We start from the raw sequence: 56,456 nt of genomic DNA on the forward strand, positions 1-56,456 counted from the left end.
CCTCGGCCCCGACGCGAAGAAGGGCGGCACGCCGGTCCCGGCCAAGAAGAACACGCTGGCCGGCCCCGGCCGCCGCGAAGGCCGCATCGACATCGGCGCCGCGATCGAGGGCGAGGACGAGCGCACGCGCTCCATCGCCTCCATGCGCCGTGCGCGTGAGCGCGAGCGGCGGCAGCAGGAGCTGGCCCGTCTGCGCTCCGGCGCGGAGCGCGTGGTGCGCGACGTGGTGGTGCCCGAGACGATCACCGTGCAGGAACTGGCGAACCGCATGGCCGCCCGCGGCGGCGAGGTGGTGAAGGCGCTGTTCCGCATGGGCGTGATGGCCACCCTGACGCAGTCCATCGACGCCGACACGGCGGAGCTGGTGGTGCAGGAATTCGGCCACCGCGTGCGCCGCGTCGCGGAAGGCGACGTGGAGATGGGCCTCGAGGGCACCGAGGACGAGGCGGAGGCGCTGCTGCCCCGCCCGCCCGTGGTGACCATCATGGGCCATGTCGACCACGGCAAGACCAGCCTGCTCGACGCGCTGCGCAAGGCCGATGTCGCTGCCCATGAGGCCGGCGGCATCACCCAGCATATCGGCGCCTACCAGGTGGCGATGGCCGACGGGAACCGCGTGACCTTCATCGACACGCCGGGCCACGAGGCCTTCACCGCGATGCGCGCGCGCGGCGCGGGCGTCACCGACATGGTCGTGCTGGTGGTCGCGGCGGATGACGGCGTGATGCCGCAGACGATCGAGGCGATCAGCCACGCCAAGGCGGCGAATGTCCCGCTGATCGTGGCGATCAACAAGATCGACAAGCCCGGCGTGAAGCCCGACCGCGTGCGGCAGGAACTGCTGCAGCACGAGATCGTGGTGGAGAGCCTCGGCGGCGAGACGCAGGAGATCGAGGTCTCGGCCACGCAGAAGATCAACCTCGACAAGCTGCTCGAGGCGATCCAGCTGCAGGCGGAGATCCTGGACCTGCGCGCCAACCCCGACCGCGCGGGCGAGGGCACGGTGATCGAGTCCAAGCTCGACCGTGGCCGTGGCCCGGTGGCGACGGTGCTGGTCCAGCGCGGCACGCTGCGCCAGGGCGACATCGTGGTGGCCGGCGCCGAATGGGGCCGGGTGCGCGCGATGCTCGACGACAAGGGCCGCCAGGTGAAGGAAGCGGACCCCTCCCTGCCGGTGGAGATCCTCGGCCTGTCGGGCGTGCCCGCGGCCGGCGAGACCTTCGTCGCGGTGGAGGATGAAGGGCGCGCGCGCGAGATCAGCGACTTCCGTCAGCGCAAGATCCGCGAGAAGCAGGTCGCCGCCATGCAGGCCGGCCGCGGCAGCCTCACCGACATGCTCGCCCGCATCCAGGCCGGCGCGCAGAAGGAGGTGGCGGTCGTCGTCAAGGCGGACGTGCAGGGCAGCGCCGAGGCGATCGGCGTCACGCTCGGCAAGATCGGCAACGAGGAGGTGAAGGTCCGCGTGCTGCTCAGCGGCGTGGGCCAGATCACCGAGACCGACATCCAGCTTGCCAAGGCGTCCGACGCCGTGATCGTCGCCTTCAACGTCCGCGCCACGACGCAGGCGCGGGAGCTGGCGCAGCGCGAGGGCGTGGACATCCGCTACTACTCGATCATCTATCAGGTGGCGGACGACATCGAGACGCTGGTGCGCGGCAAGCTGGCGCCGGTGCAGCGCGAGAAGTTCCTGGGCTACGCGCAGATCCTGCAGGTGTTCGAGGTGAAGCGCCTCGGCAACATCGCGGGCTGCCGCGTGACGGAGGGCGTGGTGCGCCGCGGCGCCGGCGTGCGCCTGCTGCGCGACGGCGTGGTGATCCACCAGGGCGAGCTCAGCACGCTGCGTCGCTTCAAGGACGACGTGAAGGAAGTGACGAACGGCTACGAGTGCGGCATGTCCTTCGCGAACTACAACGACATCCGCGTCGGCGACCAGATCGAGTGCTACGAGACGGAGACGGTGGCCGCGGAGCTCTGATCCGCGCCACCCGGACTGGACTGGCGGGGGGCGCGGTCGCGAGGACCGCGCCCCTTCGCGTTTGAAGGACGCCTGACATGGCCCGCAAGCATGACCACAAGGGCGGCGACAGCCTCGGCCCGTCGCAGCGCCAGCTGCGCGTCGCGGAGGAGGTGCGCCATGCGCTCTCCGCCGTCTTCGCGCGCGAGGAGTTTCGGGACCCGGACCTGCACGACCTGCATGTGACGGTGACGGAGGTGCGCGCCTCCCCCGACCTCAAGCACATGACGGCCTTCGTCAGCGGGCTCGGGCGCGACCTGACCAAGGAACAGTTCGCGGGGCTCCGGCGCGTCTCGCCCTTCCTGCGCAAGCAGGTGGCCCACGCGGTGCGGCTGAAATACGCGCCGGACCTGCATTTCCAGCCCGACACCGCGCTGGACTACGCGATGAAGATCGACGCCGTGCTGAAACGCCCGGAGGTGCAGCGCGACCTGGCGCCGCGCACCGAGACGGAAGACTAGCCGGCGCGGTTGCGCGCCGATGCTGACCTTCCTCGATGAGGCGCGGCTGCGCGCGCTGCTGCGCTACGAGGCGCTGATCCCGGCGATCGAGCGCGCGCTCGTCGCCTTCTCCGCGGGCCGCGTGCAGCAGCCGCCGCGGCATCTGCTGCATCTGGCGCCGCATGGCGGGCATTTCGCCGCCATGTCCGCCTATGGCGACGCGCTCGGGCTTGGCGTGAAGCTGGTTGCCTTCCATCCCGGCAATGCCGCGCAGGGCCTGCCGACGCATCACGGCCTGGTCGTGCTGCTGCGGCCGGAGACGGGCGAGCCGCTGGCGGTGATGGATGCGCGGCCGATCACCGCAATGCGCACCGCCGCGGCCTCCGCGCTCGCGACGCGCGCGCTGGCGCGGGCAGATGCGCGGGTGCTCGCCATCCTGGGCACCGGCGCGCAGGCACGTGCGCATGCCGAGGCGCTGCGGCTGGTGCGCGATTTCCGGGAGATCCGCGTCTGGGGGCGGAACCCGGTGCGTGCGCAGGATCTGGCGAAGGACATCGGCGCCGTGGCGATGCCGAGCGCGGAGGCGGCGGTGCGCGGCGCGCAGGTGGTGGTGACCGCAACCGCCGCGACCGAGCCCGTGCTCCGCGGCGCCTGGCTGGAGCCCGAAGCGCAGGTGAACGCCATCGGCTGGTCCGGTGCGGCGGGCAGCGAGGTGGACGATGCCGTGCTGCAGGGTGCCTTCGTGATCGCGGATTCGGGGGAGGCGGTGGGGCGCGAGGCGGGTGGCACGCGCCCTGTCGAGATCGGCGCCGAGCTTGGCGAGATCCTTGCGGGCACGCGGCGCGTGCCCGACGGCGGGCGCCGCGTGTTCCGCTCGGTCGGGCTGGCGGTGCAGGACGTCGCGGCCGCGGCGCTGGTCGCGGAGACGCTTCGCCTCCAAGGCGGCTGACGGCCGTACAGCGAAGCGGGCCAGACCTGCCGAGGCGGATGCTGCCCCGCGCGCGGTTCCGTGCTAGCCCCCGCGCCTTGCCTGGAGTGTCGAATGAGCGAGCGTAGAGGCGACGGCCGTGGCCGTCCCGGGGGACATGGCGGTGGCGGACAGCGCGGCCATGGCGGCGGCCATCGGCGGCAGAACCGCAAGCCGAAGGGTCGGCCGCTGGATGGGTGGCTGATCGTGGACAAGCCCTCCGGCATCGGCTCGACCGATGTGGTGAACAAGGTGAAGCGGTTGTTCGACGCGCAGAAGGCGGGCCATGGCGGCACGCTGGATCCGCTCGCAACCGGCCTGCTGCCGGTCGCCTTCGGCGCGGCGACCAAGACCGTTCCCTATGTGATGGACGGCACCAAGACCTACACCTTCACGCTGAAATTCGGCGAGGCGCGCGACACCGACGACGCGGACGGAAAGGTCATCGCGACCTCGGATGCGCGCCCGACGGACGAGCAGATCAACGCCGCCCTGCCCGCCTTCCGCGGCGACATCATGCAGGTGCCGCCGATCTATTCCGCGGTGAAGATCGCGGGCGAGCGCGCCTATGACCTGGCGCGCGAAGGCCAGGCGGTGGAGATCGCGCCGCGCCCCGCGCGCGTGGACCGCTTCGAGCTGATCGAGCGGCCGGATGCGGACACGGCCATCTTCCATGTCCAGTCCGGCAAGGGCGTCTATATGCGCAGCCTGGCGCGCGACCTGGCAAAGGCCTGCGGCACGGTCGGGCATATCGCCGCCCTGCGCCGGCTGCGGGTCGGACCCTTCCGCGAGGAGCACGGAATCCCGCTGGACAGGCTGCTCGGTTCGGGCGATACCCCGCCCCCTTCCCCGGACCTTCTGCTTCCGGTCACGACCGCGCTGGCCGACATCCCGGCACTGGCCGTTTCCGAAGCCGAGGCCGCCCGCCTCTTCCAGGGCCAGGCGCTGAGCCTGGTGGACCTGATGGGACGGGTTCCGGACGCAGCCGATCCGAATGGCGGGTTGGTGCGCGCCATGGCGGGGGGGCGCCTGATCGGCCTCTGCCGGCTCGAGGACGGATGGATGCACCCGGAACGGGTGCTCACCGGCGAGCGCGCGGAGGGCGGGGGCGAATAACCCCTACGCGAAGGACACCCGATGTCGACGACGACGACCAGCGCCGAGAAGCGCGCCGAGATCATCAAGAATTACGCCACCAAGCCGGGCGACACCGGCAGCCCCGAGGTGCAGGTGGCGCTGCTGTCGGACCGGATCTCCGGCCTGACCGAGCACCTCAAGACGCATCCGAAGGATTTCCACAGCCGGCGCGGCCTGCTGGTGCTGGTCGGCCAGCGGCGCGGGCTGCTGGACTACCTGAAGAAGAAGGACCAGTCGCGCTACGAGAGCCTTATCGGGCGCCTCGGCCTGCGTCGCTGAGCGCAGCGCAGCGCGCACGAAAAAAGGCCGGAAGGGGCGACCCTTCCGGCCTTCTTCATGTCCGGGCGATCAGACCCGGTCCTTGCCGTCGATGGCGTCGCGGACCTTGTCCTTTGCCTCGCCGGTCTTCTGCTGGACGTGGCCCTTGGCCTTGTCCATGTGGCCCTCGGCTTCCAGGCTCGCGTCGCCCGTCATCTCGCCGGCGGCCTTCTTCACGTCGCCCTTGATCTTGTTGCCCATGCCCTTGAGGCGGTCCTTGTCCATCACTTCGGCTCCCTCTTCTCAATCGCAGCGCGACTGCCGCGCCTGGGAGAGAAACGCCGAGGGGCCGCCAGGGTTCGCTCAGCCGCGGGGAAGGCCGGCGAGCGCGGATTCCACCGCATCGCCGAAACGGTCCACGATGGTCTCCACCTGCTCCCGCGTCACGATGTAGGGGGGCGCGAGGATCACGTGGTTGCCCTGGCGGCCGTCGATCGTCCCGCCCATGGGATAGCAGGCGAGGCCGCGCGCATAGGCTTCCGCCTTCACCCGCTCATGCAGTTGCAGGGCGGGATCGAAGGGCTGCTTCGTCGCGCGGTCGGTCACGAATTCCGCCGCCCAGAACAGGCCGCGGCCGCGGATGTCGCCGACATGGCGGTGGTTGCCGAGCCGCTCCGTCAGGCGCTCGCCGAGCAGCGCGCCCATGCGCTGCACGTTCTCCAGCAGGTTCTCCTCCCGGATCACCTGCTGCACGGCGAGCGCGGCCGCCGCGGCGACCGGATGCGCCTGGTAGGTGTGGCCATGCATGAAGGCGCCGGAGCCGTCGCGGATGGCGGCCACGACCCTGCCGCCGATCAGGATGCCGCCGACCGGCTGGTAGCCGCCGCCGAGGCCCTTCGCGACGACCTGGATGTCGGGGGCGACGCCCTCCTGCTCCCAGGCATGCATGGTGCCCGTGCGGCCGATGCCGCACATCACCTCGTCCAGGATCAGCAGCGCGCCGTGGCGGTCGCAGATCTTTCGGACCGCATCGAAGTAGCCGGGCAGCGCGGTGACGCAGCCGAGCGTGGCGCCGACCACGGGCTCCGCGATGAAGGCTGCGACATTCCGTGGGCCGAGGCGCTGGAACTCCGCTTCGAGCTCCGCCGCCAGGCGCGCGACGTAGTCGGTTTCGGATTCGTCGTCGCGGCGGTCGCGATACGCGTAGCAGGGAGAGACATGGGAGAAGGCGTCGCTGAGGATCGGCGCATAGGGCGCGCGGCGCATGGCGTTGCCGCTGGCGGCCAGCGCGCCGAGCGTGTTGCCGTGATAGCTCTGCCGCCTCGCGATTATTTTGGTTCGTTGGGGCTCGCCCCGTTCGAGGTGGTACTGGCGGGCCATCTTCAGTGCGGCCTCGGTGCCCTCGCTGCCCGATGAACACAGGTAAAGATGGGTCAGGCCGCCGGGCTCGTCCTGCAGCACGAGATCGGCGAGCTGTTCGGCGGGCTCGCAGGAATAGAGCGCGGTGTGCGCGTAGCAGAGTTTTTCTTCCTGGGCGCGCATGGCGGCGAGCACACGCGGATGGCCATGGCCGAGGCAGGCGACGGCTGCGCCGCCGGAGCCGTCGATGATCGTCTTGCCGTTGGAATCACGAATAAAGATGCCCTCGCCGGACAGGGCCAGCGGGGGATCGCTGCGCAGGTTGCGCTGGAGCAGGCGGCTTCGCATTCCGCGATGCAATCCTTGCGGACTGGCGGCGTCAAGCGGCCGCGATGGCGATGCAGGAGAAGCCGACCTTCGCCTCGGTCGGCACGCCGAAGCGCGCGGTGTGGCGGGCCGGCAGGCCGTTCGGGAAGTGCTTCACGTATTCGGCGTTGCATTCGTGGTAGTCGGCCGGGTCGGTGATCAGCATGGTCACCATCACCACCCGGTCCATGGAGCTGCCGGCCTCGTGCAGGATGCGCGCCATCTCGGCCAGGGCTTCCCGCACCTGCTCCGTCGCGCTCTCGCCGCGATGGATGCCGTTGTGCGGATCGTGCGGCGCGGAATGGCCGGAGACGAAGACCAGGCCGCCCGCGCGCGTGGCGTGGCTGAAGGGCCGATGCGATCCGGGATGCGGCTCGCCGAAGAAGTCGATCATCATGGTTCTCCCTATGGTGCGGTCAGCAATCCCACCACCGCGCCGGTCATGCAGCAGGCGATGGTGCCGGAAACCAGAGCGGGCAGGCCGAGCCTCACGATATCCGCCCGCCGCTCCGGGCACATCGCCACCATGCCGCCCAGCATGATCCCGACCGAGCCGAAATTCGTGAAACCGCAGAGCGCATAGGTGAGAATCAGGCGCGAGCGCGGATCGAGGCCGAGCCCACCCGACATGCCGAGCTCCAGGAAGGAGACGAACTCGTTGACCACCACCTTCACGCCCAGCGAATTCGCGACCGTCATCGCATGCTCGGCCGGCACGCCCATCGCATGGGCCAGCGGCCAGAACAGGAAGGCGGCCAGCCGCTGCAGCGTGACGCCGGTCAACGGCTCCAGCGCCATGTTCACCAGCGCGACGAGCGCCACGAAGACGATCAGCATCGCCATGATGCCGAGCAACAGTTGCAGCCCGTCCATCGTGCCGCGCACCACCGCTTCCATCGCACTGTCGTAGATGCGCGGAGTCTCCGGCTCGCGCTCCGGCGCGACCGCCTCGGCTTCGGGCGGGATCATGAGCAGCGCGACCAGCACCGCCGCGGGGGCGGAGATCAGGCTGGCGGTCAGAAGCTGGCCCGCGGCGTCGGGCACCACCGGCGCGATGAACAGGGCGTAGACCACCAGCATGTTGCCGCTGATGGTCGCGAGGCCGGCCGTCATCACCACGAACAGCCCGCTGCGCGACAGGCTGGCGATCCAGTGGCGCACGAGCAGCGGCGCCTCCACCATGCCGACGAAGACATTGGCCGCGGTTGCGAAGCCGGTGGCGCCGTCGATGCCGAAGGCGCGGCGCAGCAGGCGCGACAGCGCATGCACCACGAAGGGCAGCACGCGCCAGTGATAGAGCAGGGCGGAGAGCGCACCGACCACCAGCACCAGCGGCAGCGCCTGGAAGAACAGGATGAAACTCGATCCCGGCGTCTTCTCGTCGAAGGGCAGCGGCGCGCCGCCGAGATAGCCGAAGACCAGCGACGTGCCCTGGCGCGTCGCCGCGGCGAGCGCATTCACGCCGTCGCCGAACAGCGCGAAGCCCGCCCGCAGCGGCGGGACATTCAGCAGCAGCACCGCGATGAGCAATTGCAGGCCGAGCCCCGCGACGACGATCCGCCAGGAGACGCGCCGGAAGCCGCCGAGCGCCCAGGCGAGCAGGCAGAGCGCCAGCAGGCCGGCGCCGGATTGCAGTTGCAGCGGGGTCACTCGGCGGCTTTCATCGGCGTATCGTCGGGGATGTCCAGCGCGCGGATCGCCTCGCCGCGGCGGGCGATCTTCTCGGCGCTGGTCTCGATCTCGCGCATGTCCTGGCCCATCGCGGCGTGATGCGTGCGCAGCGCGGCGACGCGACGTTCGAGGCGCGCGGTCTCCTCGGCCAGCGCCTCGACCTCCGCGCGGATGCGCCGCGCCTCTTCCTGCAGGCGCGCGTCGCGCAGCAGGCCGCGCATGGTGTTGAGCACGGCCCAGAGCGTGGAGGGGCCGACGATGTGCACATGCCGCCGCGCCGCTTCCGCGACCAGCTCCGGCAGTTCGGCATGCAGCGTGGCGTGGACGGCCTCGCTCGGCACGAACATCAGCGCGCCCTCCGCCGTCTCGCCGGGCAGGAGGTATTTGCGGGCGATGTCGGAGACGTGCCGGCGAACGTCGTTGGCGAAGCGGCGCCGCGCGAGGTCACGCGCGGTTTGCGTCGGTGCGTCCTGCCAGGCGGACCAGGCTTCCAGCGGGAATTTTGCGTCCACCGCGATGGGACCGGGCGGGAAGGGCAGTATCACCAGGCAGTCGCAGCGCGTGCCGTTGGACAGGGTGTGCTGCCACCGGAAGCCCTGGGCGGGCAGGCGGTCCGTGATGAGGTCGCGCAGTTGCACCTCGCCCAGCGCGCCGCGCGCCTGCTTGTTGCCGAGGATGGCGGCGAGGGAGGTCACCTGGCCGCCGAGCGCGGTGATGCTGGCCTGCGCCGCGTCGATCACGGCCAGCCGCTGCTGGATGGCGCCGGCCGTTTCCTGCGTGCGCTGGGCGGCGGTGTCGAGGCGCTCGGCCAGGCTGCGTTCCTGGATGCGCAGCCTCTCCTCGGTGCGGGCGGAGAGACGTTCCTGCGAGGCGGCGAGCGCTTCGAGCGTGGCGGAGAGGCGCGCGAGATGCTCCGCCTGCCGGCCGCGCAGCGCGGCGAGCAGCAGCAGCGCGGCCAGCGCCACGGCGGCGGCGATCAGTGCGGGCGGCAGCCAATGCGGCACGCGAAGGAAAGCTCCCCGATTCGGGCGGGGATTCTGGCACGGATCAGGCGGGTGTGAATCCGCCCGTCGCGCCGTCCAGCACCATCAGCCTTCCGGTGGCCACGCCGAAATGGGCGCCGCGCAGCCGCAGCGCCCCGCTTGCAACCGCCTCGGCCACCCAGGGGAAGGTCATGAGGTTGGCCAGCGAGATGCGGATCGCCTCCTGCTCGGCGGCTTCCTGGGCCGCCACCGGATCATCGCAGCGCAGCGCGGCGGCGCGGGCGCCCTGCGCGATGCCGATCCAGCCGGCGACGAAATCCGCGGCCGCATCCGGCGTGCCCTCGATCAGCGCGCGGATGCCGCCGCAGAGCGCGTGGCCCATCACCACGATGCGCCCGACGCCGAGCACGCGCACCGCGAATTCCACCGCGGCGCTGGTGCCGTGGAAGGCGGCGTCCGGCATGTAGGGCGGCACGAGATTCGCGACGTTGCGCACGACGAAGAGCTCGCCGGGTCCCGCCGAGAAGATCATCTGCGGATCCACGCGGCTGTCGGAGCAGGCGATGACCATGGTGTGCGGCTTCTGGCCCTGCGCGGCCAGTTCCTCGAACCGCGCGCGCTGCTGCGGCCAGGTTTCCTCGCGGAATTTTCGGTAGCCGTCGAGAAGCGGGCCCATGCCTTCACGTCTGCTGTGGCGCGGCCCCCACCCTAGCCCTCCCCCGCAAGGCGGGGGAGGGAAGAGCGCGTGATCAATGCCTGAAGTGGCGCATGCCGGTGAAGACCATGGCGAGGCCGGCCTTGTCGGCGGCCTCGATCACCTCCTTGTCGCGGATCGAGCCGCCGGGCTGGATCACCGCGGTGACACCCGCCGCCGCCGCGGCTTCCAGGCCGTCGGCGAAGGGGAAGAAGGCGTCGGAGGCGACGACGCTGCCCTTCGCGAGGCTTTCGGGCAGACCGGCCGCCTGCGCCGCGGCCTCGGCCTTCCACGCGGCGATGCGCGCGGATTCCAGGCGGTTCATCTGCCCCGCGCCGATGCCCGCCGTCGCCAGGCCCTTCGCATAGACGATGGCGTTGGACTTCACATGCTTGCAGACGCGGAAGGCGAAGAGCAGGTCGGCGAGCTCGGCCGGCGTCGGCGCGCGCTGCGTGACCGTGCGCAGCATCGCTTCGCTCACGCGGCCGTCGTCGCGCGTCTGCGCCAGGAAGCCGCCGGCGACCGACTTCACCAGAAGGCCCGGCGCGGCAGGATTGGGCATGCCGCCGGTCAACAGCAGGCGCAGGTTCTTCTTGCGGGCGAAGACCGCCTGCGCGGCGTCGTCGGCGTCGGGTGCCACGACGACCTCGGTGAAGATCGCGGCGATGCGTTCCGCCGCCGCCGCGTCGAGCCTGCGGTTCGCGGCGACGATGCCGCCGAAGGCGGAGACGGGATCGCAGCGCAGCGCGAGGTCCCAGGCGGCGGCGAGATCGTCGGCCTCCGCGACGCCGCAGGGATTGGCATGCTTGACGATGACGATGGCGGGGCGGTCGAACTCCGCGACGCACTCGAAGGCCGCGTCGGTGTCGTTCAGGTTGTTGTAGGACAGCTCCTTGCCCTGCACCTGACGGGCCGTCGCGATGCCGGGGCGCTGCGAACCATCGGCGTAGAAGGCGGCCTGCTGGTGCGGATTCTCGCCGTAGCGCAGGCCCTGCCGCAGCACGCCGGCCACCGCCAGACGCTGCGGGAATTCTTGGTTCGTCTGCTGCGCGAACCAGGTGGAGATGGCGGCGTCATAGGAAGCGGTGCGCGCATAGGCTGCGGCGGCGAGGCGGCAGCGCAGGGCGAGAGTCGTGCCGCCCTCCTCGAGCTCCGCGCGCACCTCGGCGAGCTGGTCGGGTTCCGTCACGACCACCACGCTGTCGTGGTTCTTCGCGGCCGAACGGATCATCGCGGGGCCGCCGATGTCGATGTTCTCGATGCAGTCGTCGAACGCCGCGCCCTTCGCCACGGTGGCCTCGAAGGGATAGAGATTGACCGCGACCAGGTCGATCGGCTCGATGGCGTGCTGTTCCATCTGCGCGCGATGCGCGTCGAGGTCACGACGGCCGAGCAGCCCGCCATGCACCTGCGGCACCAGCGTCTTCACGCGACCGTCCAGGATTTCGGGGAAGCCGGTGTGCTCCGACACGTCCTTCACCGGGATGCCGGCGGCGCGGATCGCCGCGGCGGTGCCGCCGGTCGAAAGGATCTCGGCGCCCTGCGCGGCGAGGAAGCGGGCGAACTCCACGATGCCCGTCTTGTCGGAGACGGAGAGCAGCGCGCGGCGGACGGGAATTCTGTCGGTCATGTCATGAAAGCCCGGGGAGGGAACGGCGCGCGCCGTATGAACCCGCGCGGGCGGCGCTTCAACCTTCCAGCAGCGCGATGGTGCGCGCGACGACCTTCGCCTCGTCGAAGCGGTCGAGCGCGCGCGCCAGCGCGGCCTCGCCCATGCGTGCCCGCAGCGCGGGATCGCGGGCGAGCGCGGTGAGCGCCTCGGCCAGCGGCGCCGTGGTCATCGGCGGCACCAGCAGGCCGGTCTCGCCGGCCACAACCATCTCGCGCGGGCCGCGGATGTCGGTGGAGACGACGGGCAGGCCGGTCAGCATCGCCTCGATCGCCGACATCGGCAGGCCCTCGAAATGCGAGGGCAGGCAGAAGACGTCGGCGGCGGCGAGAACACGGTTCACGTCGTGGCGGTAGCCGAGGCGCACCAGGCGCCGGCCGAGCGCCTGGGCCGCGCTTTCGAAATGCGGCTCCATGTCCTCGCCATGGTCGGTCGGCAGCCGCTCTCCCACTACCCACAGCACGCAGTTCTCGGGCGTGTCGCGCATCGCGGCGAGCAGCTCCGGATAGCCCTTGTGCCGCACCATGCGGGAGACGGCGACGACGACGCAGTCATCCTCGCGCGCCGAGAATTCCACGCGGATGGCGGCGCGCGCGCCGGGGTCGGGATGGTAGCGCGCGGGATCGCGGCCGTTCAGCACCGCCGTCGCGCGCGGATGGATGCCGAGGCGGCGCGCATCCGCGGCCTCCTCCTCGCTGACGGTCAGGTAGGTGTCGGTGAGGCGGCCCGCCGCGCGTTCGAGCGTGAGCGAGAGGCGCCGGCGCCACCAGGGGCCGGGCTGGTTGAACAGGAAGCCGTGACAGGTATAGGCGATGCGCGGCACGCCGGTGATCTTCGCCGCCGTCCGCGCCAGCAGGCCGCTGATCGGCATATGCGCGTGGACGAGGTCGGGCTTCTCGCGCCGCATCAAATCGACCAGCGCGGCCAGGCAGCGCGCCTGCGCGACGGGGTTCATGCTGCGCGCCATCGGCACGTGCTCGATCCGGAAGCCCTCGGCGCGCGGCGCGTCGAGCAGCGGGCCGTCGGCGCAGACGCCGATCACCTCATGGCCGCGCGCGCGCAGGCCGCGCATCAGCGGGACCAGGAAGTGCCGCAGCGAGAAATCGACGTTGATGACTTGGAGGATTCTCATGGCGTCTCCCTCCCCCGCGTGCGGGGGAGGGCCGGGGAGGGGGCGGCGCGTAGTATGGACGGAGGTGGCGCGGCCCCCGCCCAACCCTCCCCCGCACGCGGGGGAGGGCTACAAGTGCGGGGGGCTGGACGACTCACTTCTACTCCGCGGGCTCCCCGCTGGCCGGCGCGGGCAGGCTCACGCGGCTGATCGCCCATTGCACGCTGGTCGCGCCGGCTTCCGCATGCAGCGCCACCTGCTGGCTGCGGCGCGGCTCGGCGGCCAGGTGGATGCTCTCCTCGATCGCGACACGCGCGCCCTTGGCGCGCAGGCGCCAGCCGACGCCGGAGGGCAGGCGCAGCAGCACGCCGGCCTCGTCCTGCTGCAGGCTGGCCACGACCGTGGGATGCAGGTGGAAGCGCACGGCGAAGCCCGGCACCTGCACCTCGCGCTCCGGCTCCAGCACGTCCTCGCCGCGCAGATCGTCGCCGGATTCGGAAAGGTAGAGGCGGCGGCGATGGCGCAGGCCGAACTGCTTCACCCAGCCGTCATGCGCGGCTTCCAGCCATTGCGCGCCGTTGGATTCCTGCCGGTCCGCCTCCACGCTGTCCACGCGGCGGCCGAGGCCTTCCGGGCGCAGCTCGCTGGAATTGGTGTCGGCGAGGACCAGGGTGGAATGGGCGGCGGTGGCGCGCAGCGCGTCGCGCCATTCGCCCTCGGCGGCGGGGGCGGCGCCGCAATTCACGATCAGCCGGTCGCGACCCACCGACATCTCGAAACTCAGCGTGCCGGCGTGGGAGAAGCGGTCGGCGCCGCGCGGCAGGCCGCCCGGCGCGGCCTCCCGCCGTCCGGCCGGTGGCGCGCCGCAATCCACCAGCACCAGGGTGCGGCTGGCGGCCAGGCGGTGGAAGCCGGTGTCGGGGAGCGCGGCCGGCGCGCGGCCGCGCGACTGCGACTGGGTCAGCACCAGGTCGAGCATCGCGGGCGGTTCCTCCCGCGTGCCGTTGAAGAGGGCGAGCCCGCCATCGGCATGGCGCATGAGCCGCAGCGCCGGGGCGGCGCGGTCCAGCACCACGGGCAGCAGGGTCGGCGCGTCCACGCCGGCGCCGTGCAGCAGGTTGCGGATCTCGATCAGGTCCTGCACCGCGGCGAGAAGCTGCGCCGGGCTGCGCTCGACATGGCCGCCATCGGGATGGAACTGGCGTTCCAGCTCCTGCGGCAGGAAGCGGACGCAGCGGGCGAACCAGGTCTCCTCCTCCAGCGCCACCGCGGCCGCCATGCCGCCCTTCAGCGCGACCAGCGCGCCGCGATGCGCGGCCTCGGCCGGCAGGCTGGCCACGACGTTGCGCGCATCCTGCGCCATGCGCTGCATGAGCTGGCGCCGCAGCCCGTCCTCGGCGGTCGCGGCCAGGAAATCCCAATGGCCGAGCCAGGCGGAGATGCGCGCGCCCGCCACCTCCGGCGCTTCGGAGAGCGCATCGTCGCGCAGCGCGAGCCAGTCGGCGGTCAGCGCGCGGCCGCGCAGCCGCGCGGCATCGGTGCCCAGCGCGCGCAGGTCGCGCAGCCAGCCGAAGCCATGCGCCGCGGCGCGCCAGGTGGGGGAGCCCGCGGCCCAGTCCTGCGCGCCATCGGCCTCGGCCGGGCGAAGCGGGCGGACGGTGCCCAGCACCTCGAACTCGCCGCGCAGCAGCCGCGCGCCACGGGCCGCATCGCCGGGCCAGAGGTCGCGGAAGGCGCGTGCGGGGCTGTCCGGCACCCGGATCGGCTTGAGGTTCGCCAGGATGCGGCGGGCGCCGCGCAGCAGGCCTTCCATCAGTCCTCCCCCGCCGGTCCGGCGCGCAGGGCCCGGATTGCGGCGCCGTATTCCCGCGCGCCGAACACCGCCGTTCCCGCCACCAGCACATCCGCCCCGGCGGCGACGCAGTCCCGCGCCGTTTCCGCCGTGACGCCCCCATCCACCTGCAGCGCGATCTCCCGCCCCGACCTGTCGATCATCGCGCGCAGCGCCGCGATCTTGGCAAGCTGGGAGCGGATGAAGGACTGGCCGCCGAAGCCCGGGTTCACCGACATCACCAGCACAAGGTCGCAGAGGTCCAGCACCGGCTCCACCGCCGCCACCGGCGTTGCGGGGTTCAGCACCACCCCGGCCTTCTTGCCCAGCGCCCGGATGGTCTGCAGCGAGCGGTGCAGATGCGGCCCGGCTTCGGGGTGGAGGCTGATCAGGTCCGCCCCGGCTTCCGCGAAGGCGGCGAGGTAGGGATCAACCGGAGCGATCATCAGGTGGACGTCGAAGGGCAGGGCGCAGTGCTTGCGCAGCGCCTTCACCAGCCCCGGCCCGAAGGAGATGTTGGGCACGAAATGCCCGTCCATGATGTCGAGATGCAGCCAGTCGGCGCCGGCGGCCTCGATGGCGCGCACCTCCTCCCCCAGCCGCGCGAAATCGGCGGCGAGCAGAGACGGGGCGATTCGGATCTTCCGGTCCGTGGCAGGCATGGGGGACGGTTCTAGCCGTCATGCCCCCGGGGCGAAACCGCCGCCATGCCTCAAATCGGCAGCGCAGTGGTGCCCTTCACGCGCTCCATGGCGAAGCGGCCGGTCACCTTGCGGAGCGCCGGCACGGCGGCCACGAACCGGCGGTAGAAGGCGTCGTAGCCCGCCATGTCCGGCACCACCACGCGCAGCAGGTAGTCCACGTCGCCGCCGAGCCGCCAGCATTCGACGATCTCCGGCAGGCCCTCCACGGCGGCGGCGAAGCGGGCGATCCAGTCGGCGGAGTGGTCGCCGGTCTCCACCGCGACGAAGACCGAGATCGGCAGGCCGACCTTCGCCGGGTCCACGATGGCGACGCGGGAGGTGATGACCCCCTGCTCCTCCATGCGCTTGATGCGCTTCCAGCAGGGGGTGGGGGTCAGCCCGACCTCCTGGGCGATCTCGGCCAGGGAGCGCGAGGCGTCCTGCATCAGCAGGCGCAGGATCTCGCGGTCGATACGGTCCAACTCCGCAGCGGTGGACATGGTGGAACTCCAACGGCGTGAACTCGGGGCTGCGTAGCACGAAAATCTTTCGCTTGCAGGGTTTCGGCGGCCATGCAGAAAAGATTTCCATGAACACGCCCGATATCCCCCTGCCGGCCGCGTCCCGGCGCTCCCTCCTCGCCCTGCTCGGCGCCGCGGCGCTGCCGGCGCCCGCGCTTGCCCAGGGCGGCTGGCCGGACCGGCCGGTGCGCATCGTGATCCCGGTGGCGCCGGGCGGCAGCCTGGACATCCTGGGCCGCACCTTCGCCCGCGCCATCACGCCCGGGCTGGGCCAGCCCGTGGTGGCGGAGAACCATCCGGGCGCCGGCAGCAACCTGGCCTTCGAGCTGGTCGCCCGCGCCCGGCCGGATGGCCACACCCTGCTGGTCGGCTCCGACCCTCTGGCGATCAACCCGTCTCTCTATCGCCGCATCGGCTTCGACCCGGTGCGCGACTTCGCCCCGATCATCGAGCTGGTGCGCGCGCCGCAGGTGCTGGTGGTGCATCCGCGCCACCCGGCGACGGACCTCGCCTCCTTCCTGAAGCTGGCGCGGGAGGCGGAGGGGGCGATGACGCTCGCCTCCCAGGGGAATGGCTCGATCGGCCATCTGGCGGGCGCGGTGCTGACGCAGCGCACCGGGATCCGCTTCACCCATGTGCCCTATCGCGGCGGCGGGCCGGCGGTGGTGGATGTGATGGCCGGGCATGTGGAGGCGCTGCTGGTGACCCTGCCCGCCGCCATCGAGCATATCCGGGACGGCCGGCTGAAGGCGCTGGCGGTCACCTCGGCGGGGCGCAACCCGGCGCTGCCGCAGGTGCCGAGCGTCGCCGAACAAGGACTGCCTGGCTACGAGGTGGTGACCTGGCAGGGCATCCTGGCGCCTTCCGGCACGCCGGAGCCAGTGATCGCCCGGCTCAACGCGGCGCTGCTGGAGGCGCTGCGCAGGCCCGCCATCGCGGAGGGGCTGGCGCGGCAAGGTTTTGCGCTGCGCGGCGGCACGCCGGTGGAGTTCGGCGCACTCATCCGGGAGGAAGCGGCCCGCTGGCCGGCGATCGTGCGGCTGGCGGGGGCGACGCTGGACTGACCTCCTGCGGAACGGGCCGGCCCGCGGGGCGCGTGGGTCACGCCACCGCGAGCCGGGCGGCGACGGGGCGTGGCCGCATGGTGGTGTCCTCCGAGGCCTGGTCCTCGAACTCGTCCTCGGAGACGCCGTAGATCTCGCGAAGGCGGGCGCCGGTGAGCTCGGCCGGCGTGCCGTCGAACATCACGCGGCCGGACTGCATCGCGACGATGCGGTCGCAATACTGCCGCGCGGTGTCGAGGTGATGGAGGTTGGTCAGCACGGTGATGCCGTCCTCGCGGTTCACCTGGCGCAGCGCGTCCATCACGGTCCTGGCGTTGCGCGGATCGAGCGAGGCGATCGGCTCGTCGGCCAGGATCACCTTCGGCTCCTGGAGCAGGGCGCGGCAGATGGCGACGCGCTGCTGCTGGCCGCCCGAGAGCGTGTCCGCCCGCTGCAGCGCGCTGGCGGCGAGGTCGAAACGATCCAGCGCGCGGATCGCCATCGCGCGCTCCTCGGCGGTGAACATCTTGAGCAGGGAGGTCACGGTGCCGAGCAGGCCGGGGCGGTGGTTCAGCCGCCCGACCAGCACGTTGGTGAGCACGTCGAGGCGCTGCACCAGGTTGAACTGCTGGAAGATCATGGCGCAGTCGGTGCGCCAGCGGCGCAGCGCCGTGCCGCGCAAGGCAGTGACGTCCTGGCCCTCATGCAGGACGCGCCCCTCGGAGGGCTCGGTCAGGCGGTTGACCATGCGCAGCAGCGTGGACTTGCCGGCGCCCGACCGCCCGATGACGCCGACCATCTGGCCATCGGGAATGACCAGCCGAACAGAATCCACAGCCACGAGATCGCCGAAGCGGCGCGTCAGTCCCTGAAGCTCGAGCATCGTCCCGCCCTTCCGACGGCGTGGGATTACACGCGGGCGATGACAGGCGGGCGAAGCTGGCGTGACAGAGTCGTTGCGGTGCGGGCCGGCCTGCGAGCTTGCACCGGGCGGGCATGCTCGGTTATGTTATAGTGTAACGTACAAGCTTCCCGGGACCTCCATGCATCGTCGCTCCCTCCTGCTCGGCGCCGCGCTGGCGCTTCCCGCGCTGCTGCCGCGCCACGCCCGCGCGCAGGGCGGCATCCGGGTGGTCGCGTCCTTCTCCATCCTCGGCGACATGGTGGCGCAGATCGCGGGCGATCGCGTGCAGCTGCGCAGCATCGCGGGGCCGAATGCGGATGCGCACAGCTTCCAGCCGCGGCCCTCCGATGCGCAGGCGCTGCGCGAGGCGACGCTGGCGGTGCGCAACGGGCTCGGCTTCGACGGCTGGATGGACCGGATGATCCGCAGCGCGAACTATCGCGGGCCGGTGGTGACCGCGACCGAGGGCGTCGTGCCGCGCACCATGCCGGCGCACAGCCACGGCCATGCACACGGCAATGCGCAGGGCGGCCGCTCGCGCACCGTCCCGGATCCGCATGCCTGGCAGGACCCGCGGCTCGGCGCGCTCTTTGCGCGCACCATCGCGCGCGGCCTGGCCGGCGCGGATGCCGCGAACGCCGCCGCGCATCTCGCCACCGGCGAGGCCTATGCCGCGCGCATCGAGGCGTTGGACGGGTGGATCCGCGAGCGGATCGCCACCGTGCCCGAGGCCCGGCGCAAGGTGGTCACCAGCCACGACGCCTTCGGCTATTTCGGCGCCGCCTATGGCATCCGCTTCGTGGCGCCGCAGGGCGTCTCGACGGAAGCCGAGCCGAGCGCGCAGCAGGTCGCGGCGCTGATCCGCCAGATCCGTGCCGAGGGCATCACCGCCGTCTTCCTCGAGAACATGGCCAATCCGGCGACGCTGGAACGCCTGGCGCGGGAGGCCGGGGTGCGGGTGCGCGGCCGGCTCTATGCCGATGCGCTGTCCGCCCCCGACGGGCCGGCGCCCACCTACGAGGCGATGTTCCGCCACAATATCGGCCTGCTGGTGCCGGCCATGCGCGGCGACGCGGCGTAGCTGGACGCGGCGAAGGGCGGCGGCCAGCATGGCCGCATGCCCTGCCTGCCCGGCGGCCTGCCCTTTCCCGAGACCGCCGCCGCGGCCCGCCTGCTGGTTCCGGAGCTTGCCGCGCGGGTCGAGACGGCGGACCGGATCGGCGCGGTGCGGGTGATCGGCGGCGCCGACGCCTCCTCCACGCGCTTCGACCCGACCCGCACCGTGCATGCCGCGATCGTCGCGCTGGGCTGGCCGGCGCTGAGCCGGCTGGGCGAGGCCGGCGCGACGACGCGCGGCGGCCTGCCCTATGTCCCCGGGCTGCTCGGGTTCCGGGAGGTGCCGGCGCTGGCCGCGGCCTGGGCGCGGCTCGATCCCAGACCCGACCTGCTGCTGGTGGACGGGCATGGGATGGCGCATCCGAAGGGTTTCGGGATCGCCTGCCTGCTTGGGCTGGTGCTGGACGTGCCGAGCATCGGCGTCGCGAAATCCGTGCTGGTGGGCGAAGTGGAGGGTGCGCTTCCCGACGCACCCGGCGCGCTCGCGCCGCTGGTCTGGAAGGGCAGGCGCATCGGGGTGGCCCTGCGCACGCGCCGCGGGGCGAACCCCGTCTATGTCTCCATCGGGCATCGCGTGTCGGAGGCGACGGCGCTGGACTGGGTGGAGCGCTGCCTGCGCGGCCGCCGCCTGCCGGAGCCCGTGCGCGCCGCGCATGACGCCGCCGGCGCGCTGCGACTTTCCGGACTGACAGCACTGGGCTAGCAGGCAGGCATGTCGTCCCGCATCTGGATGGCGCTCGGCGCGCTGCTCGGCCTGGTTTCGGTGGCGATGGCCGCCTATGCGTCGCATGGTTTGGCGCCGGAGCGCGCGGCGCTGGCGAATACCGGCGCCTCGCTGGGCGCCTGGCACGGGCTGGCGCTGATCGGCACGGGACTGCTGGCGGAACGGCGGCATGGCCGGCTGGTGCATGTCGCGGCCTTCTGCTTCGCCGCCGGCGCGCTGATGTTCTGCGGTGGCGTCTTCCTGCGCGCGCTGACCGACGTCTCCATCGGCATCGTCACGCCGCTCGGCGGCCTCACGCTGCTGGTGGGCTGGGGCCTGCTGGCGGCGGCGGCGCTGATCTCGGCGCAGCGATGATCGCCAGCGCCTGGCTGGCCGCCGAGGGTTTCGCGCCCGAGCTGGAGGAGGAGCTGCGCCGGTCGGGGCGGCGTATCGCCGCCTGGCACGGGCTGCTCGCGCTCTCGCCCGATCCGCCGGGCCATGCCGCCTGGGCGCTGGATGTCTGGAACGACCCGCGCGAGATCGCGGTGCGTTCCGTGAAGGACGCGTCGGATGCGCTGCGCGCGATCCAGCGCAACTGGTCGTCCTACCTCGCTGCGCATCACCGACGCGCCGCGCTGATCACGGAGCGGCTGCCGCCGGTGAAGGCGCGGCCGCTGGCCTTCCCGGAACCGGCGCCGGCGTCGCATCTCGGCGCCTGGACGCTGCTGGCGCCGGACCGGCTGCTGTGCTCGCCCACCAAGTCGAGCCCCTTCGTGAACGGCGCGGTTGCCTTCGTGGAGGATCGCGAGGGCCCGCCCTCGCGCGCCTATCTCAAGCTGTGGGAGGCGCTGACGCGGCTCGGCCGGCATCCCGCGCCGGGCGAGCGATGCCTCGATCTCGGCGCCTCGCCGGGCGGGTGGAGCTGGGCGCTGGCGAAGCTCGGCGCGCGGGTGGAGGCGGTGGACAAGGCGCCGCTCGATCCGCGCGTCGCCGCGATGCCGGGCGTGACGCTGCGGCAGGAGAGCGCCTTCGGGCTCGACCCGGTGAAGGAGCCGCCGGTGGACTGGCTGTTCAGCGACGTGATCTGCTATCCGGCGCGGCTGCTGGCGCTGGTGCGGCGCTGGATCGCGGCGGGGACGGCCCGGAACATCCTCTGCACGGTGAAGTTCCAGGGCGCCACGGACCACGACGTCGCCGCCGAGTTCGCCGCGATCCCCGGCGGCGTGCTATTCCACGGCGCGCACAACAAGCACGAGTTGATGTTCGCCCGCCTGGCGGAACGGTAGACGCAGCGGACTTAAAATCCGCAGCCCATCGGGCGTGGGGGTTCGAGTCCCCCGGCGGGCATTTTTGTTCGTTCGGAGGGGCGCGGGGACGATCATCGTCCCCGCCGGGAGCGCGAGGGCAGAGCCCTCGCTATTTCTTCAACAGCTGCTTGGTGAGCTTCGCCGCGATCGGCTTGCGCGGCAGGTCGAAGAAGCGCGAGAGGCTCCATCGCCCGTGCCGCACGCGCGCGCGCATGTCCGAGAATTCCAGGAAGCCCGCGCGCCCGTGGTAGCGCCCCATGCCGGAGGCGCCGACGCCGCCGAAGCCGAGCGAGGGGAAGGCCGCGTATTCGATGGCGCGCCCGGTCACCAGCGCGCCGGAGCGCGTGCGGGATGCGACTTCGCCTTCCTCCGCGCGCGTCGCGCCGAACAGGTAGATCGCGAGCGGCGCGGGGCGCGATGCGATCCAGGCGATGGCGGCGTCGAGGTCGGCGACAGGCTGCACGGCGAGCAGCGGCCCGAAGATTTCGTCGCGTGCGAGTGGCGAGTCGGCCGCCGGTTCCGCCAGTGCGATGGCGCGGCAACGGCCCTCGCCATCCGCGGCGAGCGGCGTGAGGCGCGCGCCTGCCGCGAGGGCATCCAGCCGCGCGGCCTGCGCATCCGAGGCAATGGCGCCTTCCGGCAGCGCGATGCCGCTGGCACGGCAGGCGGCCGCGAAGGCCTCGGGCGCGTGGCCGACCAGCAGCACGGTATCGGGCGCGATGCAGGTCTGGCCCGCATTCACCGCCTTTCCGGCCAGGATGCTCTGGGCGGCGCGGTTCAGGTCGGCGCCGGGCAGCACGATGCAGGGGCACTTGCCGCCGAGCTCGAGCGTGACGGGAACCAGGTTGCGCGCCGCGGCCTCGGCCACCTTGCGGCCCGTGGCGGTGCCGCCGGTGAACATCAGGTGGTCCCAGGGCTGCGCGCAGAAGTCGCGCGCGACATCCGCTCCGCCTTGCACGCAGCGCGCGATGTCGGGGCCGAGCGCCGTCTCCAGCACCTCGGCGATCAGCATCGCCGTGCGCGGCACGAACTCCGAGGGCTTCACGCAGACGCGGTTGCCCGCGGCGATGGCGTCCACCACGGGCCAGAGGGCGAGCTGCACCGGATAGTTCCAGGGTGCGACGATGCCGACGACGCCCTTCGGCACCGGCTCCTCCGCGGCCGTGGTCGGCCAGAAGGGATAGGGCACCCAGGCGCGCCGCGGCCGCGCCCACCAGCGCAGCCACCGGCGCGAATAGGCGGCGGCGTCGGCGACGATCAGCACATCGGCCAGCAGCGTGTCGTAGCGCGAGCGGCCGCCGTAATCGGCATCGAGCGCGGCGACGAAATCCTCGGCGCGATCGCGCAGCGTCGTGGCGAGGCGCGCCAGCAATTCGCGCCGACGCGCGAGCGCAAGACGGCCGTCGCGCGCCTCGGCAGCGCGCAACGCGGCCAGCGCATCGGCAGGCGTCATGCGGGATCCTTCGGCAGCGGCGCGCTCATCAGCACGGCGGCGGCGGTCTCGCCGGAGCGCACGGCGGCCTCGATGGTCGCGGGCAGGTCGGGCAGGGTCCAGTCGCCGGCGAGCGCGACATTCGCCAGCGGACGGCGTGGCGGGCGCGGGCGCGGCGTGATGCCGTGGCGCGGTGTCGCGCGCCGCTCGCGCACCGCGCGCGCACGCGGCGGTGCGACGGGCCAGTCGCCCGGCAGGCCGAAGGACAGCGCGGCTTCGCGCACCTCCGGCCAGATGCGCACGGCGGCGACGTCGTCCGACAGGCCGACCGAATCATCCGCGGCGCTGACCGTCACCGCGACGCCGCCCGGCCGCACCAGCACCCATTGCGCCAGGCCGCCGAGCAGGCCGATGAAGCGCACCGGGCCTTCGGTCGCATGCGCGAAATGCAGGTTGAGGATCGGCGCGTGGCGATCCGGCGCCGGCACTTCCGGCAGCAGCCGCGCGGCTTCCCAGGGCGGGACGGCGAGCATCACCTCGTCCTCCGGCTGGAGGGCGATGATCTCCTCGCCGAAGTCGAGCGCGGTGGCGCGGCCGCCCTCGCGCAGGATCGCGCGCAGCCGCGCGCCGCTGCGCAGCGTCGCGCCGTGGCAGGCGAGCGTCGCGATGGCGGGCGCGACGAGATCGGGGCCGAGGCCGCGGGATGCGACGAAGAGCTTCGCCGCGCCCGGCAGCGCAAGCCGCCGCAGCACGATGCCGAGAAGCCGTGCGGAGGCTTCCTCGGCCGGCGTGTTCAGCGCGGCGACGGTCAGCGGCTCCACCAGCGTGCGCAGCAGCGCGGGATGCGCGGCGAAGGCGGCGGCCACCGTGCGGTCGGCGCCGGGCAGCGCCAGCCGCATCAGCGCGAGCAGCCCGCCGAGCGTGAGGCCGCCGGGCCGGCGCGCGCCGCGCGCCCAGCCGAGCGGCGAGAGCGCGACGCAGCGCGCCTGGTGGTCCGCCAGGTCGAGTACGGGCAGGCCCGCCGGCTCCGGCTCGATCCAGGCGTCGCGCGCGCCGATCGCGCCGAGGAAGCGCAGCGCGACACGGTTGGCGCCGAGCAGCGCATGGGTGCCGTTGTCGGTGCCGTCGGGCAGCGCGCGGGCGCGGCCGCCGGGGCTCGGCGCGGCTTCGTGGATCGCCACGCGATGGCCGGCCTTGGCCAGCAGCAGCGCGCCCGCCAGGCCCGCGACGCCGGCACCGACGACATGGAAGGTCATGCCGGCCTCAGCGCGACCAGGGCCATGTGGAACTTTTCCGCGCGCGTGAGGCGCGCGCGCATGCGCGGTGCGCCGAAACCCTGCGACAGCATGCGGTCCAGCAGGCGGCGATAGCCCCACATCATCACGCGCGCCGGCTTCAGCGCGCGCGCGTCGTGCGACGGCAACTCGGCCTCCGCGTGCGCAAAACCTTCCAGCGCCTGGCGGGCCAGCGCATCGCAGCAGGCGGCGAAGCCGGGATGCGCGACGATCGCGCGCGCATCGTCGGTCGCGACACCCTGCGCATCGAGCAGGCTGCGCGGGACATAGACGCGGTCCAGCGCCGCATCCTCCTCGGCGTCGCGCAAAATGTTCACGAGCTGGAAGGTGCGGCCGAGCGCGAGGCCCCACGCCTCCGCGCCCGGCGCGCCGAAGATGCGCACGGCCAGCGCGCCCACGCTGCCCGCGACGCGCCGGCAATAGAGGTCGAGCGCCGCTTCGTCGGCGATCCGCACGCGGCCTTCCGCATCCGTCTCCATGCCCGCGACCATCGCCTCGCATTCGGTGCGCGGCAAGGAAAAGGCGTCGCAGGCCCAGGCGAGCTCGGCGGAGAGCGCGCAATCGGGCGCGGCGAGCTTCGCCCGCCAGCCGGCGAGGAAGCGCCGCTTCTCGGGCAGCGGCATGGCGGCGTCCGCGATGTCGTCCACCGCGCGGCAGAAGCCGTAGACGGCAAAGAGCGCGCGCCGCCGCTCCCCCTTCAGCACGCGCATGCCGCGCGCGAAGGAGCTTTTCGCCCGCGCCACGCGGGCATGCACCACGGCCGCGTCCGACGGCGTGGACAGTGCGAGCGCGGCGAAGGCGGCGGCGAAATCGGCCTTGGTCAGCGCCACGCGGCCCAGCACCGGATCGGCCGCGCGCAGCTTCGCCAGCAGCCGCCAGGCGAGCGCCAGCGTCACGGCGGCCTGGCGGCGCAGGCGGGAGCGCAGCAGCCGCGGCAGCGGCGCGGCGACCTCCAGCGTCGCCTCCACGCGATCCAGCGCGGCGTCCAGCACCGCGCGGCGCTGCGGGTTGTGGGGCGCGAAGAAGGCCGCCTCCCCACCCGCCAGCGCCATCCAGGGCTCCGGCAGGTAGATGCGGTCCAGCGCGTCGCGGTCCGGCACCAGGTCCTGCAGATGGTTCAGGATCTGCAGCGCGGTGCAGAGCGCGTCGGACGCAGGATGCGCGGCGGCATCCTCGCCATGCACGCGCAGCAGCATCCGCCCGACCGGATCGGCGGAGCGGGCGCAGTAGGCTTCGAGCTCCGCCCAATCGGCATAGCGCGTCTGCACCGCATCCTGGCGGAAGGCGGAGAGCATCAGCACGGCCTCCGCCGCGCCGACATCGGCCAGCGCCCGCGGCGCCGTCGCTTCCAGCGCAGCGAGCCGGCGCAGCTTCTCCGCGGCGCCGAGCGTCGCGGAATCGGCGATGTCGTCGGCGGTGCGGACGAAGCGGTAGAACTGCATCACCTTCGCCCGTGCCGCCTTCGGCAGCAGCAGGGAGGCGACGGGGAAGTTCTCCTGGTCGTGGTCCCGCGTTGGCGGGCCGACCGCGATGGGCCCGCTGCCTTCCATCGTGCTCAGGCGGTTCCGTCGGGTTGATACGCGCGACCCTTCCACCCCGCCGGCTTGCCCATCAGCCCGCGCACCAGCGCGGTCCACTGGATCGCCAGCGCGACGGCGACGGCGAGCGGGTGCAGCGGAATGGTCCACCAGGGCTCGCGCACGCGCAGCGTGACGGCGGTGCGCAGCGCGAAGCCGATGGCGAGCGCAAGGAGCGCCCAGGCCTCCGGCAGCAGCGCAATCGGCCACAGGAAGGCGCCGGCGAGCATCGCGGTCCAGATCGGCAGGCCGACCGGCGTCGCCATGCCTTCGCGGGCGTTCTTGATGAAGCCCGCCCAGCTCTCGGCGAAGCCCGTGTACATCCGGCAGGTGGCGAGCGGCGCGCCCTCCACGACCTCCGTCGCGAAGCCCGCGGCGCGCATGCGGCGGGAGAGCTGCAGCGCATCGTGCAGCAGGCCGCGGATCGCGGTGTGGCCGCCCGAGGCGTCATAGGCCTTGCGCTCGACCATCATCAGCTGGCCGCAGCCGGCCGCCATGTCGGGCCGCTTCGTGAAGGCGCGGCCCCCGCCCGGCAGGTAGCAGAAGAGCAGGAAGTTGATCATCGGCACGGTCACCGCCTCTCCGAGGCTGCCGATCTCCTGCCGCGGCACGCCGGTGACCATCGCGGCGCCCGTGCGCACCGAATGGCCGGCCATGGTCGCCGCCGCGTCGGGCTCCAGCCGCACATCGGCGTCGATGAAGAGCAGATGCGTGCCCTGCGCCTTCTCCGCCAGGCGCGCGCAGGCATGCACCTTGCCGGTCCAGCCGGGCGGGAGCGGCGGGCAGGTTTCCAGGCGCACGCGCGGATCGGCCGCGGCGATCTCCTGCACGATCGCCGCGGTGCGGTCGGTCGAGCCGTCATCCATCACCACCACCTCCACCGCGACGCCGCGCGAGGCGAGCGCGTGGCGGATGCAGGTGGCGATGTTGGCTTCCTCGTTGCGGGCCGGCACGAGGATGGAGACCAGCGCGCCCTCGCCCGGCTTCCCCTGCGGCGGGCGCACGAAGAACAGGTTCGCCACGCCCATCGCCGCGGGGAACATGGCCAGCCACAGCGCCAGCCAGGCCCAGGTGAAGTCGAGGTCCATCAGCCGGCTTCCTCCCGCGGATCGTGGCGGGGATCGTAACGCTGCCCGCGCGCGGCCGCCACGATGCGGCGCCACATCTGGAAGATGCCGCCCATGCCTTCCCGCCCGCGCAGCAGGGTCTCGAACCGTGCCGGATCGCGCGCGATGGCATCGCCGGCCAGGCGGTCCATGGTGGCGGCGAGCGCCTCGGAGAGCGCGGCGGCGCGCGCATCGCGGTCCATCGCTTCCAGCGCGCGTCCCTCGATGGGCTCGCCGAAGGCGCAGAGCATCTCGGCCTTGCGCTCGGTCCAGAAGGGGTAGTCGAGCGCGAGCGGCACGAAGACCGCATCGGGCGCGAATTCCGGCAGGCGCGTCATGCCCGGCGCGATCGGCACCGGACGCTCCCGCACGTCCGAGAAGCGCCCGGGCGCGTTCATCCACAGCATGCGGTCGGGCGCGCCGAGCACGTCCTTCGCCAGCTTCAGGAATGCGATGGCGCCGCGCGGCGAGCCGGTCTCGATGCCGAAGACGCCGATGCGGCGCATGAACGGGTATCGGTCGAGTGCGGCCTTGTCCATCGGGATGTACATGCGCCGCGGCACGAACAGCGCCTGGGACAGCAGCATGAAGGCCACGCCGTCCCACCAGCCAGGATGATTGGCGAAGACGACGAGCGGCCGATGCCCGTAGTCGCGCGGCATGCCCCAGCGCGCGACGCGCGCCGCGCGCTTGTGCTTCTGGAAGAAGCGCCGGAACATGAAGTGGAAGAACGCCATGCGCCGCGGGTCGTAGCGGCCGACGGGATCCTCCGTCGGCGCCTTCCGCTCGTTCGGCGCAGCAGGGTTCACGGCACGGCTACTCCGCCGCTGTCGCCAGTTCCCGGTCGCGCCGGCCGGCCTGCCGCGCACGCTCGCTCATGCCGCTTCCGCCGCGGTCCTGGTCCATCGCATCCGCCGCGATCCAGCCGGACATCATCACCATCGGCATGCCCGGCCCCGGATGCGCCGCGCCGCCGCAGAGATAGAGGCCCTTCACGAACTTGCTGCGGTTGCCGGGCTTGAAGGCGCCCATGAAGCTGCCGTGGCTCGCCAGACCATAGATCGCGCCGTTCAGCACCTTGTAGCGGTTGTGGATGTCCACCGGGGTGAGCTGGCTCTCCACCACGATCCGCTCCTCGATGTCCTCCATGCCGGCGGTGCGCTTCAGCTTGTCGAGGATCTTCTGGCGATAGGCCGGGAACATCTTCGACCAGTCGTGATGCGGCCGCAGCCAGGGCGTGTGCACCAGCACATACAGCGCCTCCCCGCCCGGGGGCGCGGAGGTGTCGTCGCTGCAGGACGTCGCGGCGAGATAGGCGGTCGGGTCCGGCGCGGGCTCGCCCCTCTTGTAGATCGCGTCGAACTCCTCCTCCGCATCGCGGGAGAAGACGAAGCAGTGATGCGCCAGGTGCTCGTAGCGCTTCTTCAGGCCGAGATAGAGCACGACGCCGGAACAGGCCGGCTCGAAGCCCTTGCCGTCGTATTTCCGCGCGGGCTCGCCGCCGATCAGCTCGCGATAGGTGCGGATCGCATCCATGTTGGAGATCACAGCGTCGCAGGCGATCTTTTCGCCGCTCGCGGTCGTCACGCCCTTGATGGCGCCGTCCACCACGTCGAAGCCCGTCACCTCGGTGTTCGGGCGAAGATCGGCACCGAGATCGGCGGCGAGCTTCGCCAGGCCCTCCGCCACCGCGCGCGTGCCGCCCACCGGATACCACACGCCCTCATGCGCCTGCATGTCCGCGATCGAGGTCAGCACCGCCGGCGCCAGATAGGGCGAGGAGCCGACATACTGGCAGTAATGGTCCAGCATCTGCGCCAGCCGCGCATCCGGCACATGGCCGCGGATCACCTTCGCGACCGTGCGACCCATCTTCAGGCTCAGCACGTCCTTCAGCGTGTCCGGGTTCAGGTTGGCCTTGAAGTTCAGCGTGTCGCCGATGCCCTCCACCGGCTTCCAGAAGAAGAAATTCTCCGAGACGCGATGCAGGTTCTCCGCCTCGGCCTGAAGACGCTTGTAGCCGGCGCCCTGGCCGGTGCCCGGCGCGAAGCGGTCCATCTCCGCCGCCATCGCGTCCACATTCTCGAGCAGGTCGATCCGCGTGCCGTCATCGAAGAAGCAACGCCACTGCGGATCCAGCCGGATCAACGGCAACTCCGTCGCCTGGTCGCGCCCGGCCTCCGCGAAGATCCGCCGCAGCACGCGCGGCACGGTCAGGATCGTCGGACCCATGTCGAAGCGGAAACTGCCCGAACCGTCCGGCGCATCCAGCGTCAACACCGCCGCCTTGCCGCCCAGCCACGGGTTCTTGTCGAGCACCGTCACCTTGTGCCCGCGCGCCGCCGCCACCGCAGCAGCGGCCAACCCGCCCAGCCCGGCACCGACCACCACCACCCGCTCAGCCATGCACGCAGTCCTCCTCGGGGCCGATCCATAGCATGGGGATGCTCGACAGGGGGGCTTTGCCCCCCTGCACCCCCCACCAGGAGCCTGAGGCTCCTGGACCGGCATTCGCTTCATGCCCGGAAGGGAGGGGGGCCGAAGTGCCCCCCTCCCTTCCGGGCATAAACTGATGTGGGGGTCCGGGGAGCTTCAAGCTCCCCGGCAGGGGCGCGGGGGCAGCGCCCCCGCCGAACAGCCCCATGTCTATCGCTCCGGCCCGTAGGCGGCTGCGGGCGTGGCCGCGGTGAGGTCGCCGGCGGCGGTCGGGCGGGAGGGGGCGCTGCTCAGGCCCAGGTCCTTGGCCAGGAGGCTGGTGGTGATGCGCGCGCCTTCGTAGATCACCGGCAGGCCGCTGCCCGGGTGGGTGCCGCCGCCGACCAGGTAGACGCCGTCCACGTCGCGGAAGCGATTGGCCGGGCGGAAGTAGAGCATCTGCCGCAGCTCGTGGGAGAGGTTGAAGGTCGCGCCGAAGCCCACGGCGTAGTCGTCGCGCCAGTCCTGAGGGGCGACGATCTTCTCGTAGCGGATATGCGGGCGGAGGTCCGGCAGGCCGAGCGCCTGGAGGCGGTCCAGCGCGACCTCCCGGTAGCGTGCGGCCTGTGCCGGCCAGTCCGGCTGCTTGAGCAGGTTGGGCACCGGCACCAGAACATACAGCGCGGTGTGGCCCGCGGGCGCCATGGTGGGATCGGTGGCGCCGGCGTGCTGCACGTACATCGAGGGCACTTCGGGAATGTCGCCGCGCTCGATCTGCGCGATGTTCTCCTGGTAGCCCTCGCTCAGCAGCACGGTGTGGTGCGCGAGTTCGGGGCAGGGCCGATCGAGGCCGAGATAGAGCATGAAGGTCGAGCAGGAGTAGTTCGCCTTCTCGATCTTCTCGTCGGGCCAGGTGGTGCGGAGCTCCTTCGGGATCAGCTTCGGGATGGCGTGCGCGAAGTCGGCGTTGACGACGACGGCGTCGGCGTCGTGGCGCGTGCCGCCGCTTTCCACGCCGCGGGCGCGCTTGCCGTCGAAGGCGATGCGATCCACCGGCGCATTCAGGCGGATTTCCGCGCCGAGGCGTTCCGCCACGCGCGCCATGGCGTGGGAGACGGCGCCGCAGCCGCCGATGGGGTGGAAGATCCCGTGCTCGTATTCGAGGTGGGAGAGGATGGTGAACAGGGACGGGCAGCGGAACGGGCTCATCCCCAGGTATTTCGTCTGGAAGGAGAAGGCCAGGCGGACGCGCGGGTCCTTGAAGTGGCGCGCCAGGTCGCGGTCCACGGTGGACCAGGGGCGCAGCAGCGGCAGCGCGCGGATCATGTCCCACTTGACCATGTCGAGCGGCGCCTCGAAGGCGCGTTCGAGCACGGGGCGGAAGACGTCGAGCTTGGCGCGGTTCTCCGCCATGAAGGGGCGCAGGCCCTTGGCGTCGCCGGGCGCGAACTTCGCGAGCTCCGCCTCCATCGCGTCCATGTCGGAGGAGGCGTCGAGCTGGGTCTGGCCCGTGCCGTGCTCGAAGATCAGCCGGTATTGCGGATCGAGCCGGCGCAGATCCACTTCCTTCTCCAGATCCGCGCCGCAGCGGACGAAAATCTCCTTCAGGATGCGCGGATAGAGGAAGAAGGTCGGGCCGAGATCGAAGCTGTAGCCTTCCGGCGTTGTCAGGGTGCGCGTGCGCCCGCCGACCACGCCGTCGCGCTCGAACACGGTGACCCTGGCGCCGGAGGCCGCGAGCAGCATGGCCGCGGCGAGCCCGCCGGGGCCGGCGCCGATGATGGCGATCTTCGCGCGCGCGCGCTGGACGGCAGGGGAGGCAAGGAGCGTGTTCATGGGTCCCGCAGCCAGATGCCCCCGGCGCCGGAAGGCGCAAGGGGCGCGATGCTCATCTCATGCCGCAGCCGGCGCCGTGACGGAAGCCATGCCCGCATGGGCAGCTTCGATCTCGAGGCAGCGCGCGGTGGCGCGCGGCAGCAGGCGCGCCAGGTAGAAGGCGGCGAGCGGCGCGCGATCGGGCGCGGCCGCCGCGGCGCGGACCAGCATCCAGCCGCCGAGCGTCCAGCCGCAGGCCTCGAGATAGGGCACGGCGAGGGATTGCGCCGCATCGGCGTCGCGCGCCTGCAGCGCGAGCATGGTCGCCGTCGCGTCCTGCAGGCGGGACGCGGCGGCGGCGAGGCCGGGTGTCGCCGCAACCTCGGCGAGCAGCGCGCGCATCGCGGCGCCGTCGTCCTTCGCCACCTTGCGCACCAGCAGGTCTATGGCCTGGATGCCGTTGGTGCCTTCGTAGATCGGCGCGATGCGCGCGTCGCGCAGCACCTGCGCGGCGCCGGTGTCCTCCACGAAGCCCATGCCGCCATGCACCTGGATGCCGAGCGAGGCGACGTCCACGCCGCGGTCGCTGCACCAGGACTTCACGATGGGGATGAGCAGCGCGAGGCGCGTCGCCGCGGCCTCGTCATGCAGCAGGTGGTGGCGATCCAGCGCGGCGGCGGCCTCCAGCGCCAGCAGCCGGCCTGCGAGGGTGATCGCGCGCATCTCGTTCAGCATGCGCGCGACATCGGGGTGCTGCGCGATCGGGCGCCCGCCCTGCACGCGCTGCTCGGCATAGGCTTCGGCGAGTTGCAGGGCGCGCGCGCCCTGGCCCACGCCCTGCACGCCCACCGCGAGGCGTGCCGCGTTCATCATGGCGAACATCGCGTTCAGGCCGCGGCCGGGCTCGCCGACCATCTCGGCCTCCGCGCCCTCGAACAGCATGACGCAGGTGGGCGAGGCGTGGATGCCCATCTTCTTCTCGATGCCGCCGCAGCGCAGCGCGTTGGGCGTGCCGTCATCCAGGATCCGCTGCGCGGCGAAGAGGCTGATCCCGCGCGATCCGGCGGGGGCATCGGGCAGGCGCGCCAGGATCAGGTGAAGGATGTTGTCGGTGGTCTCGTGCTCGCCCCAGGTGATGTAGATCTTCTGGCCATGGATGGCGTAGCGCCCGTTGCCGAGCGGCTCGGCGCGGGTGCGGATGGCGCCGAGGTCGGAGCCCGCCTGCGGCTCGGTCAGGTTCATCGTGCCCGGCCATTCGCCGGTGACGAGCTTCGGCAGCCAGCGCGCCTTCTGGTCCTCGGTGCCGAAGCGGTCGAGGCAGTCGATCGCGCCGGCCGTCAGGATCGGGCCGAGGAAGAAGGCCATGTCGGCGGCCGAGGCGAGCTCGTTCACCGCGGTCCAGATCGCATGCGGCAGGCCCTGGCCACCATGCGCCTCCGGCGCGGCGACGCCCTGCCAGCCGCTCTCGATCCAGGCCTTCATCGTGGCGTGGTACTGCGCCGGCACGGTGACGCGGCCATTGGCGTAGTGCGCGGCCTCGCGGTCGGCGGATTGCCAGCCGGGGGCCAGGACCTCGGTGCAGAAGCGGTCGGCCTCGCCGATCACGGCGGCGATGTCGTCGGCGCCGAGCGGCGCGCCGGCAGCGGCGGTCAGGCCGGGCAGGTCCACCACGCGGGTGAGCCCGAGGATCAGGTCGTCGGCAGCGGTGGATCGCGTCATGCGGCGTGTTCCCGGATATCGTCGAGCAGGCCCTCGGCCGGCGGCGCCTCGCCGGCCGCCCAGGCGGCGAGCGCCCCGGCCAGGGCGGGATCGCGCGCGGCGCGCGCCAGCGCAAGCCCGAGCACGGGGCCAAACTTGAAGCCATGGCCGGAGAAGCCAGACATGACGAAGGCGCGCGAGCCGGCGCGTTCCAGGATGAAGCGCTCGTTCGGCTCCACGTCGTACCAGCAGGCGGCGGCGCCGAGCACGCGGTAGCGCTCCAGGTCGCGGATGCGGTGGCGCGCGAGGCCGAGGATCTCCTCGGCCTCCGCTTCCGTGACCTCGCGCGGGCCGTCGGGGTCGGTGGTCGGGGCGAAGCGGTGGTCGCCGATCTTGAGCGGCGTGCCGGCCACCGGCGGCACGGCGTAGAAGCCGCCATCCACCGCCAGGTCCAGCAGCATCGGCGCGCGCGCCCAGGCCTCGGCGAGATCGGGCGGCGGGGCGAGGCGCACCAGCACCTGGCGCGTCGGGCGCACCCGCGCGGCGAGGCCCGGGATGAAGCGCGGATTCCAGGGTCCGGCGGCCAGCACCAGCAGGTCGCCGGCGCGGGTGCTGCCGTCCGCGAGGGTCAGCGTCGCCCGGTCCGGGTCGAAGCCGGTGGCGCGGGCGCGCTCGATGACGACGCCGCGGGCGGCGAGCAGGCGGGCGAGCATCGCGACGATCCGGCGCGCCAGCAGCACGCCGCCGGGCTGCAGCCGGAAGGCTTCGGCGATGCCGTCGGGGCGGAGGAAGGGATAGGCGGCGGTGACGGAAGCGGCATCCAGCGGCTCGGCCGCGCGACCGTCGGCGGCGAGCGCGTCGCGGCTCTCGGCCAGCCAGCCGCCGGCATGCTGGGAAAGGGCGAGCACGCCGGTCTGCACATAGGGGCGCTCGCCGGCCTCGGCGAAGAGCAGGTCCCAGGCGGCGTAGGCCGGGTCCACCATCCGCATGTAGCCGGCCTGCGCGCCATAGGCGTGGCGGATCAGGCGGTGGTCGTCCACCGAGGCGCCGCGGGGATTCGGCACCTCATCCTGTTCGACGATGCGGACCGCGAGGCCGGCGCGCGACAGCGCCCAGGCCGCCGAGAGCCCCATGATCCCGCCGCCGAGCACGACCGCCGTTTCCATGGGCGCAGTGTCGCCCGGCGGCGATCCCTTGGCGAGGGGGGCGGCGGGCGGGGGCCGTCGGCCCCCGCCGCCGTCAGCGCGTCACTGCGCCCGGCTGCGGCTGCCGCCGCGGCCCGTTGTGCCGCGCCCACCCTTCGCCGCGGTGCTGCCCCGCCGCGGCGCAGCCGGCTTGCGCGTGCGGGAGGCCGCCGTCTTGCCGCCATTGGCGCGCGAGGCGGTCTTGGTGGTGCGGCTCGCGCTGGCCTTCGCCGCGGTGCCCTTCGCGGCGGTGCGGCCCTTCGTGGTGCGCGCGCCGGAGGCGGCGGTGCCGCGCTTCGTGCCGGCGGCCTTGCCGCGCGTGGTGGTGGCGGACTTGCCGCGCGTGGTGCTGGCGGCCTTCCCGCGCGTGGCGCCGGCCGTCTTGCCGCGAGAGGCGGTGCCGGCCTTGGCGCGTGTGCCGGTCGCGGCCTTGCCGCGCGTGGCTGTGCCGGCCTTGCCGCGCGTCGTGGTGCCGGCCTTCGCGGTGCGACCCTTGGCCGCCGCGCCGGTGCGGCCGGTCGCCTTGCGCGCGGTGCCCGTGCGGGAGGCGGCGGCGCGCGTGCCGGTCGCGCGCTTCGCGGTGCCTGCGCGCTTCGCCGTGCCGCCGGCGGCGGTCTTGCCGCGCGTGCCGGCTGCGCTGCGGCCGGTCTTCGCGGCGGTGCGACCGCTCTTCGCCGCCGCACCGCGCGTGCCCGCGCTCTTCCGCGCCGAGGGACCGGCGACCACCTTGCCGCTGCCACCCGTGGCGCGGCGTCGTGCGGGCGCGCGGCGGCGCGGCTTCTCCTGCTCGGGCTGCTCGGTCATCGCCTCGCCCTCCGGTGGCGTGCGGTTCTGCTCGAGGTCGTCGCTCATCGCTTGATGCTCCTGTCGCGTCCCGTTGTCGGCTCTGCGCTTCGCTGTCTTCGCGCGACGCCGCGCATCCGCTCCCTGCGCCGCACGCGACGCGTTGCGCGCGGTTGCGAAGGCGAACGTCACGTCGCGGCGATTGTTCCCGCGACCGTCCCGTTCAGCGCCAATGAATCATCAGTGAGGCGTCGAGAGTCGCACCGGGCTGCAGCACATGCATCGCGCCATGCGCGGCGGCGGCGGGACGGTTCGGCGCATCGGGCGCATGCGTCACCGGCTCCACCGCGACCGCGTCCGCGCCGCGCGGCACGAAGAGATGCAGGTTGGACGACCAGGCGCCGCGCGCGCGCAGCGTCAGCCCGTGGCCATCCGACCAGTCCAGATGCAGCGTGCCGTCCCAGCCCGCGAAATGCCCGTCGAGGCCTTCCAGCATCGCCGCATCGCCGACGAGGCCGGTACTCGGGCGCGGCCCGATCGGCAGGTTGCGCGCATCGCGGCCGAAGGCGGTGCGCGCGGCGAAGGCGATGCGCGTGCCAGGGCGTCGGGCGAAGTAGGGATGCCAGCCGAAACCCATCGGCGTGGGCGCGGCGGCGCCGTTGGTCAGCGCGAAGTCCATCGCCAGGTGGTCGGGATGCAGCCGCACCGCCATGCGCGCGCGGCCGGCGAAGGGCGGGCGGTCGAAGGCGCAGTCCAGCACGGCGGAGTCCGCTCGGCTTTCGGTGACCGTCCAGGGCATGTCGCGCAGGAAGCCGTGGATCGCGGTGTCCTCCTCCGGCCGGTTGACCGGCAGGCGGTGCTCCACGCCGCCCACGACGATCCGCCCGCCATCGAGGCGGTTGGTCCAGGGCGCCATGAGGAAGGCGGCGAAGAAGCCGCGGCCGGGCTCCGCCCCTTCCGGCAGCGGCGCGAGCAGCGCGCGCCCCGCATGGTCGAGCCGCGCGAAGGCCGCGCCGCGTTCGGGCAGGATCAGCGCGGTGGCATCACCCGCTTCAAGCCGGATCATCGGCGACGCCCACAGGCGGCCTGCCGCGGCGGGCCGAGGCCGCGAAGCGGCCCGCGCACCGAGCAACCGTGCCACGCGATGCGACCGCGGCCTGCGCGAAGGCAAGGCCGCGGAGCGGCCGCCCGCCGTTTGAGGGCATCAATCAAGATCGAACGCGTCGCGGGGGGAGAAGCCGCCTTTCCGCGAATACTCGATGGGTGTGTAGAAGCCGCCCTGGTAGCGCTCCTCCACCGGGTCGCCCGAGACCTTGCCCTCGATCTCCGCCCGGTAGTCCTCGGCATTGTCCTGCGGCTGCCAGCCGATGCGGTCGCGGTGGTCCTTGCCCCAGAAGGTCGCGGGGTTGTTGGAGGCGCCCCAGATCACGCTGTGGCCGACGCGCTCCGCCTCGATGCAGCGGATCATCATGCGCGCGAGATCGGGGTAGGACAGCCAGGTGGACAGCGCGCGGGCGTTCATCGGCTTCGGCGTGCAGGAGCCGATGCGGACATTGACGTTCTCGACGCCGTGCTTGTCCCAGTAGAGCCGGCCCATCAGCTCCCCGTACACCTTGGACAGGCCGTAGTAGCCGTCCGGGCGGAACTGGCAGTCGAAGTCGAGCTTCGCCTCGTTCCCCTTCGGCCGCTCATGGAAGCCGATGGTGTGGTTGGAGCTGGCGAAGACCAGGCGCGCGCCTTCGCGGCGGGCGGCTTCGTAGATGTGATAGAGGCCGCGGATGTTCGGCTCGATGATCGTCTCGAAGGGCTGCTCGGTGGCGTTGCCGCCGAAATGCAGGATGGTGCCGCAGCCCTCCGCCTGGCGGACGATGGCCAGCGCCTCGTTCAGGTCGGCGCGGACGAATTTTGCCCCAGCCGGCAGCGGGTCGGGGAAGGGGCTGATGTCGGTCAGGCGCAGCGTGTAGCCGGCCGCGCCGAGCTCGCGCGCCAGCATGCGGCCGAGCGCGCCGGAGGCGCCGGTGAGCAGGACGGGCTTCTTCTGCATCGTCAGGTCCTTTCGATCAGCGTTGTCGCGGCAGGCGGCTCGCGCAGCGAGCCCAGGCGGCGCGTGCGGCCGGCCCGGCGCGTGAGGCCGCCCATCAGCCGCCATAGCCGAGCAGCAGGCGCGGCAAAGTGAGGGAGACCTCGGGCACGTAGGTCGTCAGCGCCAGCGCCACGAGGATGGCGCCCCAGAACGGCCAGATGGTGCGCATCACATCCTCGATGCGGATGCGCCCGATGGCGCAGCCGACGAACAGGACGGCGCCGACCGGCGGCGTCGTCAGGCCGAGGCCGAGATTCATCATCATCACCATGCCGAACTGCACCGGGTCCACGCCGATGGCGGTGACGACCGGCAGGAAGATCGGCGTGGTGATCAGGATCAGCGCCGCCATGTCCATCACCGCGCCCAGAAGCAGCAGGCAGACATTGATCAGCAGCAGGATCACCACCGGATTGTCGCTGATCGCCAGCATGCCCTCGGTCAGGATCTCCGGCAGGCGATAGAGCGCGAGGAGATAGGCGAAGGCCGTCGCGGTGCCCACCAGCAGGAACACCACCGCGGAGGTCCGGACGCTGGCCGCGACGGCGATCTTGAAGTCGGCCCAGGACAGCGCGCGATAGACCAGGATGGTCACGGCGAGCGCCCAGATCGTGCCGAAGGCGGCGCTCTCCGTGACGGTGAAGATGCCCGACAGCACGCCGCCGAGGATGATGATGGCCGTGAACAGGCCCGGCAGCGCATCCAGGAAGGTCCAGGCCAGTTGCCGGAAGCCCTTCCAGCCCTCCGCCGGATAACCGCGCCGCACGGCCATGACATAGGCGGCGAGCGCGAGGAACAGGCACATCAGCAGGCCCGGCACGATGCCCGCGATGAACAGCGCGCTGACCGAGATGCCGCCGCCCGCGGCCAGCGAATAGAGGATCATGTTGTGGCTGGGCGGGATCAGGATGCCGGCGATGGAGGAGGTGACCGTCAGGCTCACCGCATAGTCCACGCCATACCCCTTCGCCTTCATGGCCGGGATCAGGATGGTGCCGGTCGCGGAGGTGTCCGCCACCGCCGAGCCCGAGATGCCGCCGAACAGCATGGAGGTGGAGACATCCACCATCCCGAGCCCGCCGCGCATCCAGCCGACGCAGGCAGAGGCGAGCGCGACGAGGCGCCGCGCGATGCCGCCATGCAGCATCAGCTCGCCCGCGAAGATGAAGAAGGGGATCGCCAGCAGCGAGAAGATGCTCATCCCCGACGCCATCTGCTGGAAGGCGACGGCGGGGTTCAGTCCCTCCCACAGGAAGCCCGCAAGGGCGGCGATGCCCAGGGTGAAGGCGACCGGCACGCCGGCGACGACGCCGAGGACGAAGACGGCGATGATCAGGACCAGCCCGAATTCCACGAAGCGCTACTCCAGGAAGGCGGCCTTGATGCCGCGCTGCTCGGGGCCTTCCTTGCGGAGGATGTCGAGCAGCACCTGCTCGATGGCGAAGAGCGTGATCAGGCCGCCGCAGACCATGAGCGGCACATAGGTCCAGCCCTGGCTGATGCCGAGCAGCGGGATGCGGAAGGTCCACACCATGTCAACCAGCTCCTTCGAGTGGACCATCATCGCGAAGCCGAACAGGCCGACCAGCGTGTCGCAGGCCACCGCGATCCAGCGCTGCACGCCGATCGGCAGCGCCTCGCGGAAGCCGAGGACGGAGAGGTGGAACCGCTCCCGCACGCCGACGGCGGCGACGGGCAGCGCGATGCAGAGGATGGAGAGGGTGGCCGCGCGCTCCACCCAGGTGGGCGTGTCGTTCAGCACGTAGCGGCCGAAGACCAGCCAGCCCATCATCGCGACCAGCCCGACCAGTGCGGTGCCCGCCGCGATGATCACGAGGCGGCAGAAGACGTCGAGGACGCGGGAAAAGAGGGCCATGCGGGATTCCCTCCCCACAGCACCTTCTCCCTCGCAGCCTGCGGGAAGGGAACGTGATGGGGGTCAGACGAAAGGACGCGTCAGCATGCTCTTGCCCCCACCCTGACCCTCCCCCGCATGCGGGGGAGGGAACGGGAAGCGGCGCCGGAAGGCTACGGCAGCTCGCGGATGCGCTGCACCATGCCGGACAGGCGCGGATTGTTGCCCGTGTACTTCTGGTAGACGGGCTCCATCAGCTGCGCCCAGGGGCTGCGGTCGGTGATCTCGATCACCGTCACGCCTGCGGCTTCGACCCGGCGGCGGGAGACCTGCTCGCGCTCCGCCCAGAGCTGCCGCTGGAACGCCGCGGATTCGCGCGCCGCGTCGCGCAGGATGTTGCGCTCCTGCTCGTTCAGGCGGCGCCAGCGCTGCACGCCCACGGCCAGCACCTCCGGCACGTTGGAGTGCTCGGTGGTGGTGTAGAAGCGCGCGACCTCGAAGTGGCGGGTGCTCTCGTAGCTCGGCCAGTTGTTCTCGGCGCCGTCGATCACGCCGGACTGCAGGGAGGTGAAGACCTCGCCGAAGGGCAGCGGCGTCGGGTTGGCGCCCATGGCGCGCATCAGGTCGATCCAGAGGTCGGAGGTCTGCACGCGGATCTTCATGCCGCGCACATCGGCCGGCGTGCGCACTGGGCGGACGGTGTAGAGGCTGCGCGCGCCCGCGTCGTACCAGGCCAGCGCGATGATGCCGATCTGCTCGAGGTCCTTCGCGATCTCCTCGCCGGCCACTCCGTCGATGGCGCGCTGCATGTGCTCCACGTTGCGGAACAGGAAGGGCAGCGTCACCACCTGGGTGGAGGGGGCGAGGTTGTTGAAGGGAGAGAGGTTGAAGTTGGCGAAGTCGATGGAGCCCAGCCGCATCTGCTGGATCGCCTCGTCCTGCTGGCCGAGCTGCGCGGAGTGATAGGTGCGCATGCGGATGCGGTTGTTGGTCCGCTGCATCACCAGCTCGCCGAAGCGGTCCATGCCGCGGCCGTTGGGGTAGTCGGCGGCGTGGATGTTCCAGCCGCGCCATTCCTGCGCCTGGCCGGGCGTCGGCGCCCATGGAAGCAGGGCGGCGGCGGCGATGGCCGCGGCCTTCAGCACGCGCGTGAGCTTCATGGACGCTCTCCCCTTTCGGCGGCGAACCGCCTGGTTACCCGCGCATCATAGGTGCAGCGCGCCCGCGTCTGTCAAATCGTCGCAAGCCGCGAACGCAAGGCACTTGCGGGCGCTAAGGTGGCACCTGCGCGAGGGATGCCATGGACGGCGAGAGCGGAACGAGGCCGGACGACGTGACCGAGGTGCCGCTGGTGCCGGCCTCGGCGGTAGGCTTCCTGCTGTATCCGCATGCGGTGCAGCTGATCCTGGACAACCCGCCCGCCAACGACCTCGGCCCGCCGCCCTCGGCCGCTCGCTGACCGCCGTCTTGCGAAGGCCGTGACGGCCGCGCAGCATCCGGCCGACCAAGCCAGGTGCCGCGCATGACCTTCCCCACGATCGCCACCGCCGCCGCGGAACTCGCCGCCGGCCGCACCACCGCCCGCGCGCTGGTGGAGGAGGCGCTCGCGCGCATCGCCGATCCTGCGGGCGAGGGCGCACGCGCCTTCGTCGCCGTGCAGGCGGACGCCGCGCGGGCCGCGGCGGATGCCGCGGATGCGCTGCGCGCCGCCGGCCGCGCGCCGAGCCCCTGGGCCGGCATCCCGATCAGCATCAAGGACCTCTACGACCAGGCCGGCGTCGTCACGCGCGGCGGGTCCGTCGCGCTGGCCGATGCGGCGCCGGCCGCCGCCACGGCCACCTCGGTCGCGCGGCTGGAACGCGCAGGCTTCGTGGTGCTCGGGCGCACCAACATGACGGAGTTCGCCTTCTCCGGCCTCGGCGTGAACCCGCATTACGGCACGCCGCGCAGCCCGTGGGACCGTGCGACCGGGCGGCTGCCCGGCGGTTCCTCCTCGGGCGCGGCGGTGGCGACGGCGGATGGGATGGGCTTCGCCGGGCTCGGCTCCGACACCGGCGGATCCTGCCGCATCCCGGCGGCGCTCTGCGGGATCGTCGGATGGAAGCCCACCGCGCGCCGGGTGCCGCTGACCGGCACGCTGCCGCTCTCCTTCACGCTGGACAGCCTGGGGCCTCTGGCACGGTCGGTCGGCTGCTGCGCGCTGCTCGACAGCCTGATGGCGGGCGAGGAGCCGTGGTCACCCGGCCTGCCCATGCCGGTGGCCGGGCTGCGCTTCGGCGTGCTGCAGGGCTACGTCACCGGCGACTGGGACGCCGGCGTGACCGCCGCCTTCGAGCGGGCGCTGTCGCGCCTTTCGGCCGCCGGGGCGCGGGTGGAGAAGCTGGTGGTGCCGGAGCTCGCGGAGATTCCCGCCGCGATGGCGAAGGCGAATTTCGCCGCCGCGGAGGCCTGGGCCTGGCATCGCCACCTGGTTGCCCGCAAGCGCGACGCCTACGACCCGCGCATCCTGGCGCGCATCCTGCGGGGCGAGGCGATGTCCGCCGCCGACTACATCGCGCTCGGCCAGGAGCGCGCGCGGATCATCGCGGCGATCGCAGCGCGGACCGCGCCCTTCGATGCGGTGGTGATGCCGACCTGCCCGCTGGTGCCGCCGCCGCTCGCCGCGGTGGAGGAGGAGGCGGAGTATGGACGCATCAACCTGCTGCTGCTGCGCAACACCACCGTCGGCAATTTCCTCGACCGCTGCGCCATCAGCCTGCCCTGCCATCGCGCCGGCGAGGCGCCGGTCGGCTTCATGCTGATGGGCGAGACGATGGGCGATGCGCGGCTGTTCGCCGTGGCGCAGGCCGTGGAGGCCGCGCTCGGCGGCTGATCAGGCGCCGGCGCGACGCACCGCATCGGGCGCGACGAACCAGCCTGGCGCCAGCACCGTGAGGCCATTGAAGGAGCCGATCAGGTCGCGCGCCGGATCGGCCGAGGCGCGCGCCAGGATGATCGCGCCCTCATCGGCCAGGACGTAGAGCGTGCCGGGCTCGAAGTCGCCTTCGGACAGCCGGCGCGCCATCTCGGCGTTCAGCGCGGCCACGCGGCGGTCGTCGAGCCGCGCGAGATAGACCGCGTCCGTGGCGAGACCCATGGTGGCGGCGAAGACCGCCACCTCCTCCCACCAATGCGCCTGGTTGCCGTTGGGGACGATGCGGATCGCCTCGTAGCGGCCCGCCGCCTCGGCCCAGAAGGGATCGGAGAGGCGCAGCGGCACCGTCTCCTCGGTCGGCGGGAAATAGGGCCGCAGCCACTGCACGCCGCCGCGCAGGTCGGCCGCCTGGACCAGGGCGAGCAGCAGCAGCACGAAGCCGGCGCGCCGCCCGCCCATGCCGCGCACCAGGGCGAAGACCGCGGCGATCAGCAGCGCGTAGATCACCGGCCAGATGAAGCGCTCGGAGGCGCGCAACGCATCCGCGTAGCGCAGCACCTCCGGCGGGATGGCGAAGAGCTCGAAGACCCGGCCGCCGATCGAGACGCGATGCGTCACGGCGAAGGCGGCCAGCCCGAGCATCGCACCTAGCAACGCCCAGTGGCGGCGCAGCACGGGCGACGGCCGCCGCAGCCAGGCGATCGCGCCGATCGCCAGCAGCAGCAACGCGCCAAGGCCGAGATAGGAACGCCCGGCTTCCAGATGCCTCGCGCCCGGCAGGTCGGGCAGGAACACGCCCCAGCTGCCCGGGTCGAACAACGCGAGGAGATCGAGCTGCATCAGCCCGTATCCGCCCCAGCTTCCGCCGAAGCCGTCGGAGAGCATGAAGAACCCGGCGAGCCAGAGACCGGCGATGCCGGTGCCGGGCGCCAGCGGGATCTCGGCCAGCAGCCAGCGCGGCGCGCGCCGCGCCGGATCGGCCGCGCGGCCGAGCAGGTCGGCGAGCCACAGGGCGCCGATCATCGGCAGGAAGTAGGAATGGATCAGCGCCGTCGCGCCGAACAGCGCCGCCCATTGCGCGAGCCGCCGCGCCGGCGACGCCTGCGTCAGGCAGAGCCACAGCCCGATCAGCAGCAGGAAATGCGCCGAGAGCGCGAAATGCCCGCCCATGCGCGCCAGCATCGCCGGCTGCAGCACGAAGAGCGCGGCGCCCGCCAGCCGCGCCAGCGGGTCCGTTGTGGCTAGGCCGAGGATGCGCCACGCCATGAAGCCCTGCAGGGCGGCACAGGCGTAGATCCACATCCCCCAGTATTGCGGCACCTCGATCATGTCGCGCAGCGCCTTGAAGGCGAAGGCGAGCAGCGGGATCGAATCGGCGAAGAAGATCGAGGAGGAGAGCTCCATCCCCCAGCCGGGATTGAGGCCGGGCGGCCAGTGCCAGGGCGTGTCCCGGAAGAAGGTCCAGCCGAGCCAGTACTGCACCGGGTCCGGCCCGATATTGCCGCTCAGCATCCAGCCGGTGTGCGAGGGGGGCAGGATGCCGGTACCGAAGAAGACCGCGACGGTCAGCAGCCCCACCAGCACCGCGCCAAGCGCGCTCGCCACGACGGTCCAGCCCGTGGGAGCGACGGCGAGGGCGGCGCCGCGCCAGGTGGTCGCGCGGGCCATGTCAGTTCAGTCGGCTCGGCAGGTGGCGCTCCGTCAGGTAGAGCGGGCGGCCCTTCGTCTCGTTGAAGATGCGGCCGAGATACTCGCCGATCACGCCGAGCATCATCATCTGTACGCCGCCGAGGAACAGCACCACCGCCAGCAGGCTGGGATAGCCGGCGACCGGGTTGCCGTAGGCCAGCGTGCGGAAGATCAGCTGCGCCAGGTAGAGCACGGCGCCGATCGCGGTGAGCAGCCCGACATAGGTGGCGATCTTCAGCGGCGCGACGGTGAAGGAGGTGATCCCCTCCAGCGAGAAGTTCCAGAGCTTCCAGTAGTTCCACTTGGTGGTGCCCGCCGCACGCGGCGCGCGGTCGTAGCGCACGGGCGTGGAGGGGAAGCCGATCCAGGCAAACAGGCCCTTCATGAAGCGGTGCTGCTCGCGCAGGCGCAACAGCGCGTCCACGGCGCGGCGGCTCATCAGCCGGAAGTCGCCGGTGTCCGGCGGGATCGTCACCTTGCCGCCGACCTTCTGCATCAGGCGGTAGAACATCGCCGCCGTCGCGCGCTTCAGCATGGTCTCTCCGGCGCGGGTGTTGCGCTGGGCGTAGACCACGTCGAAGCCCTGCCGCCAGGCTTCCACCAGGCGCGGGATGACCTCGGGCGGGTCCTGCAGGTCGGCGTCGATGATCACCACCGCCTCGCTGGACTGGGCGTGGTCCAGCCCGGCGGTCATCGCGATCTCCTTGCCGAAGTTGCGGCTGAGGTTCAGCACCGCGACATGCGGGTCGCCGGCCTGGAGTGCGAGCATCACCTCCAGCGTGCGGTCGCGCGAGCCGTCATTGACGTAGAGGACGTCCCAGGCGAGGCCGATGCCCCCCATCACCGCCGCCAGGCGGCGGTGGAATTCGGGCAGCACCTCCTCCTCGTTGAAGGCGGGGACGATGACCGTCAGGGCGGGGCTGCGGGATGTCACGGGATCTTCCGGCGGCGCAGGTAAGGCGGCGCAAGACCGGCAACAAGCAGCCAGTCCAAGGTAAAATTGTGGCAGGTCAGCCGGCGGCGCGGAGAGCGACCGAAGCGTCGCCGCTTGAACGGCGACTTGTTCCTGTCATTGCGCAGGCCCTTTCAGCGGGCCCGGACCGGCGGCGAGGGGATCGTGCGGCTGTGATCTCGGGGCTGGCGGAGCCGGCCGTTGCGGCGCGGTGGTGTCGAATGGCTGGCTGTCGGTGCGGGGATAGAGTCGAAGCATGCAATTGATGAACGCATCGGTGACCCGCCGCGTGCCGCCTAACGGGACCGTCCAGAAGCCTTCCGACCCTTCGTGGAAGACCACTCGCATGTGCAAGCCATCCGCGAAGCGGCGGACAAAGGCCAATCCCTCGGAGAGCGCATCGAATTCGTGGATCAGCACGTCCTGGAAGCGCGACGCCCGCCGCATCTGCGCGCTGAGGACCGTGCGCCCGTCGATGATGAAGGACACGCGCGCATGGACGCCCTCCGGGATCCGCCAGTTGCGGTTCAGCAATTCCAGCAGGATCGATTCATCGTTTCGCGCATGTTTTATAAGAATGCCGAGATTGTTGTTGAATTGGGATATCCCGCACATCGGATCGCCCTGGTTCGACACCGTGCGATAAGCCTCCCACGGGCCTGCAACAGCGAGTCTCGACGACTGCGCCGACGCATCGGTCGCCAGAGGCATCGCGGTGATGAACGCTGCTGTGGCGACAACCACCGTGGCGGCCGAGCGACCCAGGTGCTGCAGCGACCTCAACACGCGATCCTCCCGAGGCGGAAGCAAAAGACAGCCCAGGAGATTAATGCCGAGTCTTGCGAGCCGCGAGTATGAAGCGGTTAAGTAATGTTCGGAACCGTTTTAGGAAGCCCGCCAGGGAGACTCTAGGTTCGTGCGAAAACAAAATATATCGGCGTGCGCCCTTCGCGAAGGGCCTTTGCCTCGTAGCGCGTGCCGGGCCAGTCGGTCGGACGCGCGGTCGCGCGGTCGGCCAGGGTGAAGTCGGCGGCGTCGGTCATCACCTCCTCCACCCAGGCCTGGTAGGTCGGGTCGTCGCTGGCGATGCGCCATGTGCCGCCCGGTTTCAGCGCGCGCGCGACCAGCGGCAGCAGGGAGGGATGCACGAAGCGCCGCTTGGCGTGGCGCGACTTCGGCCAGGGATCGGGGAACAGCAGGAACAGCCGGTCAAGCGAGGCCTCCGGCAGCGCGGCCAGCAGGTGCCGCGCGTCCTGGGGCCAGAGGCGCAGATTCTTGGGCAGCGCGCCCGTCGCTTCCTCGCCCTCCGCGACCAGGCGCGTGAGCAGGGAGCAGAGGCCGTTCTCGAAGACCTCGGAGGCGATGTACGCCGCTTCGGGATGCGCGGCGACCTGCTCCAGCGCGTGCTCGCCGCCGCCGAAGCCGACCTCGAGCCAGAGCGGCGCGTCGCCGATGCCGAAGGCGGCGCGCGGATCGCGCGCCTGGTCGGGCGTCAGGCGCAGGCGGGGCAGCGTGACATCCAGCAGGCGCTGCTGGCGCGGGCGCAGCGGATGGCCGCGGCGGCGGCCATAGAGGCGATCGGGGACGCCCTCGGCGAGTGGCGGACGGTCGGCGGTCATCGGAAGTCGCGCGGCCCCCACCCCGACCCTCCCCCGCAATGCGGGGGAGGGAGGGTTCTTCAGCGCCCGAATGCGCGCTTCAGCTCGTCCACCAGGTCGGTCTTCTCCCAGGTGAACGTGCCCTTCTCCGCATCCGGCGTGCGGCCGAAATGGCCATAGGCGCTGGTGGGCACGTAGATCGGGCGGTTCAGGTGCAGATGCTCGCGGATACCGCGGGGCGAGAGGTTCACCAGCCCGTCGATCACCTTGGCCAGCTTCACCTCGTCCACGTCGCGCCCGGTGCCGTGCAGGTCGAAATAGACCGAGAGCGGCTTGGAAACGCCGATCGCGTAGCTGACCTGGATGGTGCACTTGTCGGCCAGGCCCGCGGCGACGACGTTCTTCGCCACGTAGCGCGCGGCATAGGCGGCGCTGCGGTCGACCTTGGTCGGGTCCTTGCCGCTGAACGCGCCGCCGCCATGCGGGGCCGCGCCGCCATAGGTGTCCACGATGATCTTGCGCCCCGTCAGGCCGCAGTCGCCGTCCGGGCCGCCGATCACGAACTTGCCGGTGGGGTTCACGTAGAACTCGTCGGCGGGGCACATCCAGCCCTTGGGCAGGGTGCTTTCCACCAGCGGCCAGAGCATGCGCTTGATCTCGGCCTGCTCCAGCCCCTCGACATGCTGGGTGGAGACGACGACGGAGGTGGCGCCGACCGGCTTGCCGTCCACGTAGCGCAGCGTGACCTGGGACTTCGCGTCGGGCAGCAGGCCCTGGACCATCTTGTCGTTGTTGCGGCGCAGCTCGCTGATGCGGCGCAGGATGGTGTGGGCGTAGTAGAGCGGCGCCGGCATCAGGTCCGGCGTCTCGCGGCAGGCATAGCCGAACATGATGCCCTGGTCGCCGGCGCCCTCGTCCTTGTTGCCGGCGGCGTCCACGCCCTGCGCGATATGCGCGGACTGCGCGTGCAGGTGGCACTCGACCTTGGCGTTCTGCCAGTGGAAGCCGTCCTGCTCGTAGCCGATGTCGTGGATCGCCATGCGGGCGAGGTGCTGCAGCAGGTCGGGAGTGACGCTGCCGGGGCCGCGGACCTCGCCGGCCAGCACCACGCGGTTGGTGGTCACCAGCGTCTCGCAGGCCACGCGCGAATAGGGGTCGGCAGTGAGGAAGGCGTCGAGGACGGTGTCGGAGATGCGGTCCGCCACCTTGTCGGGATGGCCCTCGGAGACGCTCTCCGAGGTGAACAGATACTCGCCGGTATCGCGCATGGCTTGGTTCGGCCTCTTGTCGCGTGGAATGGCCGGCTGACCCCGGCCGCGGAAGACCCGGCGGATCCGGGACGGGGGCGTATCGCAGCGCAGTGAGGCAGGGTCAAGGCAGGCCGGGCGGCTTGCCGCCCGGCCGCGGATCAGCCCTGCGGATAGGGCTGCAGCTTGTCGGCGAAGGCGAAGGTCGGGTTGGATTCGACCACGACGGCCACCTGCTGATGCTGCGCCTGGCAGCCGATGTAGCGATAGGTCGCGCCGGATGCGCGCACCCATTCGAGCCATGCCTTGTGCTCGTGGTTCCGCCAGCCGGGGTAGTTGAAATACTCGTTGAAGGCCACGAGCGTGCCCGGCCCGATATGCGGCCCGAGATGGCGCAGGATGTCCATCGTCGAGGAATAGAGGTCGCAATCCACGTGCAGGTAGGACACCGGCTCGGGGTGCGCGGCGACGAAGCCGGGCAGGGTCTCGCTGAACCAGCCGATGACGAGCTCGGCGTTGGCCGGCACGGGCGGCGGGGTGCTGCGGGCGAAGGCGCCTTCGCCGCGGCCGAACTTCCAGGCCTCGGGCAGGCCCTTGAAGCTGTCGAAGCCGTAGACCGTCTGGTCCGGGCTGGCCTGCGCGATGGTGGTGAGCGTGCGGCCCGAGGCGACGCCGAATTCCAGCGCCAGGCCGCGGATGCGCCGCTGCTGCAGCGACCACTTGTAGAACTGGCGCGTGTTGTTCAGCAGCGTCGCGCCGTCCATGTGCTCCATGTAGTAGCGCGCGCTTTCGTAGCCGGAGACCAGCCGCGCCATCTTGCGGATGTCGCAGGAATCGCCGAAGCCGCCGAAGACGTGCTGGAAGATCGCCTCCGCGAGGGCGGTCTTCTCCGGGTCGGGCGGCTCGGCCCCGCGGGCCGGGCGAGGCATCGCATCCTCGGGCATCAGCGCTCCGTCTCGGTCGGTTGTTTCGGGATGACCGGGGTCTAGAGACGGGTCATGGGGCCGTCAAGCAGAGGGCGGCCGGGCGTCGGGCTTCGGCAAGGACGCCGCCGCGGCCGGGACGGTCGGATGCGGCACGGTGCCGGTCTTGGCGCAGACCGCGAGATAGAGGCGCGCGACCTTCGGGATCGCCGGCCGGCGGATGGCGACGAAGGCCAGGTGCGGCAGGGCTTCCTCGTAGCGGCGCTCCCCGGCCAGGAAGGCGCCGAGCGCGTAGTTCAGCCAGAGATGCTTGCGGTTGATGGCCAGCCCGGCGCGCAGATGCGCCTCCCGCTCCTCGGGCGGGCCGGCAGCGGCGCGGTTCATGTGCCATTCCGGGCTGCGTTCCAGCTTGGGCGCGATCTCCGCCAGCAGGTCCTCCGCCGTCGGCGTGCCGGCGAGCACGCGCAGCACGATGCGCGACAGCGCCCCGGCCTCCACGAGCACGCGGGAGACGGTGTGGCCGCCGGCCGGCACCTCCACCGGCACCACATCGGCGCCCTGCGCCATGATCAGGCGCGCATGCTCCGCGTCGCGGGTGCCGGGCTCGTAGATGATGTAGTGGCGGCAGCCCTTCGCCACGCTGCCGTCCCAGGGCTGGAAGGCGATGCGCGCGGCCTCCGGCGCCCAGCGAGTCTCGAAGGGGACGAGGTCGCGCCGGATGCTGAATTGCGGCGCGAAGGCGACGCTGCGCGTGGCCCGGAAGCGGTCGGACAGCGTCACCGAGCCATAGGCGCCCATGCTGGCGCCCATCGCCGCGACATCCGGCCCGGTGACCCGCGCCACCGCGGCCAGGCAGTCCTCCATGTCCGGATACTGGTACCAGCTGTTGTCCACCGGGACGATGTGCAGCGCGTTCAGGCGGTATTTCGCCGCGAAGCGGTCGCCGAAGGGGCGGTTCTGCCGGTTGCGCCACAGCGGCTCGAAGGTGACGAGCTCGTAGCCCTCGGCCTCGAGGCGCGCGGGATCGGCGACATTGGCCAGCACGCGCAGCGTCGGCGAGGCATAGAGCTCGGGGAGCGACATCGCGGCCCGGCCTCAGCCGATCCCGAGCACGTCCTTCATGTCGTAGAGGCCGGGCGGCCGGCCCTGCAGCCAGAGCGCGGCGCGCACCGCGCCGGTGGCATAGGCGCGACGGTCGAAGCTGCGATGGGTCAGCGCGATATGCTCGGTCGCGGCGGCGAAGAGCAGCGTGTGCTCGCCCACCACCTGGCCGCCGCGCAGCGCGGCGAAGCCGATGGCGCCGGTGGCGCGGGCGCCGGTGTGCCCGTCGCGCCCGCTTTCCTTGCCCGCTTCTTCCAGCGTGGTGCCGCGCCCCTTGGCGACGGCGCGGCCCATGGCGATGGCGGTGCCGGAGGGTGCGTCCACCTTCTGGCGGTGGTGCATCTCCACGATCTCCGCGTCGTATTGCGCGGCGGGCAGGGCTGCGGCCATGCGCTCGGCCAGGGCGAGGACCAGGTTCACGCCGGGCGCGAAATTCGCGGCATAGACGATCGGCACGCGCTGCGCGGCCTCGGCCACGGCGCGTTCCTGCGCGGCGTTGAGGCCGGAGGAGCCGAGAACGAAGCCCCTGCCCGCCGCGGCGGCGAGCGTGGCGTGCGGAACGGCTTCCTCGGCATGGGTGAAGTCGATCACGACGTCGGCGGCGGCGAAGAGCGCGGCGGCGTCCGGCAGCAGCGCGGCGCCGGAAGGCGGCGCCTTGCCCGAGCCGGGCCGCACGGTGCCGCCGGCCAGCGTCGCGCCCGCCGCCGTCACTTCCTCCGCCAGCAGGCGTCCCATGCGGCCGGCAATGCCGGCGATGCCGATGCGCATGCGCGCTCTCCCGTGTGAGCGGGCAGGCTTTCGCGCGCGGGGCGATGGGGGTCAAGGTGGCGAAGACGCCGCCTCGCTAATACGGCCCGCGGCGCGGACCGAGTCGGTGGCTGCTGTCCGTCGCCCCTGCGGCCTGACTGAACCGGATGTCTCGCGAGCGATGCGGGCCGCCGAGTTGCACTGGCATTGGAAAGACGCGCCGGCATGGTCAGGTCAAGGGCAAACGGCAGCTCCCTCGAGTCTTGGGACAGGAGCCAAGCGCGCGGGTCGCAGTCTAATCAGTTTGCTCCCTTGCTCGAACTGGCCACTGATCATGGCCGCACCCCTGCGGCACGGAGCACTTAGCCTCGGCGATGATCGAGACTGCGCCGAGTCAAGAACGACGCAACGCCGAGCGCTCCCAATCCGGTGCCGAACAGGGCGAGGGCTGCTGGTTCGAAGACAAGGAAGACGCCATGGCTCTCAAGGAAGGCGCGGTTCCAGTCAGGCCGTGGATAAAAGGTCACGGTGCCGAAGTTGCAGACCGATTGCACCACCGACCCTCCCAGAACACCGATGATGAGGTCGCCAGTGACCAGTGGACTACCACTGTCGCCAGGGCATCCAGTACCCTCAAGTCGCGAGTATATATCGACGCCATCGCGGTATCCGCTACCAAGATCGGGGACGCCGGGCTGGTCAAAATCTACCAGAAGAAAACTCTTGCCGAGAGACAGATCGAAATAGGGGCGATTAACAGCTGCCCGCTTCACGCCTCCCGTGTCGTTCTGGAGCCCGGTGGTGCCATCGCCGCCAAGTCCGAAACCGACAAGCGTTGCGGTGTTGCCGCCCGGCGAGGCAGTAACTCTCATCGGCGTGATATTTGTGACCGATCGCGCAAGCTCAAGGAGCGCGATATCGAATGCATTGCGACCATCCCATGTGGGGAGATGAATGGCGCTGCCACCAATCTTCTGCGTCGTCCCGCTGAATACATCGCTGCCAAGACGGAATTCGACGCTACTCGCCTGAAAGTCCGCGAGGTTGTCGCCGGCTGCATCGAAGCAGTGAGCAGCAGTCAGGACAAGCTTTGGTGTAACTAGCGTGCCAGTACAGAGGTTAAAATCGCCGGCATTACCCGTGGGGGTGAGGATGCCTCCTACTGCTGGAAAGCGGCTTGCGAATGCCACGGAGCTAGACAGCAACTGATTGTCAGCAATTATCACAGAACGCGCAGGACTGACGGCTAAAAATGCTGCCGCAAGGCCGACGACACACCGTGAAAGGCGGCGCAACCATCGGCTGCTGGTCACCCTGACGTAAGCTCGCGTGTGGTCGTCACGCGCTTGTTGCAGATCCGCACTGGTGCTCATTGGCCGGCCCTACCATGCCGAAACAGTTCATGGCATTCATCCGACATATAAAAATGCTAAGCAAGAAAAAGCGAATTCATGTGGCGATGAGGGCGTGCCCGACGCCGCCTCGCCCACTCGTCCGCCTCGCGGCTCAGAAACTTGCCCCACGGCCACTGCCCGGCGGTCCTGCCCTGAGCGGCGTTTGGGGGGCCGGCGGCGGCGCGGGTGGGACCGTCTCCGCGCCGCCGCCTGCCGAAGCCGCCGCTGGGGGGGTGCGGCGGTCTCCGGGTCAACGTCGGGCGCTGACGCAGGTTTCCAACGCCGGCAAGCGAGCGGGGGAGCCGATCCGGGTCACATCGCCGTTGGCCTGATCAGCGGCCGAGGCCGTCCCAGAACTCCTTCACCTTGGCGAAGAAGCCCTCGCTCTCGGGGCTCGAGCGGCCGGATTTCTCGGCCTCGCGCTCGAACTCGGCCAGCAGCTCCTGCTGGCGCTTCGTCAGGTTCTGCGGCGTCTCGACCGCGACCTGGACATACATGTCGCCGCGCGCCGCGCTGCGCAGGACGGAGAAGCCCTTGCCGCGCAGGCGGAACTGGTCGCCCGCCTGGGTGCCGGCCGGGATCGTCACCTTGGCCCGGCCGCCATCCACGGTCGGCACTTCCACCGCGCCGCCCAATGCCGCCTGCGTCATGCGCAGCGGCACGCGGACAAAGATGTTGGCGCCGTCGCGCTGGAAGATCGGGTGGGAGCGCACCGCGACATCCACATAGAGGTCGCCCGGCGGCGCGCCGCGCAGCCCGGCCTCGCCCTCGCCGGTCAGGCGGATGCGCGTGCCGTCCTCGACGCCGGCCGGGATGGTGACAGAGAGGGTGCGGTCGCGCTGCACCCGGCCCTGGCCGGCGCAGACCTTGCAGGGGTTCTTGATGGTGCGGCCGGAGCCGCCGCAGGTCGGGCAGGTCCGTTCGATCAGGAAGAAGCCCTGCTGCGCCCGCACCTTTCCCGAGCCGCCGCAGGTGCCGCAGGTCGCCGCGGCCTGGGCGGCGGCACCCTCGGCGCCGGTGCCCTTGCAGGCTTCGCAGGCGACGGTGGTGGAAATGCGGATGGTCTTCTTCGCGCCGGCGAAGGCCTCTTCCAGGGTCACCTCGACCGCGGTGCGCAGGTCGCTGCCGCGCCCCACGGGACCGCCGCGGCCACGGCCGCCGCGCAGGCCGCCGAACATCTCCTCGAAGATGTCCTCGAAGGCGCCGCCGAAGGGATTGCCGCCGGCGAAGCCGCCGGCCCCCGGACCGCCGCCGCCCTGCTCGAAGGCGGCATGGCCGAAGCGGTCATAGGCGGCGCGCTTCTCGGCGTCCTTCAGGACATCATAGGCCTCGTTCAGCTCCTTGAACTTGGCCTCGGCCGCCTTGTCCCCCTGGTTGCGGTCGGGGTGGTACTGCATGGCGAGCTTGCGGTAGGCCTTCTTCAGGTCCTCCTCGCTCGCCTCCCGGGCGACGCCCAGGACCTGATAGTAATCACGCTTGGCCATGGGGCCGTCGGTCCTCGCTCAGCCGGAAGTGCCGCATGGCAACGCCCGACCTCCTCGCGGAAGCCGGGCGTGCCGTTCCTACCCGATCGGAAGAGCCCGTTACGAGGGCTTCTTCTTGTCCGGGTCCACCTCCTCGAACTCGGCGTCCACCACCTTGTCGTTCGGGTTGGCACCCGGGCCGGACTGGGCGCCAGGCTGAGGACCGCCGGCGCCCGCCTGCTGCTCGGCCGCCTGCTGCTGCTTGTAGAGCGCCTCGCCCATCTTCATCGCCGCCTGGGAGAGCTTTTCGCTCGCCGCGCGGATGGCATCAGCGTCCTGGCCTTCCATCGCGCCGCGCGCTTCCGTCAGGGCGTTCTCCACCTCGGCCTTCTCCGCCGCGCCGACCTTGTCGCCGTTCTCGCGCAGGGTCTTCTCGGTGGAGTGGACCAGCGCATCGAGGCCGTTGCGCGCCTCCACCGCCTCGCGGCGCTTCTTGTCGGCTTCGGCGTTGGCCTCCGCCTCGCGCACCATGCGCTCGATGTCGGAGTCCGACAGGCCGGACTTGGCCTGGATCTTGATCTGCTGCTCCTTGCTGGTGGCCTTGTCCTTCGCGCTGACGGAGACGATGCCGTTCGCGTCGATGTCGAAGGTCACCTCGATCTGCGGCACGCCGCGCGGCGCGGGCGGGATGCCTTGCAGGTCGAACTGGCCGAGCAGCTTGTTGTCGGCCGCCATCTCGCGCTCGCCCTGGAACACCTTGATGGTCACCGCCGACTGGTTGTCGTCCGCGGTGGAGAACACCTGGGACTTCTTGGTCGGGATGGTGGTGTTGCGGTCGATCAGGCGGGTGAAGACGCCGCCCAGCGTCTCGATGCCGAGCGACAGCGGCGTGACGTCCAGCAGCAGCACGTCCTTCACGTCGCCCTTGAGCACGCCGCCCTGGATGGCCGCGCCGATGGCCACGACCTCGTCGGGGTTGACGTTGCGGGCAGGCTCCTTGCCGAAGAACTGCTTCACCGCCTCGATGACCTTCGGCATGCGGGTCATGCCGCCAACCAGGATCACCTCGTCGATCTCGCCGGCCGAGAGGCCGGCATCCTTCAGCGCCTGCTTGCAGGGCTCGAGCGTGCGCTGGATCAGGTCATCGACCAGCGCCTCAAGCTTCGCGCGCGTGAGCTGCAGCACCAGGTGCTTCGGCCCGGACGCATCGGCGGTGATGAAGGGCAGGTTGATCTCGGTCTGCTTCGAGGAGGAGAGCTCGATCTTCGCCTTCTCGGCGGCTTCCTTCAGGCGCTGCAGCGCCAGGCGGTCGCCGCGCAGGTCGATGCCCTGCTCCTTCTTGAACTCGTCCGCCAGGTAATCGATGACGCGGGCGTCGAAATCCTCGCCGCCGAGGAAGGTGTCGCCGTTGGTGGACTTCACCTCGAACACGCCGTCGCCGATCTCGAGCACGGAGACGTCGAAGGTGCCGCCGCCGAGGTCGTAGACCGCGATGGTGCCGCCCTTCTTCTGATCCATGCCATAGGCGAGCGCGGCCGCGGTCGGCTCGTTGATGATGCGCAGGACTTCCAGCCCCGCGATCGCGCCGGCTTCCTTGGTGGCTTGGCGCTGCGCGTCGTTGAAGTAGGCCGGGACGGTGATGACGGCCTGGGAAACCTTCTCGCCGAGGAAGGCCTCGGCGGTCTCCTTCATCTTCGTCAGGATGTAGGCGCTGATCTGCTGCGGGGCGTATTTCTTGCCCTCGACCTCGACCCAGGCGTCGCCGTTGTCGGCGCGGACGATGGAATAGGGCACCAGGCCCTTGTCCTTCGCGACCATCGGGTCGTCGTAGCGGCGGCCGATCAGGCGCTTCACCGCATACAGCGTGTTCATGGGGTTGGTGACGGCCTGCCGCTTCGCGGACTGGCCGACCAGGCGCTCGCCATTCTTGGCGAAGGCGACCATGGAGGGGGTGGTGCGGGCGCCCTCCGCATTCTCGACCACCCTCACGTCCTTGCCTTCCATGATGGCGACGCAGGAATTGGTCGTGCCGAGGTCGATGCCGATGACCTTGCTCATCCGTATGCTCCTGTTCGGCGGCGTGGGGGCGGCCCCGAAGGCACCGCGCCCGGCCCCTGCCGGATGGTGGGGTTAGAAGGGATGCGGGTGAGATAATTGCCGTGTCCCCGCGGGGCAAGGGGTCGCGGCGTCGGCGCGCTGTGTACGAGCCATGGGCCGCCCCTTGGGGGGGCGGCCCATGCCTCTTGCGGCGGCTGTGGCGGCCCCGCGGCCGCCCGGCCTGTCAGGCGATGATGGCGCTGGAGTCCAGATGCTGCATGTTGTTCATGGCATCCAGCGCGCTGGCGACAGCGGTGAAGTCCGCGGTCGTCCTGGTGTAGTCGCCACCGGGGCTATAGATGTCGCTGACCAGGGCCCTGATGTCGGCGACGGTGATGTAGTCGCCGCCGTCGAGGTCGTTGCTGTAGTCGGCGATGTTGTACAGGATCGTCAGCCAGCCATCGAGCTTGGCCTGGTCCTGCCCGGCGAACATATAGAGCTGGTATTCGTCGATCTGGTAGTTGATTTCGTTCGTCGCGGCATTGGCGAAGCCCGCGGCGCTGGCCCGCAGGAACGCGCTCTCGCCGCCGCCCGTCGCGGTCAGTGCCTGTGCGAAGGACGTGGACTGCGTGGCGCCACGAGCGTTGACGCCGAAGTAGAGCTCGTAGCCGTTGGTGGTTGTCTGCGTCATCGTCGGGAAGCCGGCGGCGGCGAACTCGTCGTGCGTCTCCTGGTTGAACTTGGCCGGCCAGTTCCGCCAGAAGCCCGGCGTCTGGGCGGTGCCGTTCTCCAGCTCGAAGTTGGTGAAGTCGATGTCCTCGATGGCCTGGCCGGAGGTGGTCAGGTCGGCCCCGACCTCCATCGCGGTCTGGTTCATGTAGCCATCCTGCTGCACTTCCTGGACGACGTAGTTGCCCAGCGTGAGCCCGAAGAAGCTGTAGTTGCCGTCATCGTCCGTGGTCGTGAAGGCGACGAGCGTCTCGCCCTCGTCGACCGCGCCGTTGTCGTTGGCGTCCGCGTAGAGGTTGATGGTCCAGCCCACGCCCGCCGTCAGCTCGCCGCCTGATCCGAAGCCGTTGGAGTCGATGAACTTCGTGCCGGAGATGGAGCCGAACTGGGTGTTCAGGAAGTCGAAGCTGTCCGCTTCGCCCGAGGTGCCGATGCTGCCTTCCTCGTCGAAGTCGTCCCCGGCGCTGCCGTTGGTGCGATACCAGACGTCCGGCAGGGCAAGTTCCTCGATGATATAGGCGGTGCCGACCTTCAGCATGTCGGCGAACACCACCGTGCCATTGGTCGCACCGTCGGCATCGCCGGCCCCGCCGTCCGTGGCGTAGCTGACGTAGTCCATCCCGTCCTGCGTGTAGCTCAGGCGGAAGGTCCAGCCGGTGAGCGGCCCTTCATCCCCATCCACCTCGCCGTTGCCGTTCGCATCCAGATACTTCGTCGCGGACACCGAGCCATACTGCGCGTTCAGGAAGTCGAAGCTGTCGTCCTCGCCCGAGGTGCCGATGCTGCCGTCCTCGTCGAGGTCGCTGCCGTTGGTGCGATACCAGGTGCCGTCCAACAGCTGTTCCGCGATGACGTAGCTGGTGCCGACCTTCAGCATGTCGGCGAACACCACCGTGCCATTGGCCGCGCCGTCGGCATCGCCGGCCCCGCCGTCCGTGGCGTAGCTGACGTAGTCCATGCCGTCCTGCGTGTAGCTCAGGCGGAAGGTCCAGCCGGTGAGCGGCCCTTCATCCCCATCCACCTCGCCGTTGCCGTTCGCGTCCAGATACTTCGTCGCCGACACCGAGCCATACTGCGCGTTCAGGAAGTCGAAGCTGTCGTCCTCGCCCGAGGTGCCGATGCTGCCGTCCTCGTCGAGGTCGCTGCCGTTGGTGCGATACCAGGTGCCGTCCAACAGCTGTTCCGCGATGACGTAGCTGGTGCCGACCTTCAGCATGTCGGCGAACACCACCGTGCCATTGGCCGCACCGTCGGCATCGCCGGCCCCGCCGTCCGTGGCGTAGCTGACGTAGTCCATCCCGTCCTGCGTGTAGCTCAGGCGGAAGGTCCAGCCGGTGATCGGCTCCTCGCCCTCATCCACCATGCCGTTGCCGTCGGCATCCAGATACTTCGTCGCCGACACCGAGCCATACTGGGTGTTGGCGAAATCGAGGCCGGCGTTCTCCTGCGGGTCCACCGCGTAGCCCGCCATGCCGAGGGTCTGGTAGTAGCCGTCAGGGCCGACCTCCAGCACGAACTTGCCGGTGAGGTCGTCAAGGTCGGCGCCCGGAATGATGATCAGCCAGGTGCCGTCGTCGGCCGTCACGGTGGACAGCTCGTCCGCATCGAACATCCCGTTGTCGTTGGCATCGATGAAGATCGT

The 56,456-nt window shown here is 71.2% G+C and carries 51 protein-coding genes and 1 tRNA gene (2 of these 52 only partly in view); 13 read left to right on the plus strand and 39 right to left on the minus strand.

Annotation, left to right across the window (positions count from 1 at the left end; translation table 11 throughout):
* From infB to rpsO, 5 genes are all read left to right on the plus strand, one after another.
* On the plus strand, positions 1-1,975 hold the 3' portion of the coding sequence (gene infB, locus DFH01_RS04130) for a translation initiation factor IF-2 (RefSeq protein WP_109869098.1). Its footprint begins 1,082 nt before the window's first position; 1,975 of the gene's 3,057 nt are visible here — the last part of the coding sequence; its start codon lies beyond the left edge, outside the window; its stop codon occupies positions 1,973-1,975.
* A gap of 77 nt (positions 1,976-2,052) precedes the next feature.
* Complete coding sequence (rbfA, locus tag DFH01_RS04135) at positions 2,053-2,475, plus strand: 30S ribosome-binding factor RbfA (protein WP_109869099.1); 423 nt, start codon at positions 2,053-2,055, stop codon at positions 2,473-2,475.
* A gap of 19 nt (positions 2,476-2,494) precedes the next feature.
* Entirely contained in the window at positions 2,495-3,403 is a 909-nt protein-coding gene (locus DFH01_RS04140) for an ornithine cyclodeaminase family protein (RefSeq protein ID WP_109869100.1), read from the plus strand.
* 93 nt (positions 3,404-3,496) lie between these two features.
* A complete protein-coding gene (gene truB, locus DFH01_RS04145) occupies positions 3,497-4,537 on the plus strand; it encodes a tRNA pseudouridine(55) synthase TruB (RefSeq protein WP_109869101.1) in 1,041 nt (346 codons plus the stop codon).
* Positions 4,538-4,558: 21 nt separating this feature from the next.
* The gene (gene rpsO / locus DFH01_RS04150; RefSeq protein WP_109869102.1) at positions 4,559-4,837 is read left to right on the plus strand and encodes a 30S ribosomal protein S15; all 279 of its coding nucleotides are present in this window, start codon (positions 4,559-4,561) and stop codon (positions 4,835-4,837) included.
* Positions 4,838-4,906: 69 nt separating this feature from the next.
* On the opposite strand, the gene DFH01_RS04155 is transcribed toward rpsO, so the two are convergent.
* The 11 genes from DFH01_RS04155 to DFH01_RS04205 all read right to left on the minus strand — a co-directional run bounded on the left by DFH01_RS04155 (position 4,907) and on the right by DFH01_RS04205 (position 15,683).
* Positions 4,907-5,101 (minus strand): CsbD family protein, encoded by a 195-nt coding sequence (locus DFH01_RS04155; protein ID WP_109869103.1) that lies wholly within the window; start codon positions 5,099-5,101, stop codon positions 4,907-4,909.
* Between the two features lie 78 nt (positions 5,102-5,179).
* Positions 5,180-6,523, minus strand: a complete 1,344-nt coding sequence (locus DFH01_RS04160) for an aspartate aminotransferase family protein (protein WP_109869104.1) — start codon at positions 6,521-6,523, stop codon at positions 5,180-5,182.
* 31 nt (positions 6,524-6,554) lie between these two features.
* On the minus strand, positions 6,555-6,938 hold the full coding sequence (locus tag DFH01_RS04165) for a RidA family protein (RefSeq protein ID WP_109869105.1): 384 nt from the start codon (positions 6,936-6,938) through the stop codon (positions 6,555-6,557).
* Positions 6,939-6,946: 8 nt separating this feature from the next.
* Positions 6,947-8,191 carry a NupC/NupG family nucleoside CNT transporter gene (locus tag DFH01_RS04170; protein ID WP_109869106.1) on the minus strand — a complete coding sequence of 415 codons (1,245 nt, stop codon included), beginning with the start codon at positions 8,189-8,191 and terminating at the stop codon, positions 6,947-6,949.
* Positions 8,188-9,216 (minus strand): DNA recombination protein RmuC, encoded by a 1,029-nt coding sequence (locus DFH01_RS04175; RefSeq protein ID WP_109869107.1) that lies wholly within the window; start codon positions 9,214-9,216, stop codon positions 8,188-8,190. Before DFH01_RS04175 ends, DFH01_RS04170 begins: the two co-directional genes overlap by 4 nt.
* A 43-nt stretch (positions 9,217-9,259) precedes the next feature.
* Entirely contained in the window at positions 9,260-9,871 is a 612-nt protein-coding gene (locus DFH01_RS04180; RefSeq protein WP_109869108.1) for a carbonic anhydrase, read from the minus strand.
* A gap of 73 nt (positions 9,872-9,944) precedes the next feature.
* Positions 9,945-11,519, minus strand: a complete 1,575-nt coding sequence (gene purH / locus DFH01_RS04185; protein ID WP_109869109.1) for a bifunctional phosphoribosylaminoimidazolecarboxamide formyltransferase/IMP cyclohydrolase — start codon at positions 11,517-11,519, stop codon at positions 9,945-9,947.
* A gap of 58 nt (positions 11,520-11,577) precedes the next feature.
* On the minus strand, positions 11,578-12,690 hold the full coding sequence (locus DFH01_RS04190) for a glycosyltransferase family 4 protein (RefSeq protein WP_109869110.1): 1,113 nt from the start codon (positions 12,688-12,690) through the stop codon (positions 11,578-11,580).
* A gap of 139 nt (positions 12,691-12,829) precedes the next feature.
* Entirely contained in the window at positions 12,830-14,482 is a 1,653-nt protein-coding gene (locus DFH01_RS04195) for a heparinase II/III family protein (RefSeq protein WP_199231121.1), read from the minus strand.
* On the minus strand, positions 14,482-15,162 hold the full coding sequence (gene rpe / locus DFH01_RS04200) for a ribulose-phosphate 3-epimerase (protein ID WP_109869111.1): 681 nt from the start codon (positions 15,160-15,162) through the stop codon (positions 14,482-14,484). Before rpe ends, DFH01_RS04195 begins: the two co-directional genes overlap by 1 nt.
* Before the next feature lie 50 nt (positions 15,163-15,212).
* On the minus strand, positions 15,213-15,683 hold the full coding sequence (locus DFH01_RS04205) for an Lrp/AsnC family transcriptional regulator (RefSeq protein WP_199231122.1): 471 nt from the start codon (positions 15,681-15,683) through the stop codon (positions 15,213-15,215).
* A gap of 89 nt (positions 15,684-15,772) precedes the next feature.
* Here DFH01_RS04205 and DFH01_RS04210 point away from each other — a divergent pair, with 89 nt between their 5' ends.
* Positions 15,773-16,768, plus strand: a complete 996-nt coding sequence (locus DFH01_RS04210) for a tripartite tricarboxylate transporter substrate binding protein (RefSeq protein ID WP_146216991.1) — start codon at positions 15,773-15,775, stop codon at positions 16,766-16,768.
* Positions 16,769-16,805: 37 nt separating this feature from the next.
* On the opposite strand, the gene phnC is transcribed toward DFH01_RS04210, so the two are convergent.
* Positions 16,806-17,630 carry a phosphonate ABC transporter ATP-binding protein gene (gene phnC, locus DFH01_RS04215; RefSeq protein WP_109869113.1) on the minus strand — a complete coding sequence of 275 codons (825 nt, stop codon included), beginning with the start codon at positions 17,628-17,630 and terminating at the stop codon, positions 16,806-16,808.
* Between the two features lie 160 nt (positions 17,631-17,790).
* Here phnC and DFH01_RS04220 point away from each other — a divergent pair, with 160 nt between their 5' ends.
* The 5 genes from DFH01_RS04220 (at position 17,791) to DFH01_RS04240 (ending at position 20,817) form a co-directional block, all read left to right on the plus strand.
* Positions 17,791-18,732, plus strand: coding sequence for a metal ABC transporter solute-binding protein, Zn/Mn family (locus DFH01_RS04220; protein WP_109869114.1), 942 nt, complete (start codon positions 17,791-17,793; stop codon positions 18,730-18,732).
* Between the two features lie 36 nt (positions 18,733-18,768).
* Entirely contained in the window at positions 18,769-19,470 is a 702-nt protein-coding gene (locus tag DFH01_RS04225; RefSeq protein ID WP_109869115.1) for an endonuclease V, read from the plus strand.
* Positions 19,471-19,479: 9 nt separating this feature from the next.
* Positions 19,480-19,845 (plus strand): DUF423 domain-containing protein, encoded by a 366-nt coding sequence (locus DFH01_RS04230; RefSeq protein ID WP_109869116.1) that lies wholly within the window; start codon positions 19,480-19,482, stop codon positions 19,843-19,845.
* Entirely contained in the window at positions 19,842-20,756 is a 915-nt protein-coding gene (locus tag DFH01_RS04235; protein WP_109869117.1) for an SAM-dependent methyltransferase, read from the plus strand. Before DFH01_RS04230 ends, DFH01_RS04235 begins: the two co-directional genes overlap by 4 nt.
* Positions 20,736-20,817 (plus strand) — tRNA-Leu (locus DFH01_RS04240). Before DFH01_RS04235 ends, DFH01_RS04240 begins: the two co-directional genes overlap by 21 nt.
* Positions 20,818-20,886: 69 nt before the next feature.
* Here DFH01_RS04240 and DFH01_RS04245 read toward each other — a convergent pair.
* The 15 genes from DFH01_RS04245 to DFH01_RS04315 all read right to left on the minus strand — a co-directional run bounded on the left by DFH01_RS04245 (position 20,887) and on the right by DFH01_RS04315 (position 39,180).
* Positions 20,887-22,230, minus strand: a complete 1,344-nt coding sequence (locus DFH01_RS04245; protein ID WP_109869118.1) for an aldehyde dehydrogenase family protein — start codon at positions 22,228-22,230, stop codon at positions 20,887-20,889.
* Positions 22,227-23,465, minus strand: a complete 1,239-nt coding sequence (locus DFH01_RS04250) for a hydroxysqualene dehydroxylase (RefSeq protein WP_109869119.1) — start codon at positions 23,463-23,465, stop codon at positions 22,227-22,229. Before DFH01_RS04250 ends, DFH01_RS04245 begins: the two co-directional genes overlap by 4 nt.
* Complete coding sequence (locus DFH01_RS04255; RefSeq protein ID WP_109869120.1) at positions 23,462-25,054, minus strand: squalene/phytoene synthase family protein; 1,593 nt, start codon at positions 25,052-25,054, stop codon at positions 23,462-23,464. Before DFH01_RS04255 ends, DFH01_RS04250 begins: the two co-directional genes overlap by 4 nt.
* Positions 25,055-25,059: 5 nt before the next feature.
* Positions 25,060-26,169, minus strand: a complete 1,110-nt coding sequence (locus tag DFH01_RS04260) for a glycosyltransferase family 2 protein (protein ID WP_109869121.1) — start codon at positions 26,167-26,169, stop codon at positions 25,060-25,062.
* Positions 26,169-26,996, minus strand: a complete 828-nt coding sequence (locus tag DFH01_RS04265; protein ID WP_233255951.1) for a lysophospholipid acyltransferase family protein — start codon at positions 26,994-26,996, stop codon at positions 26,169-26,171. Before DFH01_RS04265 ends, DFH01_RS04260 begins: the two co-directional genes overlap by 1 nt.
* 7 nt (positions 26,997-27,003) lie before the next feature.
* Positions 27,004-28,593, minus strand: coding sequence for a phytoene desaturase family protein (locus DFH01_RS04270; protein ID WP_109869122.1), 1,590 nt, complete (start codon positions 28,591-28,593; stop codon positions 27,004-27,006).
* Between the two features lie 240 nt (positions 28,594-28,833).
* Complete coding sequence (gene crtI / locus DFH01_RS04275; protein ID WP_109869123.1) at positions 28,834-30,438, minus strand: phytoene desaturase family protein; 1,605 nt, start codon at positions 30,436-30,438, stop codon at positions 28,834-28,836.
* A gap of 57 nt (positions 30,439-30,495) precedes the next feature.
* Entirely contained in the window at positions 30,496-32,136 is a 1,641-nt protein-coding gene (locus tag DFH01_RS04280) for an acyl-CoA dehydrogenase family protein (RefSeq protein WP_109869124.1), read from the minus strand.
* Positions 32,133-33,281, minus strand: coding sequence for an FAD-dependent oxidoreductase (locus tag DFH01_RS04285; protein WP_109869125.1), 1,149 nt, complete (start codon positions 33,279-33,281; stop codon positions 32,133-32,135). Before DFH01_RS04285 ends, DFH01_RS04280 begins: the two co-directional genes overlap by 4 nt.
* Positions 33,282-33,362: 81 nt before the next feature.
* Positions 33,363-34,151: a TrbL/VirB6 family protein gene (locus DFH01_RS04290; protein ID WP_109869126.1), complete on the minus strand. Its 789-nt coding sequence runs from the start codon at positions 34,149-34,151 to the stop codon at positions 33,363-33,365.
* A gap of 154 nt (positions 34,152-34,305) precedes the next feature.
* A complete protein-coding gene (locus DFH01_RS04295; RefSeq protein WP_109869127.1) occupies positions 34,306-35,148 on the minus strand; it encodes an aldose epimerase family protein in 843 nt (280 codons plus the stop codon).
* A 138-nt stretch (positions 35,149-35,286) separates the two neighbouring features.
* Positions 35,287-36,126, minus strand: coding sequence for an NAD-dependent epimerase/dehydratase family protein (locus DFH01_RS04300; protein ID WP_109869128.1), 840 nt, complete (start codon positions 36,124-36,126; stop codon positions 35,287-35,289).
* Between the two features lie 94 nt (positions 36,127-36,220).
* Entirely contained in the window at positions 36,221-37,519 is a 1,299-nt protein-coding gene (locus DFH01_RS04305) for a TRAP transporter large permease (RefSeq protein WP_109869129.1), read from the minus strand.
* Between the two features lie 6 nt (positions 37,520-37,525).
* Positions 37,526-38,041, minus strand: coding sequence for a TRAP transporter small permease (locus DFH01_RS04310; protein WP_109869130.1), 516 nt, complete (start codon positions 38,039-38,041; stop codon positions 37,526-37,528).
* 152 nt (positions 38,042-38,193) lie between these two features.
* Complete coding sequence (locus tag DFH01_RS04315; RefSeq protein ID WP_109869131.1) at positions 38,194-39,180, minus strand: TRAP transporter substrate-binding protein; 987 nt, start codon at positions 39,178-39,180, stop codon at positions 38,194-38,196.
* Positions 39,181-39,320: 140 nt separating this feature from the next.
* Between DFH01_RS04315 and DFH01_RS28065 the strand changes: the two genes are divergently transcribed.
* Both DFH01_RS28065 and DFH01_RS04320 read left to right on the plus strand, forming a co-directional pair.
* Positions 39,321-39,479, plus strand: coding sequence for a hypothetical protein (locus DFH01_RS28065; RefSeq protein ID WP_158287612.1), 159 nt, complete (start codon positions 39,321-39,323; stop codon positions 39,477-39,479).
* A 63-nt stretch (positions 39,480-39,542) separates the two neighbouring features.
* Positions 39,543-40,892, plus strand: coding sequence for an amidase (locus DFH01_RS04320; RefSeq protein WP_109869132.1), 1,350 nt, complete (start codon positions 39,543-39,545; stop codon positions 40,890-40,892).
* On the opposite strand, the gene DFH01_RS04325 is transcribed toward DFH01_RS04320, so the two are convergent.
* The 12 genes from DFH01_RS04325 to DFH01_RS04380 form a co-directional block, all read right to left on the minus strand.
* Positions 40,893-42,602 (minus strand): DUF6311 domain-containing protein, encoded by a 1,710-nt coding sequence (locus DFH01_RS04325; protein WP_109869133.1) that lies wholly within the window; start codon positions 42,600-42,602, stop codon positions 40,893-40,895.
* Between the two features lies 1 nt (position 42,603).
* Positions 42,604-43,557: a glycosyltransferase family 2 protein gene (locus DFH01_RS04330; protein ID WP_109869134.1), complete on the minus strand. Its 954-nt coding sequence runs from the start codon at positions 43,555-43,557 to the stop codon at positions 42,604-42,606.
* Positions 43,558-43,692: 135 nt separating this feature from the next.
* A complete protein-coding gene (locus DFH01_RS04335) occupies positions 43,693-44,358 on the minus strand; it encodes a hypothetical protein (RefSeq protein ID WP_146216992.1) in 666 nt (221 codons plus the stop codon).
* A 125-nt stretch (positions 44,359-44,483) separates the two neighbouring features.
* Positions 44,484-45,194, minus strand: coding sequence for a tRNA (guanine(46)-N(7))-methyltransferase TrmB (gene trmB / locus DFH01_RS04340; RefSeq protein WP_109869136.1), 711 nt, complete (start codon positions 45,192-45,194; stop codon positions 44,484-44,486).
* Between the two features lie 59 nt (positions 45,195-45,253).
* Entirely contained in the window at positions 45,254-46,441 is a 1,188-nt protein-coding gene (metK, locus tag DFH01_RS04345; RefSeq protein ID WP_109869137.1) for a methionine adenosyltransferase, read from the minus strand.
* 140 nt (positions 46,442-46,581) lie between these two features.
* The gene (locus tag DFH01_RS04350; protein WP_199231123.1) at positions 46,582-47,349 is read right to left on the minus strand and encodes a TylF/MycF/NovP-related O-methyltransferase; all 768 of its coding nucleotides are present in this window, start codon (positions 47,347-47,349) and stop codon (positions 46,582-46,584) included.
* Positions 47,350-47,427: 78 nt separating this feature from the next.
* A complete protein-coding gene (locus tag DFH01_RS04355; RefSeq protein WP_109869139.1) occupies positions 47,428-48,426 on the minus strand; it encodes a hypothetical protein in 999 nt (332 codons plus the stop codon).
* Between the two features lie 12 nt (positions 48,427-48,438).
* Complete coding sequence (dapB, locus tag DFH01_RS04360; protein ID WP_109869140.1) at positions 48,439-49,212, minus strand: 4-hydroxy-tetrahydrodipicolinate reductase; 774 nt, start codon at positions 49,210-49,212, stop codon at positions 48,439-48,441.
* Between the two features lie 341 nt (positions 49,213-49,553).
* Positions 49,554-50,564, minus strand: coding sequence for a trypsin-like serine protease (locus tag DFH01_RS29120; protein ID WP_109869141.1), 1,011 nt, complete (start codon positions 50,562-50,564; stop codon positions 49,554-49,556).
* 353 nt (positions 50,565-50,917) lie between these two features.
* Positions 50,918-52,069 carry a molecular chaperone DnaJ gene (dnaJ, locus tag DFH01_RS04370; protein ID WP_109869142.1) on the minus strand — a complete coding sequence of 384 codons (1,152 nt, stop codon included), beginning with the start codon at positions 52,067-52,069 and terminating at the stop codon, positions 50,918-50,920.
* 99 nt (positions 52,070-52,168) lie between these two features.
* Positions 52,169-54,106, minus strand: a complete 1,938-nt coding sequence (gene dnaK, locus DFH01_RS04375) for a molecular chaperone DnaK (RefSeq protein ID WP_109869143.1) — start codon at positions 54,104-54,106, stop codon at positions 52,169-52,171.
* Positions 54,107-54,329: 223 nt separating this feature from the next.
* A protein-coding gene (locus DFH01_RS04380) for a carboxypeptidase-like regulatory domain-containing protein (RefSeq protein ID WP_109869144.1) crosses the window boundary here: on the minus strand, positions 54,330-56,456 show its 3' portion. The gene runs 615 nt beyond the window's last position; 2,127 of the gene's 2,742 nt are visible here — the last part of the coding sequence; its start codon lies off the right edge, out of view — the gene reads right to left on this strand; it ends in the stop codon at positions 54,330-54,332.

This window comes from Falsiroseomonas bella, from assembly GCF_003173615.1.
In the GTDB taxonomy this organism is placed as follows: domain Bacteria; phylum Pseudomonadota; class Alphaproteobacteria; order Acetobacterales; family Acetobacteraceae; genus Falsiroseomonas; species Falsiroseomonas bella.

Coding starts and splice junctions, on each gene's coding strand:
- rbfA (WP_109869099.1), top strand. CDS start 2,053: ATGGCCCGCAAGCATGACCACAAGGGCGGCGACAGCCTCGGCCCGTCG.
- DFH01_RS04140 (WP_109869100.1), top strand. CDS start 2,495: ATGCTGACCTTCCTCGATGAGGCGCGGCTGCGCGCGCTGCTGCGCTAC.
- truB (WP_109869101.1), top strand. CDS start 3,497: ATGAGCGAGCGTAGAGGCGACGGCCGTGGCCGTCCCGGGGGACATGGC.
- rpsO (WP_109869102.1), top strand. CDS start 4,559: ATGTCGACGACGACGACCAGCGCCGAGAAGCGCGCCGAGATCATCAAG.
- DFH01_RS04155 (WP_109869103.1), bottom strand. CDS start 5,101: ATGGACAAGGACCGCCTCAAGGGCATGGGCAACAAGATCAAGGGCGAC.
- DFH01_RS04160 (WP_109869104.1), bottom strand. CDS start 6,523: ATGCGAAGCCGCCTGCTCCAGCGCAACCTGCGCAGCGATCCCCCGCTG.
- DFH01_RS04165 (WP_109869105.1), bottom strand. CDS start 6,938: ATGATGATCGACTTCTTCGGCGAGCCGCATCCCGGATCGCATCGGCCC.
- DFH01_RS04180 (WP_109869108.1), bottom strand. CDS start 9,871: ATGGGCCCGCTTCTCGACGGCTACCGAAAATTCCGCGAGGAAACCTGG.
- purH (WP_109869109.1), bottom strand. CDS start 11,519: ATGACCGACAGAATTCCCGTCCGCCGCGCGCTGCTCTCCGTCTCCGAC.
- DFH01_RS04190 (WP_109869110.1), bottom strand. CDS start 12,690: ATGAGAATCCTCCAAGTCATCAACGTCGATTTCTCGCTGCGGCACTTC.
- DFH01_RS04195 (WP_199231121.1), bottom strand. CDS start 14,482: ATGGAAGGCCTGCTGCGCGGCGCCCGCCGCATCCTGGCGAACCTCAAG.
- rpe (WP_109869111.1), bottom strand. CDS start 15,162: ATGCCTGCCACGGACCGGAAGATCCGAATCGCCCCGTCTCTGCTCGCC.
- DFH01_RS04205 (WP_199231122.1), bottom strand. CDS start 15,683: ATGTCCACCGCTGCGGAGTTGGACCGTATCGACCGCGAGATCCTGCGC.
- DFH01_RS04210 (WP_146216991.1), top strand. CDS start 15,773: ATGAACACGCCCGATATCCCCCTGCCGGCCGCGTCCCGGCGCTCCCTC.
- phnC (WP_109869113.1), bottom strand. CDS start 17,630: ATGCTCGAGCTTCAGGGACTGACGCGCCGCTTCGGCGATCTCGTGGCT.
- DFH01_RS04220 (WP_109869114.1), top strand. CDS start 17,791: ATGCATCGTCGCTCCCTCCTGCTCGGCGCCGCGCTGGCGCTTCCCGCG.
- DFH01_RS04225 (WP_109869115.1), top strand. CDS start 18,769: ATGCCCTGCCTGCCCGGCGGCCTGCCCTTTCCCGAGACCGCCGCCGCG.
- DFH01_RS04230 (WP_109869116.1), top strand. CDS start 19,480: ATGTCGTCCCGCATCTGGATGGCGCTCGGCGCGCTGCTCGGCCTGGTT.
- DFH01_RS04235 (WP_109869117.1), top strand. CDS start 19,842: ATGATCGCCAGCGCCTGGCTGGCCGCCGAGGGTTTCGCGCCCGAGCTG.
- DFH01_RS04245 (WP_109869118.1), bottom strand. CDS start 22,230: ATGACGCCTGCCGATGCGCTGGCCGCGTTGCGCGCTGCCGAGGCGCGC.
- DFH01_RS04250 (WP_109869119.1), bottom strand. CDS start 23,465: ATGACCTTCCATGTCGTCGGTGCCGGCGTCGCGGGCCTGGCGGGCGCG.
- DFH01_RS04255 (WP_109869120.1), bottom strand. CDS start 25,054: ATGGAAGGCAGCGGGCCCATCGCGGTCGGCCCGCCAACGCGGGACCAC.
- DFH01_RS04260 (WP_109869121.1), bottom strand. CDS start 26,169: ATGGACCTCGACTTCACCTGGGCCTGGCTGGCGCTGTGGCTGGCCATG.
- DFH01_RS04270 (WP_109869122.1), bottom strand. CDS start 28,593: ATGGCTGAGCGGGTGGTGGTGGTCGGTGCCGGGCTGGGCGGGTTGGCC.
- crtI (WP_109869123.1), bottom strand. CDS start 30,438: ATGAACACGCTCCTTGCCTCCCCTGCCGTCCAGCGCGCGCGCGCGAAG.
- DFH01_RS04280 (WP_109869124.1), bottom strand. CDS start 32,136: ATGACGCGATCCACCGCTGCCGACGACCTGATCCTCGGGCTCACCCGC.
- DFH01_RS04285 (WP_109869125.1), bottom strand. CDS start 33,281: ATGGAAACGGCGGTCGTGCTCGGCGGCGGGATCATGGGGCTCTCGGCG.
- DFH01_RS04290 (WP_109869126.1), bottom strand. CDS start 34,151: ATGAGCGACGACCTCGAGCAGAACCGCACGCCACCGGAGGGCGAGGCG.
- DFH01_RS04295 (WP_109869127.1), bottom strand. CDS start 35,148: ATGATCCGGCTTGAAGCGGGTGATGCCACCGCGCTGATCCTGCCCGAA.
- DFH01_RS04300 (WP_109869128.1), bottom strand. CDS start 36,126: ATGCAGAAGAAGCCCGTCCTGCTCACCGGCGCCTCCGGCGCGCTCGGC.
- DFH01_RS04310 (WP_109869130.1), bottom strand. CDS start 38,041: ATGGCCCTCTTTTCCCGCGTCCTCGACGTCTTCTGCCGCCTCGTGATC.
- DFH01_RS04315 (WP_109869131.1), bottom strand. CDS start 39,180: ATGAAGCTCACGCGCGTGCTGAAGGCCGCGGCCATCGCCGCCGCCGCC.
- DFH01_RS28065 (WP_158287612.1), top strand. CDS start 39,321: ATGGACGGCGAGAGCGGAACGAGGCCGGACGACGTGACCGAGGTGCCG.
- DFH01_RS04320 (WP_109869132.1), top strand. CDS start 39,543: ATGACCTTCCCCACGATCGCCACCGCCGCCGCGGAACTCGCCGCCGGC.
- DFH01_RS04325 (WP_109869133.1), bottom strand. CDS start 42,602: ATGGCCCGCGCGACCACCTGGCGCGGCGCCGCCCTCGCCGTCGCTCCC.
- trmB (WP_109869136.1), bottom strand. CDS start 45,194: ATGACCGCCGACCGTCCGCCACTCGCCGAGGGCGTCCCCGATCGCCTC.
- metK (WP_109869137.1), bottom strand. CDS start 46,441: ATGCGCGATACCGGCGAGTATCTGTTCACCTCGGAGAGCGTCTCCGAG.
- DFH01_RS04350 (WP_199231123.1), bottom strand. CDS start 47,349: ATGCCTCGCCCGGCCCGCGGGGCCGAGCCGCCCGACCCGGAGAAGACC.
- DFH01_RS04355 (WP_109869139.1), bottom strand. CDS start 48,426: ATGTCGCTCCCCGAGCTCTATGCCTCGCCGACGCTGCGCGTGCTGGCC.
- dapB (WP_109869140.1), bottom strand. CDS start 49,212: ATGCGCATCGGCATCGCCGGCATTGCCGGCCGCATGGGACGCCTGCTG.
- DFH01_RS29120 (WP_109869141.1), bottom strand. CDS start 50,564: ATGAGCACCAGTGCGGATCTGCAACAAGCGCGTGACGACCACACGCGA.
- dnaJ (WP_109869142.1), bottom strand. CDS start 52,069: ATGGCCAAGCGTGATTACTATCAGGTCCTGGGCGTCGCCCGGGAGGCG.
- dnaK (WP_109869143.1), bottom strand. CDS start 54,106: ATGAGCAAGGTCATCGGCATCGACCTCGGCACGACCAATTCCTGCGTC.